Annotated in this window: 55 protein-coding genes and 8 pseudogenes (1 of these 63 only partly in view); 31 read left to right on the plus strand and 32 right to left on the minus strand. The window is 69.8% G+C overall.

The window, feature by feature from the left end; translation table 11 throughout:
• Positions 1–142: 142 nt before the first annotated feature.
• The 3 genes from ACGFY5_RS42575 to ACGFY5_RS42585 all read right to left on the minus strand — a co-directional run bounded on the left by ACGFY5_RS42575 (position 143) and on the right by ACGFY5_RS42585 (position 3,150).
• Entirely contained in the window at positions 143–706 is a 564-nt protein-coding gene (locus tag ACGFY5_RS42575) for a hypothetical protein (RefSeq protein WP_392730420.1), read from the minus strand.
• A gap of 97 nt (positions 707–803) precedes the next feature.
• Positions 804–1,253 (minus strand): hypothetical protein, encoded by a 450-nt coding sequence (locus ACGFY5_RS42580; protein WP_392730423.1) that lies wholly within the window; start codon positions 1,251–1,253, stop codon positions 804–806.
• Between the two features lie 1,258 nt (positions 1,254–2,511).
• Complete coding sequence (locus tag ACGFY5_RS42585; RefSeq protein WP_392730424.1) at positions 2,512–3,150, minus strand: GAF domain-containing protein; 639 nt, start codon at positions 3,148–3,150, stop codon at positions 2,512–2,514.
• A 496-nt stretch (positions 3,151–3,646) separates the two neighbouring features.
• Here ACGFY5_RS42585 and ACGFY5_RS42590 point away from each other — a divergent pair, with 496 nt between their 5' ends.
• The gene (locus ACGFY5_RS42590; RefSeq protein ID WP_392730426.1) at positions 3,647–5,947 is read left to right on the plus strand and encodes an Hsp70 family protein; all 2,301 of its coding nucleotides are present in this window, start codon (positions 3,647–3,649) and stop codon (positions 5,945–5,947) included.
• Positions 5,948–6,124: 177 nt separating this feature from the next.
• Complete coding sequence (locus ACGFY5_RS42595; RefSeq protein ID WP_392730696.1) at positions 6,125–8,296, plus strand: Hsp70 family protein; 2,172 nt, start codon at positions 6,125–6,127, stop codon at positions 8,294–8,296.
• Positions 8,297–8,388: 92 nt separating this feature from the next.
• Here ACGFY5_RS42595 and ACGFY5_RS42600 read toward each other — a convergent pair whose 3' ends face one another.
• From ACGFY5_RS42600 to ACGFY5_RS42610, 3 genes are all read right to left on the minus strand, one after another.
• Positions 8,389–8,631, minus strand: a complete 243-nt coding sequence (locus ACGFY5_RS42600; RefSeq protein ID WP_392730429.1) for a hypothetical protein — start codon at positions 8,629–8,631, stop codon at positions 8,389–8,391.
• Between the two features lie 167 nt (positions 8,632–8,798).
• Positions 8,799–9,896: a hypothetical protein gene (locus ACGFY5_RS42605; protein ID WP_392730431.1), complete on the minus strand. Its 1,098-nt coding sequence runs from the start codon at positions 9,894–9,896 to the stop codon at positions 8,799–8,801.
• An 18-nt stretch (positions 9,897–9,914) separates the two neighbouring features.
• Positions 9,915–10,100: a hypothetical protein gene (locus ACGFY5_RS42610; RefSeq protein ID WP_392730433.1), complete on the minus strand. Its 186-nt coding sequence runs from the start codon at positions 10,098–10,100 to the stop codon at positions 9,915–9,917.
• Positions 10,101–10,383: 283 nt separating this feature from the next.
• Between ACGFY5_RS42610 and ACGFY5_RS42615 the strand changes: the two genes are divergently transcribed.
• The 3 genes from ACGFY5_RS42615 to ACGFY5_RS42625 all read left to right on the plus strand — a co-directional run bounded on the left by ACGFY5_RS42615 (position 10,384) and on the right by ACGFY5_RS42625 (position 11,669).
• The gene (locus ACGFY5_RS42615; RefSeq protein ID WP_392730436.1) at positions 10,384–10,713 is read left to right on the plus strand and encodes a hypothetical protein; all 330 of its coding nucleotides are present in this window, start codon (positions 10,384–10,386) and stop codon (positions 10,711–10,713) included.
• 568 nt (positions 10,714–11,281) lie between these two features.
• Positions 11,282–11,416 (plus strand): hypothetical protein, encoded by a 135-nt coding sequence (locus ACGFY5_RS42620; protein ID WP_392730439.1) that lies wholly within the window; start codon positions 11,282–11,284, stop codon positions 11,414–11,416.
• An 82-nt stretch (positions 11,417–11,498) separates the two neighbouring features.
• Positions 11,499–11,669 carry a hypothetical protein gene (locus ACGFY5_RS42625; RefSeq protein WP_392730441.1) on the plus strand — a complete coding sequence of 57 codons (171 nt, stop codon included), beginning with the start codon at positions 11,499–11,501 and terminating at the stop codon, positions 11,667–11,669.
• A gap of 118 nt (positions 11,670–11,787) precedes the next feature.
• Here ACGFY5_RS42625 and ACGFY5_RS42630 read toward each other — a convergent pair whose 3' ends face one another.
• Together ACGFY5_RS42630 and ACGFY5_RS42635 are read right to left on the minus strand one after the other, a co-directional pair.
• The gene (locus tag ACGFY5_RS42630; protein ID WP_392730444.1) at positions 11,788–12,426 is read right to left on the minus strand and encodes a chemotaxis protein CheB; all 639 of its coding nucleotides are present in this window, start codon (positions 12,424–12,426) and stop codon (positions 11,788–11,790) included.
• A gap of 236 nt (positions 12,427–12,662) precedes the next feature.
• Positions 12,663–12,896, minus strand: a complete 234-nt coding sequence (locus tag ACGFY5_RS42635) for an ATP-binding protein (protein WP_392730446.1) — start codon at positions 12,894–12,896, stop codon at positions 12,663–12,665.
• 251 nt (positions 12,897–13,147) lie between these two features.
• Here ACGFY5_RS42635 and ACGFY5_RS42640 point away from each other — a divergent pair, with 251 nt between their 5' ends.
• Both ACGFY5_RS42640 and ACGFY5_RS42645 read left to right on the plus strand, forming a co-directional pair.
• Entirely contained in the window at positions 13,148–13,810 is a 663-nt protein-coding gene (locus ACGFY5_RS42640) for a winged helix-turn-helix domain-containing protein (protein ID WP_392730699.1), read from the plus strand.
• Between the two features lie 228 nt (positions 13,811–14,038).
• Positions 14,039–14,209: pseudogene (locus ACGFY5_RS42645) on the plus strand (tellurium resistance protein TerC); the annotation flags it as partial.
• A gap of 100 nt (positions 14,210–14,309) precedes the next feature.
• Here ACGFY5_RS42645 and ACGFY5_RS42650 read toward each other — a convergent pair.
• Entirely contained in the window at positions 14,310–14,501 is a 192-nt protein-coding gene (locus tag ACGFY5_RS42650; protein ID WP_392730448.1) for a hypothetical protein, read from the minus strand.
• A gap of 328 nt (positions 14,502–14,829) precedes the next feature.
• Here ACGFY5_RS42650 and ACGFY5_RS42655 point away from each other — a divergent pair, with 328 nt between their 5' ends.
• The 4 genes and pseudogenes from ACGFY5_RS42655 (at position 14,830) to cydD (ending at position 21,484) form a co-directional block, all read left to right on the plus strand.
• On the plus strand, positions 14,830–15,366 hold the full coding sequence (locus tag ACGFY5_RS42655) for a GAF domain-containing protein (protein WP_392730451.1): 537 nt from the start codon (positions 14,830–14,832) through the stop codon (positions 15,364–15,366).
• Positions 15,367–15,552: 186 nt separating this feature from the next.
• On the plus strand, positions 15,553–17,076 hold the full coding sequence (locus ACGFY5_RS42660) for a cytochrome ubiquinol oxidase subunit I (protein WP_392730454.1): 1,524 nt from the start codon (positions 15,553–15,555) through the stop codon (positions 17,074–17,076).
• 9 nt (positions 17,077–17,085) lie between these two features.
• The gene (cydB, locus tag ACGFY5_RS42665) at positions 17,086–18,126 is read left to right on the plus strand and encodes a cytochrome d ubiquinol oxidase subunit II (protein WP_392730457.1); all 1,041 of its coding nucleotides are present in this window, start codon (positions 17,086–17,088) and stop codon (positions 18,124–18,126) included.
• Positions 18,126–21,484: pseudogene (gene cydD / locus ACGFY5_RS42670) on the plus strand (thiol reductant ABC exporter subunit CydD). Before cydB ends, cydD begins: the two are co-directional and overlap by 1 nt.
• A gap of 139 nt (positions 21,485–21,623) precedes the next feature.
• Here cydD and ACGFY5_RS42675 read toward each other — a convergent pair.
• The 5 genes and pseudogenes from ACGFY5_RS42675 to ACGFY5_RS42695 form a co-directional block, all read right to left on the minus strand.
• A complete protein-coding gene (locus tag ACGFY5_RS42675) occupies positions 21,624–22,994 on the minus strand; it encodes an Hsp70 family protein (RefSeq protein ID WP_392730460.1) in 1,371 nt (456 codons plus the stop codon).
• Positions 22,995–23,323: 329 nt separating this feature from the next.
• Positions 23,324–23,815, minus strand: a complete 492-nt coding sequence (locus ACGFY5_RS42680) for a nitroreductase/quinone reductase family protein (protein WP_392730463.1) — start codon at positions 23,813–23,815, stop codon at positions 23,324–23,326.
• Between the two features lie 67 nt (positions 23,816–23,882).
• On the minus strand, positions 23,883–24,077 hold the full coding sequence (locus tag ACGFY5_RS42685; RefSeq protein ID WP_392730466.1) for a DUF1918 domain-containing protein: 195 nt from the start codon (positions 24,075–24,077) through the stop codon (positions 23,883–23,885).
• 298 nt (positions 24,078–24,375) lie between these two features.
• Positions 24,376–24,519 (minus strand): annotated as a pseudogene (locus tag ACGFY5_RS42690) (cation transporter); the annotation flags it as partial.
• Positions 24,520–24,562: 43 nt separating this feature from the next.
• Positions 24,563–24,878, minus strand: a pseudogene (locus ACGFY5_RS42695) (ArsR/SmtB family transcription factor).
• Between the two features lie 165 nt (positions 24,879–25,043).
• Here ACGFY5_RS42695 and ACGFY5_RS42700 point away from each other — a divergent pair.
• A complete protein-coding gene (locus tag ACGFY5_RS42700; protein WP_392730469.1) occupies positions 25,044–25,769 on the plus strand; it encodes a hypothetical protein in 726 nt (241 codons plus the stop codon).
• A gap of 7 nt (positions 25,770–25,776) precedes the next feature.
• On the plus strand, positions 25,777–25,923 hold the full coding sequence (locus tag ACGFY5_RS42705; RefSeq protein ID WP_392730470.1) for a hypothetical protein: 147 nt from the start codon (positions 25,777–25,779) through the stop codon (positions 25,921–25,923).
• Positions 25,924–26,012: 89 nt separating this feature from the next.
• On the opposite strand, the gene ACGFY5_RS42710 is transcribed toward ACGFY5_RS42705, so the two are convergent.
• Positions 26,013–26,231, minus strand: coding sequence for a hypothetical protein (locus tag ACGFY5_RS42710; RefSeq protein ID WP_392730472.1), 219 nt, complete (start codon positions 26,229–26,231; stop codon positions 26,013–26,015).
• A gap of 28 nt (positions 26,232–26,259) precedes the next feature.
• Between ACGFY5_RS42710 and ACGFY5_RS42715 the strand changes: the two are divergent.
• From ACGFY5_RS42715 to ACGFY5_RS42730, 4 genes and pseudogenes are all read left to right on the plus strand, one after another.
• A pseudogene (locus ACGFY5_RS42715) lies at positions 26,260–27,198 on the plus strand (Hsp70 family protein); the annotation flags it as partial.
• Positions 27,131–27,580: pseudogene (locus ACGFY5_RS42720) on the plus strand (WD40 repeat domain-containing protein); the annotation flags it as partial. The pseudogenes ACGFY5_RS42715 and ACGFY5_RS42720, both read left to right, overlap by 68 nt.
• A gap of 52 nt (positions 27,581–27,632) precedes the next feature.
• A pseudogene (locus ACGFY5_RS42725) lies at positions 27,633–27,686 on the plus strand (hypothetical protein); the annotation flags it as partial.
• Positions 27,687–27,713: 27 nt separating this feature from the next.
• Positions 27,714–28,004: a hypothetical protein gene (locus ACGFY5_RS42730; RefSeq protein WP_392730701.1), complete on the plus strand. Its 291-nt coding sequence runs from the start codon at positions 27,714–27,716 to the stop codon at positions 28,002–28,004.
• Between the two features lie 114 nt (positions 28,005–28,118).
• Here the strand turns inward: ACGFY5_RS42730 and ACGFY5_RS42735 are convergent, their stop codons facing one another.
• On the minus strand, positions 28,119–28,493 hold the full coding sequence (locus tag ACGFY5_RS42735) for a hypothetical protein (RefSeq protein ID WP_392730475.1): 375 nt from the start codon (positions 28,491–28,493) through the stop codon (positions 28,119–28,121).
• Positions 28,494–28,810: 317 nt separating this feature from the next.
• Here ACGFY5_RS42735 and ACGFY5_RS42740 point away from each other — a divergent pair, with 317 nt between their 5' ends.
• Positions 28,811–29,629: an RNA polymerase sigma factor SigF gene (locus ACGFY5_RS42740; protein WP_392730477.1), complete on the plus strand. Its 819-nt coding sequence runs from the start codon at positions 28,811–28,813 to the stop codon at positions 29,627–29,629.
• A 56-nt stretch (positions 29,630–29,685) separates the two neighbouring features.
• Positions 29,686–29,847, plus strand: coding sequence for a hypothetical protein (locus tag ACGFY5_RS42745; RefSeq protein ID WP_392730479.1), 162 nt, complete (start codon positions 29,686–29,688; stop codon positions 29,845–29,847).
• A 196-nt stretch (positions 29,848–30,043) separates the two neighbouring features.
• Here the strand turns inward: ACGFY5_RS42745 and ACGFY5_RS42750 are convergent, their stop codons facing one another.
• Both ACGFY5_RS42750 and ACGFY5_RS42755 read right to left on the minus strand, forming a co-directional pair.
• Positions 30,044–31,444: a diguanylate cyclase gene (locus ACGFY5_RS42750; protein ID WP_392730480.1), complete on the minus strand. Its 1,401-nt coding sequence runs from the start codon at positions 31,442–31,444 to the stop codon at positions 30,044–30,046.
• A gap of 295 nt (positions 31,445–31,739) precedes the next feature.
• Positions 31,740–32,411 carry a CBS domain-containing protein gene (locus ACGFY5_RS42755; protein WP_392730483.1) on the minus strand — a complete coding sequence of 224 codons (672 nt, stop codon included), beginning with the start codon at positions 32,409–32,411 and terminating at the stop codon, positions 31,740–31,742.
• A 247-nt stretch (positions 32,412–32,658) separates the two neighbouring features.
• Between ACGFY5_RS42755 and ACGFY5_RS42760 the strand changes: the two genes are divergently transcribed.
• Together ACGFY5_RS42760 and ACGFY5_RS42765 are read left to right on the plus strand one after the other, a co-directional pair.
• A complete protein-coding gene (locus ACGFY5_RS42760) occupies positions 32,659–33,687 on the plus strand; it encodes an Acg family FMN-binding oxidoreductase (RefSeq protein WP_392730485.1) in 1,029 nt (342 codons plus the stop codon).
• 444 nt (positions 33,688–34,131) lie between these two features.
• Positions 34,132–34,446 carry a hypothetical protein gene (locus ACGFY5_RS42765; protein ID WP_392730487.1) on the plus strand — a complete coding sequence of 105 codons (315 nt, stop codon included), beginning with the start codon at positions 34,132–34,134 and terminating at the stop codon, positions 34,444–34,446.
• Positions 34,447–34,580: 134 nt separating this feature from the next.
• Here ACGFY5_RS42765 and ACGFY5_RS42770 read toward each other — a convergent pair whose 3' ends face one another.
• The 4 genes from ACGFY5_RS42770 to ACGFY5_RS42785 all read right to left on the minus strand — a co-directional run bounded on the left by ACGFY5_RS42770 (position 34,581) and on the right by ACGFY5_RS42785 (position 37,564).
• On the minus strand, positions 34,581–35,441 hold the full coding sequence (locus ACGFY5_RS42770; protein ID WP_392730490.1) for an ATP-binding protein: 861 nt from the start codon (positions 35,439–35,441) through the stop codon (positions 34,581–34,583).
• Between the two features lie 63 nt (positions 35,442–35,504).
• A complete protein-coding gene (locus ACGFY5_RS42775) occupies positions 35,505–36,302 on the minus strand; it encodes a CHASE domain-containing protein (RefSeq protein WP_392730491.1) in 798 nt (265 codons plus the stop codon).
• Positions 36,303–36,755: 453 nt separating this feature from the next.
• Entirely contained in the window at positions 36,756–37,151 is a 396-nt protein-coding gene (locus tag ACGFY5_RS42780) for a DUF3618 domain-containing protein (RefSeq protein WP_392730494.1), read from the minus strand.
• A complete protein-coding gene (locus tag ACGFY5_RS42785; RefSeq protein WP_392730496.1) occupies positions 37,148–37,564 on the minus strand; it encodes a phage holin family protein in 417 nt (138 codons plus the stop codon). The genes ACGFY5_RS42780 and ACGFY5_RS42785 overlap by 4 nt, the downstream gene beginning before the upstream one ends.
• A gap of 302 nt (positions 37,565–37,866) precedes the next feature.
• On the opposite strand from ACGFY5_RS42785, the gene ACGFY5_RS42790 reads away from it, so the two are divergent.
• From ACGFY5_RS42790 to ACGFY5_RS42800, 3 genes are all read left to right on the plus strand, one after another.
• On the plus strand, positions 37,867–38,103 hold the full coding sequence (locus tag ACGFY5_RS42790) for a hypothetical protein (RefSeq protein ID WP_392730499.1): 237 nt from the start codon (positions 37,867–37,869) through the stop codon (positions 38,101–38,103).
• Positions 38,104–38,302: 199 nt separating this feature from the next.
• A complete protein-coding gene (locus ACGFY5_RS42795; RefSeq protein WP_392730501.1) occupies positions 38,303–39,031 on the plus strand; it encodes a GAF and ANTAR domain-containing protein in 729 nt (242 codons plus the stop codon).
• A gap of 208 nt (positions 39,032–39,239) precedes the next feature.
• Complete coding sequence (locus ACGFY5_RS42800; protein ID WP_392730504.1) at positions 39,240–40,061, plus strand: ANTAR domain-containing protein; 822 nt, start codon at positions 39,240–39,242, stop codon at positions 40,059–40,061.
• A gap of 73 nt (positions 40,062–40,134) precedes the next feature.
• Here the strand turns inward: ACGFY5_RS42800 and ACGFY5_RS42805 are convergent, their stop codons facing one another.
• The 4 genes from ACGFY5_RS42805 to ACGFY5_RS42820 all read right to left on the minus strand — a co-directional run bounded on the left by ACGFY5_RS42805 (position 40,135) and on the right by ACGFY5_RS42820 (position 44,930).
• Positions 40,135–40,344, minus strand: coding sequence for a hypothetical protein (locus ACGFY5_RS42805; protein ID WP_392730506.1), 210 nt, complete (start codon positions 40,342–40,344; stop codon positions 40,135–40,137).
• On the minus strand, positions 40,341–41,651 hold the full coding sequence (locus ACGFY5_RS42810; protein ID WP_392730509.1) for a methyl-accepting chemotaxis protein: 1,311 nt from the start codon (positions 41,649–41,651) through the stop codon (positions 40,341–40,343). The genes ACGFY5_RS42805 and ACGFY5_RS42810 overlap by 4 nt, the downstream gene beginning before the upstream one ends.
• Before the next feature lie 114 nt (positions 41,652–41,765).
• Positions 41,766–44,291: a GAF domain-containing protein gene (locus ACGFY5_RS42815; protein WP_392730511.1), complete on the minus strand. Its 2,526-nt coding sequence runs from the start codon at positions 44,289–44,291 to the stop codon at positions 41,766–41,768.
• A 189-nt stretch (positions 44,292–44,480) separates the two neighbouring features.
• A complete protein-coding gene (locus ACGFY5_RS42820; RefSeq protein ID WP_392730514.1) occupies positions 44,481–44,930 on the minus strand; it encodes a response regulator in 450 nt (149 codons plus the stop codon).
• Positions 44,931–45,041: 111 nt separating this feature from the next.
• Between ACGFY5_RS42820 and ACGFY5_RS42825 the strand changes: the two are divergent.
• The 3 genes and pseudogenes from ACGFY5_RS42825 to ACGFY5_RS42835 all read left to right on the plus strand — a co-directional run.
• Positions 45,042–45,947: pseudogene (locus tag ACGFY5_RS42825) on the plus strand (PAS domain S-box protein); the annotation flags it as partial.
• A gap of 89 nt (positions 45,948–46,036) precedes the next feature.
• On the plus strand, positions 46,037–47,140 hold the full coding sequence (locus tag ACGFY5_RS42830) for a hypothetical protein (RefSeq protein ID WP_392730515.1): 1,104 nt from the start codon (positions 46,037–46,039) through the stop codon (positions 47,138–47,140).
• On the plus strand, positions 47,137–47,964 hold the full coding sequence (locus tag ACGFY5_RS42835; protein WP_392730516.1) for a sensor histidine kinase: 828 nt from the start codon (positions 47,137–47,139) through the stop codon (positions 47,962–47,964). The genes ACGFY5_RS42830 and ACGFY5_RS42835 overlap by 4 nt, the downstream gene beginning before the upstream one ends.
• Here the strand turns inward: ACGFY5_RS42835 and ACGFY5_RS42840 are convergent.
• The 3 genes from ACGFY5_RS42840 to ACGFY5_RS42850 form a co-directional block, all read right to left on the minus strand.
• A complete protein-coding gene (locus ACGFY5_RS42840; protein ID WP_392730518.1) occupies positions 47,961–48,320 on the minus strand; it encodes an STAS domain-containing protein in 360 nt (119 codons plus the stop codon). The two genes, ACGFY5_RS42835 and ACGFY5_RS42840, sit on opposite strands and share 4 nt — an antisense overlap.
• A gap of 251 nt (positions 48,321–48,571) precedes the next feature.
• Positions 48,572–48,835, minus strand: a complete 264-nt coding sequence (locus ACGFY5_RS42845; RefSeq protein ID WP_392730521.1) for a hypothetical protein — start codon at positions 48,833–48,835, stop codon at positions 48,572–48,574.
• Positions 48,832–49,074, minus strand: a complete 243-nt coding sequence (locus ACGFY5_RS42850) for a hypothetical protein (RefSeq protein ID WP_392730523.1) — start codon at positions 49,072–49,074, stop codon at positions 48,832–48,834. The genes ACGFY5_RS42845 and ACGFY5_RS42850 overlap by 4 nt, the downstream gene beginning before the upstream one ends.
• 101 nt (positions 49,075–49,175) lie before the next feature.
• Here ACGFY5_RS42850 and ACGFY5_RS42855 point away from each other — a divergent pair, with 101 nt between their 5' ends.
• The gene (locus ACGFY5_RS42855; protein WP_392730525.1) at positions 49,176–49,595 is read left to right on the plus strand and encodes a pyridoxamine 5'-phosphate oxidase family protein; all 420 of its coding nucleotides are present in this window, start codon (positions 49,176–49,178) and stop codon (positions 49,593–49,595) included.
• Between the two features lie 3 nt (positions 49,596–49,598).
• On the opposite strand, the gene ACGFY5_RS42860 is transcribed toward ACGFY5_RS42855, so the two are convergent.
• The 3 genes from ACGFY5_RS42860 to ACGFY5_RS42870 all read right to left on the minus strand — a co-directional run bounded on the left by ACGFY5_RS42860 (position 49,599) and on the right by ACGFY5_RS42870 (position 52,969).
• The gene (locus tag ACGFY5_RS42860; protein ID WP_392730526.1) at positions 49,599–51,320 is read right to left on the minus strand and encodes a GAF domain-containing protein; all 1,722 of its coding nucleotides are present in this window, start codon (positions 51,318–51,320) and stop codon (positions 49,599–49,601) included.
• A 157-nt stretch (positions 51,321–51,477) separates the two neighbouring features.
• On the minus strand, positions 51,478–52,074 hold the full coding sequence (locus ACGFY5_RS42865) for a hypothetical protein (protein WP_392730529.1): 597 nt from the start codon (positions 52,072–52,074) through the stop codon (positions 51,478–51,480).
• 193 nt (positions 52,075–52,267) lie between these two features.
• Complete coding sequence (locus tag ACGFY5_RS42870; protein WP_392730532.1) at positions 52,268–52,969, minus strand: CBS domain-containing protein; 702 nt, start codon at positions 52,967–52,969, stop codon at positions 52,268–52,270.
• 411 nt (positions 52,970–53,380) lie between these two features.
• Between ACGFY5_RS42870 and ACGFY5_RS42875 the strand changes: the two genes are divergently transcribed.
• From ACGFY5_RS42875 to ACGFY5_RS42885, 3 genes are all read left to right on the plus strand, one after another.
• Positions 53,381–54,022 (plus strand): CBS domain-containing protein, encoded by a 642-nt coding sequence (locus ACGFY5_RS42875; RefSeq protein ID WP_392730535.1) that lies wholly within the window; start codon positions 53,381–53,383, stop codon positions 54,020–54,022.
• A 16-nt stretch (positions 54,023–54,038) separates the two neighbouring features.
• Entirely contained in the window at positions 54,039–55,499 is a 1,461-nt protein-coding gene (locus ACGFY5_RS42880; protein ID WP_392730539.1) for an AAA family ATPase, read from the plus strand.
• A gap of 147 nt (positions 55,500–55,646) precedes the next feature.
• A protein-coding gene (locus ACGFY5_RS42885) for an Acg family FMN-binding oxidoreductase (RefSeq protein WP_392730541.1) crosses the window boundary here: on the plus strand, positions 55,647–55,800 show its beginning. It continues 860 nt past the right edge of the window; only the first 154 of its 1,014 coding nucleotides appear in the window; it begins with the start codon at positions 55,647–55,649; the stop codon falls past the right edge of the window.

The raw sequence follows: 55,800 nt of genomic DNA on the forward strand, positions 1-55,800 counted from the left end.
GCCCGGACCACGTCGAGGAAGCCATGATCAGCGTCCGGTCGGTGTTCATCGCCAGCGAAGAATTCGGTGGTCTGGGCGCCTACATCCACCGCTGACCGGCAGCCGGAGCGTCGCGGGCGCCCCGTTCTGCGGGCGAGCGGATTCAGCGCCAGTCAACCGTAGGTGTGCCGGTCAGCTGCTGGTTTCCAGTGGCGTCGGCGTGCGTGGTGAGGACGGCGGCTGCCGACAGTGATCTCGAGGCGGAGAACCGCGAGTTGCGGCGGCGGACCAAGCAGCGGCTGCGCGCCCGGCGCAGGAAACTGTCCGAGGTCAAGGCACGCAGCTGCGCGGCGCGCATCGGAGCATTGCTGAATAACTCCCCCAATCGCGTGCGGATCTGTTCAGGGTCGCCAGTTCTCAGGATCTCCGCGAGGCGGCAAGCGCCGGGCGTACCTATGCCATTGGTGACCAGCTCGTAGGCGCGGGCGTCCGCACCGGCAATCAACCCAAGGAGGATCTGCAACACCTCAGGCGCGGGCATCGGCGAGTCCGGTCCCTTAGTCTTCGCCTGAACTGCCGCGAGGCACCGGCCATCAACATCCAGAACGTCGAAGTCCACGAAGTCGGCTGAGTTTCCGGCGGGCTCTGCCGCAGGACAGCCCTCAACTCTCACAGCGCCGAACCGCTCGTGCGCCGGGAGATCGAGAATTCTCTCGACGGTCAGCAAGTACTGATACTGAAATCCGCGGGCAGCGATCCGGTCGCCGTCGCTCCTCAAGGGGCCGACTTCCTTCCACGCATCACGACCACGGAGCGTTGTTCTCTCATGCCGGCGGCCATGTAGTGACCGCCTCGTCGCCGGCGGCGGACGGCAGCTGTGCCTCGTGCCGCAGTAGGCGGCCCAGAGTCGGGTAGTGCGACGACAGATCATGCAGATCGCGAAGGACCGACAGGGCCGCCAGCAGGTCGAGGGTCACCTGCGCCAGCGCTAGGCCGCCTTGGTCAATCGCCGCGCGCTCGCGGGTGAGCACAGTCTTCACGGGCGTGTGTTCGAGCGGAACATGTCTCCAGGATGCGATGAACGGCGGACGTGGAAGAACTGCCATCGCACCTGCCGCGAGCGCGCGCACTCCGCCGTTCACTTCCATAACTGCAGGAACAGCTAAATCCTCACCGTCCGCCGACAGAGTCCCGACCAGCGGGGTCGCGTGGCAGATGCCCACGTCGATGCCCCGGTCGAAGCTGTCGGACCACACGAACAGGTGGCCATCCACCCCACGGGTCCCCCACACCGGCGCACGGCTCTAGACACCTGCCAACTGCTGCTGCGGGGTGCCGGGCAGCCGGACGAGACGGTGGACGCGCACATCGGCAGCTACCGGACGCGCGGCGAAGCCGAGTAACTCCAAGGCCGCATGAGCTGAGCGGACGCGAGGAGACTGCGGTAGGCCGGCCGAAGAGCCATCGCCTGATAAACAGCAGCACCCATCACATAAAGCGGCACCCGCCGTAGCGGAATTCCTTGCGCGCGGAGCAGGAACCCCACAGGCCCTGGCGGCATCAGCACGGTGGATCCTGGCGAAGGTCGGCTTGCGCTCGTCCAATCGTTCGCGTCGTAATCAACCTGAACCTCCCAGAGACGGAGCCCGGTGGGACGCACCGAAACCCATAGCCGCTACGGGAGGGCGTCCAGCCCACGACGGTCGACCGTCAGCCGCCTTAGTAGACATCATGCTACGAAGCGAACCGGCGTTGGTTCGGTTTCGCGGCCGTCTACTCGTAGACCCTCTGGTGCCACGCGACGGCGGCCACCGCTCAGGAATCTGTCCGGACGGCCACCTCGGAGGTGCGGCGAACGCAGGCGAATCGCGGCGCAGCTGGGCCTACTTATCAGCGCGATTTCGACCCGACGCGCTACACACGGCCCTAGAACCTGTCCGTCGGGCGCACGCCTCGACGCCTGACCGGCCCAGCCCGACGCCGAGCCCATGCGATGTCGCGTGGGCTCGGCGGCTTCCGTGCCTGCGTAGCAGTCGGCTGACCACGACTACGCCGTGGCGGTGGCGGACCCGCAGTTGGTCAGCGATTGATGTACGCGCCGAGGCCGCCGAATTCTTCGCCGGCGAGGAACGCGAGTGGACGGTGAGCATGGCTTCCTCGACGTGAATGGGGCAGCCCCATGCCGAGTCGCCCCAGGCATCGGCGATCTTGACCTCCGCCGGCGCGGTGCAGCAGGAGGTGCCGCCGAGCTGGCAGTGCTCAGGGCGCGGCTGGACCGAGTGCGCGGTGGCGGCGGCGCGGACCCGGGTGGTGAGCTCTGCGGGTTTCGCGGCCCGCTGTTCGGCGTCGGCCCGCAGCTGCCGCTCCGCGTGGACCGCTTCAGCCAGCGCGTCGTGAGCCTTTTTGGCGCTGGCCTCCGCGGCGGCCTTCGCCTCTTCGATGTGGTGACACTCGATGGCCAGCGCGGCGGTACTGGCGAAGACCCGAGCGAGGGCGAGGTCGGTGTCCTGCGGGACACGGGGGGACGCGGTGCTACATGGCGAACGTGCCCAGCAGGGTGCCGTCGCGGGCCAGGACGGGCGTGGACCAGCAGGCCGCCAGTCCGGCCCGGCCGGCCAGGTCCCGGAAGTCGGTCCAGAACGGGTCGGTGGCGATGTCGGTGACGATGACCGGCTCGCGTCGGTGTGCGGCGGTGCCGCAGGAGCCGACTCCTTCACCGGTGGCGATGCCGTCAATGGCGTCGTTGTAGAAGTCGGGCAGACTGGGCGCGGCGCCGTGCCGCAGGTGCCGGCCGTCGGGATCGGCGAGCAGGACCGAGACGAGGACGTCGTCCGGTGCGAGGTCTTCGATGCAGCGGGCCATCCCGTCGAGTATTTCGGCCAGTGGCGCCGGCCGCGCGATCTGCTCGAGCAGCGCGCGGTGCTCGGCCATCAGCTGCTGGGCGTGCATGATCTGGGTGGTTTCGACGCCGATCATCCGGGTTCCGGTCACCGTGCCTTTGGCGTTCCGGCGCGGGTCGTAGGTGAAGTCGAAGAACACCTCACGGGCCTGCGGGCCGGTGCCCAGCATGACCCGGACGTCCCGGCCGATGTAGGACACACCGGTGCGGTAGACCTCGTCGAGCAGATCGATGAAGCCTTGATCGGCCAGTTCGGGCATCAGGTCGGTCAACGCGACGCCGGTGCGGGTGCGTTTTTTTGCCGATCGTGGCGAAGAACGCCGGATTGGCCGCCTCGACCCGGTGCTCCGGGCCGGCGAGCGACGCGAAGACGGCGATCGACTGTCCGAACAATGCCCGTAGGTCCTCGGCCCCGGATCCGCCGGCCTCGGGACCCTCGGCGATCGACTGCTGGCCTGCTGCCGCCATCACGGGACACATCCGTGCAGCGCGGCGCGTCATCTGACGAGCTTAGCCCTAGTCGCGGGTAGGTCAGCCAGTTCCGCAGGCGCGAGTCAATGTACGTATTGTCCGGCTCCTGAGTGCGGCGATGGGGCTCGGTGGTGCCGTCTGTGCGGTGGGCGCCGATGCCGATGGAGCGTGGGAGTGTGAGTCGCCCAGAGGCCGACCGTCGCTGTAGCGAGGATGGGCACGGAGCAACTGCTGTCGGAGGCGGCACGGGCCGGACGGCCGAGTCGGTCGCGGGGCGTCGCTTCTACGCTGACGGGCGTGCCTGGTCTTCTCGGCGTGGATTTCGGGACAACGAGCACTGTCGCGGTGGTTGACGTGGATGGCGCAGCACCTGTCCCGCTGTTGATCGACGGCTCACCCAGCTTTCCGTCAGCGGTATTCCTGGAGCCCGACGGCGACTTGCTCGCCGGTCAGGACGCGCTGCGCGCGGCACGTGGAGCCCCGGCGGCGGTGGAGCCGTATCCGAAGCGCTGTATCGACGACGGGTCGGTGCTGCTGGACGGCCGGGAGGTTTCGGTTGCTGAGCTGATTGGTTCGGTCTTGGCGCGGGTGCGTGCCGAGGCGCGGCGGGTGCTCGGCGGGCCGCCGTCGCAGGTGCGGCTGACCCATCCGGCGGCCTGGGGTCCTCGGCGCACCGGCATCCTGCGGGAGGCCGCCGCGCAGGCCGGGCTGGGCGAGGTGTTGCTGATCGCCGAACCGGTGGCCGCCGCGGCATACGCCGCGTCGAAGCTGGGGGAGGACCGAACGTGGCTGTGTTATGACCTCGGTGGGGGCACGACCGATTTCACCGTGGTCCAGGGCCGGACCGTGCTCGCCACCGGCGGGCTGGGTGATGTCGGTGGCCTCGACATCGATCAAGCGATCGTGGAGCACCTGGCCGTGGTGCTCCCGCGGGGCAACGCCGAGGCGTGGGCGAGGCTGGTAGGGCCGGAGACCGCGGCCGAGCGCCGGGCGGGGATGGCGTTCCGCGCGGAGGTGCGGCTGGCCAAGGAAGTGTTGTCGCGACGCTCGTCGACGGTGCTTCATGTGCCGTTGCTCGAGGTGGAGGTTCCCCTTGGCCGCGAGTTGCTCGACCAGATCGCTGAGCCGGTGTTGGCCCGGACGCTGCGCGGGGTGCGGGAGTTGCTGCGGTCTGCTCCGCCGATCGAGGGCGTGTTGCTGGTCGGCGGCGGTTGCCGGATGCCGCTAGTCAGCACGTTGTTGCATCGGGAGTTGGGGCTAGCGCCGGTACTGGTCGAGCACCCGGAGACCGTGGTCGCTCTCGGCTCACTACTGGTCAAGTCTTCGTCGGAGACGGCTGTGGTGATTTCGCCCGCCGGTGATGTGTCTGTAGCCTCGCCGCCGCCCGATGCGTCCGCCGGCTATCGGGCCGAAACACCGGCGGACCCCTCCGGTTCCCCGGCGCTCAGCACTCCAAAACGCTGGCTCGGCGACCATTCGGTCCTGCGGCGCCGAACGCTGGCGTTCGGCGGGATCGCGACGACCGTCGTGGTGCTGCTGGCGGTGGCGCTCGCGGGCGTCTGGAACAGCAACGACGGCGGACAGCCTTCTCCTCGTGCGCGCGGTCCGCTGATTTCCGGGGCAGCCACGTTCGAGCGGATCGGCCGCTTTGGTTCGCCGGGGGAAACCGTGCGTGCGTCGTATCTGAGTCCGGGTGCCGCCCGGGTGCTGGTGAGCGGAGACAACGGCCAGGTGTGGAGTGGACTTCTGTCGACCGGGTCGTGGCAACCGCTGCCGTCCGGGTCGGCCGCGCCCGTCGTCACGGTCGTCTTCAGCCCCGATAAGGACGAGTCGGCGGCCGGCCTGCGAGCCGACGGCACGCTGGATCATTGGAACCTGGCGACGGGAGCGCGCGGATCGCCCGTACAGAAGGGCAGGAGGTCAGACCGAGCGGCGGTTAGCCGCGACGCGGCCGTGGTGGCCTGGCGCGGCCGGCAACTGCGGGCCTGGTGGCCCTACATCGATACTGACACCTTGAGACAGCTCATGGTCCCCGCCGAGGTCGATGCCGTTGCGTTTCACGACGACCTGCTGGTCGTAGCGAGCCGGGACGGTGTTTTGAGGGTCTGGGATTCGGTGACGACCAACTCGCTGGTCGAGCGTCTTTCGGCGCGGGTCGGTCCGGTGCAGGCGGTCGCGCTGTTCACCGAGTACCAGCGCGCCACCGTGCTAGCGGCGGATCAGACGGGACGTGTGCGTTGCTGGATCTACGGGATTCCGGATGACGCGCGGCCGCGTTTGCGGCATGAGCTGGCACTGCCGGGCCAGCCCAACGAAGTTGTCGCGGAGGGCAATCCGTCCCGTTCGTTGACGCAGGTGGCTGCGGTTGCGCACGGATACCCGGCGGCGTTCGTGGCGATCAGCGCGGATGGCCGCTACTTCGCCACTGCGGACACCGGCGGCACGCTCCGCATCTGGTTGTCGGAGAACGGCAAGCCGATCGCCACGGTGTCCGGGCTGACCGGCCTGGTCGGACCATTGGACTTCCGCCTGCGGCACCTCTACGTCACGACGGCCACCCCGGCCGGTGTGTCGACCTGGCGTATCTCGCCGCTCTGACGGGTGGCAGCGGCGCGTCGCAGCGCGGACCCGAGTGCCCCGTCGGCGGGCACCGGTGACGTACTGACGGTGGCGCCGCCCCTCGGTAGGCTCGTCGGGGTGGCCGCCGGTGAGCTGAGTGTCGACTGGGGAACGACCAGCACGGTCGCGGTCGCCGGCTTGGACGGCGGAGTTCGGATGCCGCTGCTGTTCGACGGCTCTCCTAGTCTTCCCTCGGCGGTCGTCGCCGACCTCGACGGGACGCTCTTGACCGGCCGCGACGCGCTGCGCTCCGCGGGTGGGGCGCCGGACTGTTTCGAACCCCATCCCAAGCGGTGTATCGACGACGGAACTCTGCTGCTGGGTAACCTGGAGTACCCGATCGTCGAGGTGATCGCCGCGACGCTCTCCCGGGTGGCCGCCGAAGCGCACCAGGTCCTCGGTCGCCCGCCGTCCCGGACGCGGCTGACCCATCCGGTGGCCTGGGGGCCCCAGAGAACCCGGCTGCTGGCCGACGCGGCAGCACGAGCCGGATTATCGGGAGTCTCGCTTGTGGCAGAGCCGGTCGCCGCGGCGCATTCCGTGGCCACCTCCTTCGAGGAGGGACATCCAGCGGCGGCTGCCGCCCGGTCTCCCGGTAGCTGGCTGATTTACGATCTCGGCGCGGGCACTACGGATATCACGCTGGTCCACGATGTCGCTGTGGTCGCGAGCCGCGGTTTACCGGACCTCGGTGGCCTGGACGTCGACCAGGCGATCTTCGAACACTTCGGATCGGTTCTCGCGGGGCGTGACCCTCAGATGTGGCAACGGCTCGTGGCGCCGACCACGGTCGCCGATCGGCGTGCGGCGATCGGTTTCCGGCTTGATCTGCGTGCGGCCAAAGAGCTGCTTTCCCGCCGATCCTCGACCCTGGTGCGTGTGCCGTGGTTCGACATCGACCTTCCGCTGGGCCGGGAGACCGTTGAGGAGATCGCCCAGCCGGTTGTGATCCAGACGTTCGCCGCGGTGCGCGATGTGCTGCGCGGCGCCCCGGAAGCGACCGGGCTGTTTCTGGTCGGCGGGGCATGCCGGATGCCGCTAGTCGCGACGCTGTTGCATCGCGAGTTCGGAATCGCGCCGGTCCTCGTCGATAGCCCCGAGCTGGTGGTGGCGTCCGGAGCGCTGCTGGTCCCGGAGGGCCCCACGCGCGACCCGGGACGCATAGGACATGCTGCCGGGGAGACCGGGAATTTGGCGCCTGTGACCGCCGTCGTCACCGAATCGACGAAGGAGGCTGGTGCGCGGCTGACGCAGCCTGACCCTCCGGTGCGGCGTGCCCGTCAGCGCGGACGCCGCCCGGCCAGGCTACTCGGCGGTGTCCTCGCAGCCGTCTGTTTCGTGACGGTTCTGGTCGGCGTTCGTCTCGTCGCAGGCGACAGCGGGACGCAGCGTCCGCCTGCCGAACCGCGGCTGTCGGGCGCGGCGGAGTTGCGAAAGGTCGGGCAGTTCACAGTGCCGGCTGGCGTGTCCGCGGCCTACGCGGCACCTGACCTGTCCTATCTGATCGTCACCGATGAGACCGGGCGGGCGTGGAGCGCGAAGCGGACGATCGGGCAGTGGCAGGAATTGCGGAGCGTGGATTCTCGCGAGCCGGTGCGCGCGGTCGTATTCGATGCTCGGCGCGAAGGAACCGTGACTTTCGTCCGTGCCGACGGTGCGGTCGAGACGTGGTCGGCCGAAGCGGGCCTGCGGCGGGGTACGGCCGAGTCGGTCGGCGCGACGGTTGGCCTGACCGCGGTGGACGGTGAGTACCTCGCCGTGGCCACACCCGCCGGCGCGGTCCGGTCCTGGGGCCCCTACTACACCGAGGCGGGTGCGACGTGGACCAAGTTGGCGGGCGAGGTGACGGCGTTGGCCTTCGGCCACGCCATCGTGGCCGCCACCAGCGATGGCGTCTTGCACTATCGGCAGCGCTCCAGTGATGGAGTCGCGACGGTCCATGCGGGGCCGAGCCCGGCGGTGGCCGTGACTTCCTCGGGTAGTGGAATTGGGCAGATGGCCGCGGCCGACACGGTAGGCGGCGTCCGCTGCTGGGCGGTTGACCGTCTGTCGAAAGCCTCGCGAGAGATGACGCTGAAGGCTCTGCCCCTCGTCGTCCACGGGAAGCCGGTGACGGCGGTGACATTCAGCGACGACGGTCGCTATCTCGCCACGGCCAGCGCGGACGGCACCGCCCGGGTCTGGCTCGTCGAGACCGGTCGCCCGATCGCCACCGTCAGCGGTCTCAACGGCCTGCACGGTTTTCTGCAGTTTCACCAGAAACGGCTGCAGGTGACAACAATCGACGAGACGACCGGACTGCGCGTGTGGCAGATCGCCGTGCGTTGATCAACGACGAATCACCATGTCCGCGGTGCTGCTGGCGTGCACATGTTTCGAGGGCGGTAAGGCTCCTGCGGCTTCGCGCTGCCCGGAGCTGCTCAGGTCCGGCGGCTGAGCTGCCGGTACACGTCGACCGGGCAATCGTCGTGCCACGCGGCGGCTTCGACAGGATCGCGGAATGAGCTGGGCACCAGTTCGGCGTAGCGCAGCGGTCTGCCGTCACGGTCGGGGCTGCCGCTGGTCATGACCAGCACGTGTACGTTGCCCAGCCGGTGGAAGACGTCCTCGTAGAGGACCAGCTCATGGGGCGGGTTGCCCGGGTCGGGGGCGGTGGCGACCACTGCAGTCCGGCGCGTTCGGAGTAGGTCAGCCAGCCCATCCGCTCGATGGCCGCGCGCCGGATCTCGCTGTTTGTCTCCTCGTGGATCCTGCGCACGTGCCATCCAGGTGACACCAGATCGGGTGGTACGAGCAAGCCGTGCCAGCAGGACAACTCGGTGCCGTCCGGTCAGCGCACCGCCGGGCCGTCGGCCTGATGCAGGCGATACCCGCCCTGCGGGTCTTGCTCGACGTGCAGGTGTTCCGGGCCGACGCTGACGGCGACGAAATCCGGATGCGGCCACCAATCGTAGCTGCTGACATGCTCGAAGGCGCGGATGACGGCCAGCCGGTCGGGGCGCGGGCGGAGGGCACCGCGCTCGATCAGCCAGACCAGCGAAGCGATGCGCCCGATTTCCCGGGTCCTGTCCGGATCGCTCCACAACTCGGGTGCCGGGGGTGGTTTCCGCCGCGCCCGCGCGAGTCGGCCGGTGGCGCTCAGCGCTTCGTCGACCAACCGTACGGCCGCCGTCGCCGAACGGGTCGCCCGGTCCGGCGCGCCCCACCGCACGAACGTGTCCAGAGTGAGGACGGCGTCCACGATCGGGTTTCCGACCAGTTCCCGAGCTCGCCTTCTCTCCCGGCTGCGGACCCTGTCGTTCCCGAGGCAGGCGGCGGCGATGCGGGAGGAGGTGCTGCGCATTTCAGCCACCGATGCCGCCGTAGCGGCTTGGTGGGTCGCGAGCCGCTTCGCGCGTGTCTCGATGCGCCAGGTGTCGCTGGCAACCCAACGTCCGATTGCGGCGCTGATGGCCGCACCGGCGGCGCTGCCGGCCAGGAGGAAGGGCCAAGACTCGTCGCGCTTGATCACCCACCACAGCCACAAGGGCGACAGCAGGACGGCTGCAACCACGGCGCCGCTGCCGGCGCCGATCGCGGCGTGATGCGCGTGGAGCCGCAGCCAGCGGACGCCGACGGCTACGCCCGTGCGCACCGCCGCGCCCAGGTGTGCCGACCATCGAAGGCGGGGGGCTGCCGCGACGGTGCGGCGGCGCCGCAGCTCGGTGGCGGCCCTGGTCGCTGCGAGCCGGCCGTCAACGGGATGCTGCGCCCAGATCACCGCGTCCGGCGCCGCCATTCCGGCGGCCGCATAACACCGTCCGATTGCCTCGAGCAGCACCGCGCGTTGGTCCGCGGTCAACGGCGGTGGCTCAAATCGCCCGCGCAGCCACTCGGCGACGAACGCCTCCGCGCCGCTGGAGAGGGGCTCCTCGGGAAGGTCGTTCACCGTCTCTCCCCTCTGCGCTCAGAAGAAGGTCGCGAGGATCAGTTCGGCGATGGCGCCGGATGCGGCGAGCACGAGCCCGGCGGGGAGGAGACGCCGCCCGCTGTGCCGGTAGCGGACGGCGTCAGCCGCCAGCGTATCCACAATAGAAAGCCCGGGCGCCGGGATAACCTCGCCGAGACGATCACCGGTGACGATGTCGAGCATCAGGCACACGTTCTGCGCTCCGGCGGGCTGGCCACAGAGCGTCGCGGTGGGCGCGCCGCACGGTTGACCGGCCTTGGCTTGGGTGGCCACGGATCCAGTTCCGGGCATACGAGGTATCGGGAGTCCCGCTGTCGTCGTCCCAGCGCACCCGGCCGATGACGAACACCGGAGGGTCCGGTGGCGCCGTTGTCGCGGTCGATCACGGCTGGGTCGACGTCGACGTCGACGACCCGCCCAGTCCGCCCTCGCGGGGGTCTTCATCATCCGCGCCGCAGGCGGCGGAGTGCTGTTGTACTTGCTGTGGGTGCTGCCCGCGGTCTGGCTGGTGGACTGGGGCGCGCCGATGCTCGCCGACGGTGCCACGGACCTGGTGGCTCGTCGCGGATGGCGGGCCATCCGAAGTGGCCGGGCGATGGAATTGCGGCCGGACGGACTTCGCTACTACGGGGCGTTCCCGTTGCGGTCCGGGGCGGTCGTTGGTGAGGCGGACGTGGAGGCCGGGTGGGCGGCGGTAGCAGCGGCTGAATTTCGTGCCGGCCATGACGAATCATGGTGGTTCTGCCTCGATCTCACGCCGGAGCGTGGCCGCCTGATCGGCAGGACGCCGCGTTGAGGGTAGGCATGCCGCATGGTGAGGGGTCCGACCCAGGAGCGGCGACTGCGGAGCGGCGGATCGCGGAGAACCTGCTGCGACTCCGGACACCGATCGCGGTGAACACGCTGATCTGTCCCGGAGTGAGGGCCCGCCGGGTCGACATGGCGTTACGCGCGTGGACGGGCGGGAGACTGCGCTGCCGCCCGGTCGAGAAGCCGTGGTGGTGGCCGGCCCGCGTTCCCCGGCACGGTCCGGCAAGCTGACCAAACCGTTGCTTCTTTTCGTCCACAATGGAATTGAACAATCAGCCACAGAGTACGGGTCCAGCCGCCGAGCGAACCAGCGGCGGAGAAAGAGTGACCCGTGGCATGACCGGGTTGCTCTAGCCGCGGTGGCGCCGGCTGCTTCCGGGGCACCCTGACCCGCGATCCTTCCGAGTCGGCTGTTGCCCGTAAGCATTCCGATCGATGCTCGGTCCGGTGGACGCGGCGACTCGGTTCACGCCAACCCATGGAAGCGGACAGCGTGTGTGCCGGTCAGCTGTCGGATTCGAGCGGCGCGTGGATGCCCGGCACGGACGCGTGTCGTGAAGGGGTTCGATTTCGAGGACCAGCCGGTTGAGGAGGGTCAGGCCGCGGTCGAGTTCGGCGGCCGCGGCGCCGATGGTCGCGTTGCGCTCGTCGTCGGTGGGGAACCGGCCGGCGCGGGCGGGCTCTTCTAGTGCACCGCAGAGATCGGCGAGCGGGTCAAGACCGAGGTTGGCCGCAGCGCCGGAGCCGGTGGGCGCGTGCCGCGGTGGTTTCGTGGTCGCCGGCGGCGAGGGCGCCGAGGAGCTGGGGTCCGGCGGCGTTGAACGAGCGGATGTGGCCGGCGACGAGCTGACGGTCGTCGATCTGAGCGTCGGGGCCGATCAGTTCGTGCAGCCGTGCTCTGGCGTTGTCTTCCAGGCCACGGCTATTCGCCGCGACAGTTGATCCGGTGGATCGTGCGTCGCGGAACTTGCCGGGAGCCGCAGGGCTGAGGGAGTCATGGTGGGGGGTGGCCGCGGCGAGGGCGTCACGCGGACCAGTGCGGTTGGTCCCGCGAGTCGCGCTACTGGTTCGGCTGCAGTGAGGGAACCGACAAGGGCCCGGCGAGAATCGGCGCGCTGGTCAGTTCGATCAGACGGTGGCCGATCTCGTCGACCGGCAACACGAGACCGATCGCGTTGTCTCGGCTGATCGTGGCTTGGGGCATGGCGAAATACTGCGAGGTGGCCTCGTCGGACGCCAGGACGAGGCCACCCCTGTGATGCACCGCGGTGGCGCCGGTCGCACCGTCCTGGCCGCCTCCGGTCAACACGACGGCGATCACCTGCGGCCCGACCGCCATCGCGAGGGTCGTCAACAGCAAATCGGCAGAGGGGCGTGACGGAGGGAACCGTCCGGACGGAATCAACGCGAGGGTGCGTTGCGGGGTGACGAGCAGGTGCCGGCCGGACGGTGCGACGAAGACTTGTCCGGCGAGGATCGGTTGTCCGTCGGTGGCGGCGCGGACCGGGAGCGCGGTGCGCTGGTCGAGGATTTCGGCGAGATGACTGTCGTACTCCGGTGAGGTGTGCTGGAGGATCAGGACCGCCGCCGGGAAGTCGTGCGGCAACGGTTCCAACACAGCGCTCAAGGCGATGAGCCCACCGGCGGAGCAGACCCGCGCGATCACCGCAGCATCCGTCTTGGCAGCCTCCGGGTCCATGCGGTCACCGTAGCCAAACGGCGGCGAACACACGACGCCGAGCGCGGCAGGACAGTGAGCGAGCAGACTCACGCCGGAGCCGGAAGGGTGAAGGACATCGAGGTGCCGCCGCGGGGGCCTTCGGTGGCCCAGATCCGGCCGCGGTGCCGCTACACAATGCGGTGACAGGTGGCCAGACCGATGCCGTCGCCCCGGGCAGAGGTGTCGAGCTGGGTGAACATGTCGAAGACCCGGGCTCAGTGCTCGACGGGGACGCCGATGCCGTTGTCGGTCACCGACCCCGTCCACACGCCGTCCTCCTGATCAGCGGTGAGTGTGATCGTGCAGGGCCGGTCGGGGTGCTGATATTTGATCGAGTTGCACAGCAGGTTCTGCAGCAGCTGCCGAATCAACATGGCCTCACCCGCCGCGGTCGGCAGCGCAGCAGGCACGTCCACTGTCGCCCCACCGGCCCGCAGGTGCTCCCGCACGGAAACCTAAGTCGTTGACCGCTTGTGGTCGCAACATGCCAGTCGGATTCCCCGCGCGGCGCATGCTGACCTCCTCCAGCGAAGTACAGCTAGGGCGCGCCTCCCAGCCCTTCCAACCAGTCCGGCGCGTCGATCGGCCGCACGACGAAAGCCCGCGAGTCAGCGCGCCAGCGCCTGTACCCGGGTGAAGCCGAGATCGGAGGCTGAGTACGTCGCGGCCGGCCGTCGCGTCCGCCGCACGGCCGTCCGCCATCACCTCCTCGCTGCCGTACTGCTGCCAGAACGACCGCGGCTACGAGGTCGACACCGCACCCACCGGCGCCGCCGCCCTCCAGACCGCCGCGCAACGGCACCCGGAGCTGATCCTGCTCGATCTGGGCCTGCCCGACCTCGACGGCATCGAAGTCATCGAAGGCCTGCGCCCCTGGTACGACGGGCCCATCGTCGTGCTCTCGGCGCGCCACACGACCGACGACAAGGTACTGGCGCTGGACGCCGGTGCCGACGACTACGTCACCAAGCCGTTCGGCATGGAAGAGCTGCTCGCCCGGCTCCGCGCCGCGCTCCGCCACGCCACTCCGGCCCCGGATACGCTGGTCGTGACCACCGACGCGTTCACCGTCGACCTGGCCGCCAAACGCGTCACCGCCGGCGACCACGACGTCCGGCTGACGCCCACCGAATGGGGCCTGCTCGAAGTCCTCATCCGCAACCCCGGACGGCTGGTCCGCCACAAACAGTTGCTGAACGACGTCTGGGGCAGCGCGTACAAACAAGAATCCGGCTACTTGCGCGTCTACGTGGCGCAGCTCCGGCGGAAACTCGAGCCCGACCCGGCCCGACCGCGGTACCTGATCACCGAAGCGGGCATGGGCTACCGGTTCGAGCCCGATCGGCGGGAGGCCGTCGGGTGAGCGCCTCGATGTTCTTTTCGCGCTTCTCGCGGTGCTCGGATTCTTCGTGGTCCTCGCGGCAGGGATCGCGGCGCTCATGTGGGCCAAATCGCGGTTCTGAATCACAGCCCGGATTCATGCCGGAACTCATAGCCCGAGGCCTTCTCGGCCTACGCGGCCGCTCGAGTGCGTGCTGGGCCATGAACGAGGGCAGTGCGTGGACTTCATCGGCGAGCTGTCGCGCGCACAACCGCTCTCGGTGTCAAGCTCATCCTGTCCGAGACCCCGGTCGGTAAGCTGCCCATCCCGGTCACCCTCGGCGTCATCGTCGCCACGATCGGCGTCTCGATCGCCTGGAGCCTGCGCGCCACCCGCGCAACCACAGCCGTCAGTGGCCAACCGGGCACCGGGAAGCAGTAGGAAATGAGCAGAGCATCTTGTCACTCGTAGCCGAGATGCTCCTCAGAGTGCAGGCGCCACTCGTCAGAATCCCTGGCCAGGATGAAGGAAGTGCGCTCCGTCAAGTCGTACTACCCGGAATCGGGTCATGGCCCCAGGTGTACCAGCGAGCCGCGACCCGCGCCGTGTCCCGGGTGTGGCTGACGACGGTGATTTCCTCCAGCGTCGAGGTGGAGCCGAATTTCCCATTTTCGTTCTGGTCGTGCGCTTTGGCGTACTCGGTGCAGAAGTCGGCCGGATTCTGGTAGAGCACTGAACCTCCTCGGCGCCTGGGTGCTGCTACCGACGCCGTCGGGGGCCGGCAGGAGGTGAGCTCCTGCGGGCATCGACGCCGCGGTCGCAGACTGTGCGCTCTCCCAGAACGGCCGACGCCGGTCGGACCGGCTCCGGTCACGGGAGTCGGCGAGTCCGCCGCCTTCGCGCACGAGCGACCGATCCGCGACCTGTTCCCGCCGGTGCCGAACGGATGCAGCGCCGGATCGTGACAGGTGCAGGCTGCCGACTGGTCTCAGCAGCCGGCGCCAGGCGTCGATCGGCACAGTTGCCCGCCGACCGACTCTCGCCAGAACGGAGACGACTCCATGCTTGCCCACATCGAACCAGCGATCTGCGACCGCGCACGCCTAGAGGAGGTCGAGTCGCTCCGGTGGAACAGTCGAGCGGTCTTCACGGCCCTTGATGACATTGCGGCCCGATCGGCGACGTGGACCGAGACGCCGATCAGCGCGGTCACCCTGCTGAACAGGACAACCCAGATCTGCGTGGGACTGCACGGCGTCCCGGACTCGGTGGACATCGGTGAGCGTCGCCTTCACCGGCACGCGATCCCCGTCGAGTGGGCGTTCTGCGCTCCATTGGTCGCCAGCGGCCGCCCGCACGTGGTCCCGGACCCACGGCGGCACCCCGACTACGCCGAACACCCCTTCGTCACCCGCTTCGGTTTGCAGAGCTACCTCGGCGTTCCCCTGATCAGCTCGATCGGCCAGATCCTCGGCGGCCACTGCGTACTGAGCACCGCCCCGCACGACTCCCACATCACTGACGTCCTCGCACTGGAAATGGGTGCCGCGAAAGCTGTCGCCATCCTCGAATCCACACGCGGCTTCACCGGCTGGTGACACCACGGTGGCCCACGCCCGCCGTGCCGCGAGACCAGCGCGTCACACCGCCAATGTGCTCAAGGCCTGCAGCGACGGGACTTTCGGCCCTGACCGCCTTCGCCCCCCGGATGGTCTGGTGGTTCTGCGCGGCCGGACCTGGCCGGGCCGGCCGGACAGGCCGGCGGGGGCGAGAGGCAGGACGGGATGGATCAGCTCGACATCGCGCGGTGGCAGTTCGGAATCACCACGGTCTACCACTTCATTTTCGTGCCGATCACGATCGGGCTGTCGGTACTGGTGGCGATCCTTGAGACCGCCTACGTGCGCACGGGCAAGGAGCCCTACAAGCGGGCGACGAAGTTCTGGGGCAAGCTTTTCCTGATCAACTTCGCGCTGGGCGTGGCCACCGGCATCGTCCAGGAATTCCAGTTCGGTATGGCCTGGAGTGACTACTCCCGGTATGTCGGCGACATTTTCGGCGCGCCGCTGGCCATCGAAGGTCTGCTGGCGTTCTTTCTCGAATCGACGTTCCTCGGGCTGTGGATCTTCGGCTGGGACCGGCTGCCGAAGCGCGTCCACGCCGCCACGATCTGGGTCGCGGCGATCGGCACCGTCCTGTCGGCGTACTTCATCCTGGCCGCGAACTCCTGGATGCAGCACCCGGTCGGCTATCAGATCAACGAGGACACCGGCCGCGCGGAGCTGACGAACTTTCCGGCGGTCCTCACGAACTCCACGACGCTGGGAGCGTTCCCGCACGTCGTCTTCGCGGCGTTCATGACCGCGGCGGCGCTGATGATCGGTGTCTGCGCCTGGCATCTGGGCCGGGGACGGAATCAGGACGTCATGCGTCCGTCGTTGAAGCTGGCGGCCTGGGTGATGCTGGTCGCCGCGGTCGGCACCGTGATCTCCGGCGACATCCAGGCGAAGATCATGACCGAGCAGCAGCCGATGAAGATGGCCGCGGCCGAGGCACTGTACGACACGGTCGCACCGGCGTCGTTCTCGGTCTTCACGATCGGCTCACTGGACGGCAAGAACGAAGTATTCAGCATCCGGGTTCCCCGGCTGCTGTCGTACCTGGCCACGGGCAGCTGGGACGGCGAGGTCGAGGGGATCAACGACGTCCAGCGCGCCGAGGAGGCGCGGTACGGACCTGGTAACTATCGGCCGAGCGTGCCGGTCACCTACTGGTCGTTCCGCCTGATGATCGGCACTGGTTTGGCTGCCGCCGCAGTGGCGGCGGGACTGCTGTTCCTGATCGGCCGACCCGGCCGGTGGCTCATCGGCACAATGCGTGGCGCGCGGCGCGGCCGCTCCGCGACCGGCGCAGCACCGATCAGCCCCACCGCCGCTGGCCCGGCCGGCTCCGTGGGAACGGGGGACGGCGGGTGGGGAAGCCACGTGCCCCGTTGGTTGTGGCGGGTGGCGGTGTGGGCGATCCCGCTCCCGATCCTCGCCAACTCCTTCGGCTGGATCTTCACCGAGATGGGCCGGCAGCCCTGGGTGGTGTACGGCGCGCTCCGCACTGCGGACGGCGTCTCGCCGAGCGTCTCGGGCGCCACGATCGTGCTCTCGCTGGCCGTGTTCACGCTGCTCTACGGTGCGCTGGCCGTGGTCGAGTTCGGGCTGATGGTCAAGTACGCCAAGGCCGGCCCGGAGGCGGTGCCGAGCGGAGCCGAGGACGAGACCACCGCGGACGGGCGCCCGCTCGCCTTCGCTTACTGAGGACGTGTCATGGAACTCACCACCGTCTGGTTCCTGCTGATCGCGCTCCTCTGGACCGGCTACTTCTTTCTCGAAGGCTTCGACTTCGGCGTCGGCATGCTGCTCCCAGTGCTCGGCCGGGACGACACCGAGCGCCGAGTGCTGATCAACACGATCGGTCCGGTGTGGGACGGCAACGAGGTGTGGCTCCTGGTGGCCGGAGGCGCGACGTTCGCCGCGTTCCCGGAGTGGTACGCGACGCTGTTCAGCGGCTTCTACCTCCCGCTTCTGCTGATCCTGGTCGCGCTGATCGTCCGTGGCGTGGCGTTCGAGTACCGCGGCAAGCGGCCGTCGGCTGGCTGGAAGCGCGGCTGGGACTGGTGCATCGTCGTCGGCTCGTTCGTGCCCGCGCTGCTGTGGGGCGTCGCGTTCGCGAACATCGTCCGCGGTGTGCCGATCGACGCCGACGCCGAGTACACCGGCACGTTCTTCACACTGCTCAACCCGCACGCGCTGCTCGGTGGCGCGGCGACGCTGACGCTGTTCCTCCTGCACGGCGCGGTGTTTCTGGCCCTGAAGACCCGCGGCGACATCCGGGAGCGGGCCAATGCGCTGGCGGGCCGGATCGCGGTCGTCGCGATCGTGGTGGGCGCGTCGTTCCTGCTTTGGACGCAGTTCGCGATCGGTAAGGCCGTGACTTGGGCGACTGTGTTCGGAGCGGCCGCCGCGCTTCTCGCGGCGGCCGTGGCGAACCGGCGAGGCCGGGAGGGCTGGGCGTTCCTCGCGACCGGCGCGGCGATCGTGTTCGTCGTCGCGAGCCTGTTCACGATGCTGTTCCCCGACGTCATGCCGTCCAGCACCGCCGACGCCTACAGCCTGACCACCACGAACGCGTCCTCGACGCCGTACACGCTGATGATCATGACCTGGGTCGCGGTGATCTTCACCCCGATCGTGCTGCTGTACCAGAGCTGGACGTACTGGGTCTTCCGCAAGCGCATCGGCATGCGCGACATCCCGGCCGCGCCGGTCTCCCCGGCGGTGGGTTCCGCCTTGATCCGGGACCGCTGATGCGCCCGCTCGATCCGCGGCTGCTGCGGTACGCGGTCGCGACACGCACGTTCTTGGCCGCGAGTGTCGTGATCGGAACCGCCTCCGCGGCGCTGCTGGTCGCGCAGGCGACGCTTCTCGCCGGTGTCGTCGTGAGCGTCTTCCTGGACGGCGCCGCGCTGCCCGCGGGTCCGCTGATCTGGTTGGGCGCGGTGATCGGCGCCCGGGCGGTGCTGACCTGGGCGCAGGAGGCCGCCGCGGTCCGGGCGTCCGCCGCCGTGAAGTCGTCGCTCCGGCAGGCTCTGCTCCGCCGCGCCACCCAGGGCGTCCTGCCGGGGACGCGGATCGGCGAACTCTCCGCGCTGGCCACCCGCGGCGTCGACGCGCTCGATGGATACTTCGCGCGCTACCTCCCGCAGCTGGTACTCGCCGTCGTCGTACCGGTCCTGGTCGGCGCCCGGCTGCTCGTCGCCGACTGGCTGACCGCAGTCATCCTGGCGGTCACACTGCCGCTGATCCCGATCTTCATGATCCTGGTCGGCCTGTGGACGAAGGCCCGCACCGATCGGCAGTGGGACGCGCTCTCGCGGCTGGCGGGGCACTTCCTCGACGTCGTGGCCGGACTGCCGACGCTGATGGTGTTCGGCCGGGCGAAGCACCAGGCGGAGATCGTGCGCCGGGTGACCGAGGACTACCGCCGCACCACGATGGGCGTCCTGCGGGCGGCCTTCCTGTCCTCGCTGGTGCTGGAGCTGCTGGCCACGATCTCCGTCGCCCTGGTCGCGGTCTCGATCGGCCTGCGTCTCGTCGGCGGGGAGCTGGACCTGCGGACCGGCCTGCTGGTACTGATCCTCGCGCCCGAGGTGTACCTGCCGCTGCGGCAGGTCGGTGCGCAGTTCCACGCCAGCGCAGAGGGCCTCGAGGCGGCCGGCGACGTGTTCGCGGTGCTCGAGGAGCCGCTGCCGGACGGCGGGACCCGAACCGACGTCCCGGCCGGCGCCCTGCGGCTGGAGAACGTGACCGTGCGCTACCCGGACCGACCGGGTCCCGTGCTCGACGGCTTCTCGCTCGTCGTCCGGCCCGGGACGGTGACCGCCGTGACCGGACCGAGCGGCGCCGGCAAGTCCATTCTGCTCGCGGTGCTGCTCGGCCTGGTTCGTCCGGACGACGGCCGAGTGACCGTGGGCGGTGCCGATCTGGTGGCGTTGGACCCGGCGGCCTGGTGGAAGCGGGTCGCCTGGGTACCGCAGCGGCCAGCGCTCGTCGCCGGAACCGTCGCGGACAACATCCGCCTCGGCGCTCCCACCGCCGGTGACGCCGCGGTCACGGCCGCCGCCCGCGACGCGGATCTGCGCTGTCCGCTCGACACCCCGGTGGGCGACGACGGCGCCGGACTCTCGGCCGGCGAGCGGCAACGGGTGGGGCTCGCGCGGGCATTCCTCCGCGACGCGCCCGTGCTGCTGCTCGACGAACCGACCGCCAACCTCGACGGGACCACCGAGGACACGGTCCTCGCCGCCCTGCGGCGGCTGGTGCGGGGCCGGACCGTCGTACTGGTCGCGCACCGGCCGGCGCTGCTGGCCCTCGCCGACGACGTCGTCCGGATGGATCGCGAGCGGGTGGCGGCATGACGACCGTGACCGCGGAGGGCCAGCACGGACGGCTGGCCGGAGCCGGCGCGGCCGGAGCCGCCGCGCTCGGGTGCGGCATCGCGCTGCTCGCCACGTCGGGCTGGCTGATCAGCCGGGCGGCGCAGCACCCACCGGTGCTTGATCTGGCCGTCGCTGTGACCGCGGTGCGCGCTTTCGGGCTGGGCCGCGGCGCGCTGCGCTACCTCGAGCGCCTGGTGGCCCACGACGCGACGTTCCGCATCCTCGCCCGGCTTCGCGCCCGCGTGTACGACGCGCTGGTCCGCGTCGGCCCGGCTGGCCTGCCGGCGTTCCGGCGCGGCGACCTGCTGGCTCGCTTCGTCGCTGACGTCGACGCGGTGCAAGATCGCTATCTGCGTGTCTTCCTTCCCGCCGGGGTGGCGGTGGCGACCGGCGCGGCCAGCACCGTGGTTGCCGCGCTGCTGCTCCCGGTGGCCGGGGCGGTGCTCGGCGTCTCCCTGCTCGTCGGTGGCGTCGTGGTGCCGTGGCTGTCGGCGGCACTCGCCCGCCGCGCCGAGGCCGCCGCGGCGGACGACCGCGGGACCCTGACCGCGGCGGTCGCTGAGCTGCTCACGTACGCGCCCGAGCTCGCGGTTGTCGGAGCCCTGGACGAGCGACTCCGGGCCGCCGGTGCGCTCGATCGCCGGCTCACCCGCAGTGCGCGTCGCTCCGCACTCGCCACCGGCCTAGGCGCGGGACTTCTCGCACTCGCCAGCGGCGCCGCCGTGCTGGGCGCGCTGGTCGCCGGCGCGGCCGCGGTCCGGAACGGTCAGCTGAGCGGCGTCCTGCTGGCGACCGTCGTCCTGCTGCCGCTGGCCGCGTCCGAGGCGATCGGCGGCCTCCCGGCGGCAGCACAGTCGCTATCCCGCGTTCGCCGATCGACCGCCCGTGTCGGCGAAGTGCTCTCTGCGCCAGGAGCGGCCGGTCGGCCGGCCAGGCCGCTTCCGGCGCCGTCGTCACCGTTCCCGCTCGTATTCAACGGCGTCGTGGCCCGCTGGCCGGGAGCTGCGTCACCCGCGCTCACTGGCATCGACCTGCGTCTTGAGGCCGGGCAGCGCGTCGCGGTCGTCGGCGCGTCCGGCGCGGGCAAGTCCACGCTCGCCGCGGTCCTGGTGCGTTTCCTCGACCCGTCCGCTGGCCGGTTCACGCTCGCCGGAACCGACGCCCGTGCTCTCGATCCCGACGCGGTGCGCCGGCACGTCGGGTGGTGCGCGCAGGACGCCCACCTGTTCGACACGACGATCCGGGACAACCTCCTGATCGCCCGCCCGGACGCCGATGAGGACGAGCTCTGGTCGGCGCTCAGGCAGGCGCGGCTGGCCGACTGGGTGGGCACGTTGCCGCGCGGCCTCGACACCCCGGTGGGAGAGCGGGGCAAGGAGGTGTCGGGCGGCCAGCGGCAGCGGCTGGCCCTCGCCCGGGTGCTGCTGGCCGACTTCCCGATCGTCGTGCTCGACGAGCCGGGCGCGAACCTGGATCCGGCAACCGCCGACGCGCTGACCGCTGACCTGCTGACGGCGACCGCGGGGCGTGCGACCCTCCTCATCACCCACCGGCTGATGGGCTGCGAGACCGCCGACGAGGTGCTAGTGCTGGGAGGTGGTGCCGTCGTGCAGCGCGGAACCCATGTCGCGCTGATGACCGCGGATGAGGACTACCGGCGGTGGTGGGACCGGGAGCGAGCCGCTGATGCCGTCGCGGGCCTCGTTAGCCTCGTTCCGGTCGGCTAGTTGGCCCCCGAACGCTACTCAGCGCATGACGCGGACCCAGTGGGTAGCCAAGTCGTCGGCCGTAGTGCTGTACATGTACATATCTGTGGCCGAGCACGTGTACTTGGTCGGTTCGAGGAAGTACTCGACTTGGTATGGCTTACGACTTGGCCGTTGCGGGTGAAGGTTTCCGTGGTGGGGGACTCGTCGAGCGTCTTGTTCTCGGCGTGGTAGCGGAACGTCGGATGACGGACGAATAGCGGGAACCCTTGAGGGAGCCGGTGCGGGGTTGGGTGCGGCTGTAGTCCGCGGTTGAGGTGCCGTCGGCGCGGTAGGTGTAGAGGGTGCCGCCGCCACCGGTGAACAGGGCACGGCCTCCGTCGAGATCAGCATAGATGTGTTGCTTCTCTGATCGCCAGGTGCCGAGTAGGCAGGGGTCCACGCCGGCCGGGTAGGTCGGCGACGGGCTTACCGAGCGCGAGGGCGAGCTGACCGGTGTCCCGGTCAGATTGTTCGCCGCTTGGGCCTTCTGGTTGTTCGGGCTGTCGTTGTCGTCGCGGTCGGCGATGACGATCGCCGTGCCCACTGCGACGGCGAGTACCGCGGCGAACGCCGCCGCTGTGGCGAGCGGCCGGGCCCGCCATCCGGTGGGTGGTGGCTGTTCGGCCGAGTGGGTGGCCGCCGGGCCGGGGTGGTCGGGAAAGGCCGCGGTCTCACCTGCCGGCGTGTTCACCGGGGGTGTGGTGCTCGCTACGTGCCGGGTCGTCGCGGCGGCGCCAGCGAGCAGGCTGCCCTCGGCTACGGCGAGTTCGGGCTGATCGACCGAGGCCGGGAGGATGCCGAACGCGCGGTGCAGAGTGCTGCCGACCGCGGGCATCCGGCTGGAGCCGCCGGACAGGATGATCGCGGTGAGGTCACTGGCGTCGACGTGGGCTTTCGTCAGCGCCTCCCGCGCGGAGGCGGCAGTCCGCTCCAGCACGGGAGCGGCGAGCCGATCGAGGTCCTCCCGGCTCAGCGGAGCGTCGACCTCGATCAGCGGCATGTGCACCAGGGTGCTGCTGGTGCGGGAGAGCATCTCCTTTGCCTCACGGACATTGGTCCATAACTGCGCCCGTGCACGCCGCTCGGTGGCGCTGGTCGGCTGTTCGAGCCGATGCCATGCGGTGGCGTCGGTGAACGCTTGCGCGAGGTGGGCGACGATCGCGGCGTCGATGTCGAGTCCGCCGCAGTCCGGGACGCCGTCGGCCGCGAGGATGGCGAACGTGCTTCCGGTGCGTCGGACCACCGCCGCGTCGAAGGTGCCGGCGCCGAAGTCGTAGACCACGGCGGTGCCGCCGTCGGGGATCGTCGTCCCGCCGACGTCGGCGAAGTACTGTGCGGCCGCGATCGGTTCATCGATCAGCGTGGCCCCGATCGGCGCGGCGGAGAGCAGCACTGCGCGTCGCGCGGCGCCCCAGCTCGCCGGGCAGGTGAGCACGATGTCGAGGGCCGCAGGGTCCGATGTCGCTTCGGTAAGTGCCCGTTGGAGCACGGCCGATCACGGCGGGTACCGGTACGTCGGTGCCGCCCAGCAGCAGCGTGGCGTCGTCGATGCGGAGTTTGGGATTCGGTTCGAACGCGGTCGGGTCGGTCAACGCCATGTGCAGGGCGTCACGGCCGGTGAGAATACGTCCGGTCGGGTCGAGACACACCGCGGAGGGCAGCAGGGACTGCCGTCGAAAAGGAGGGGCCGGGGTGGGCGGCCCGGGCTTGCTAGGACGGCGACTGTCGTAGAAGTTCCGAAATCGATGCCTACCCGGCTCACACGCCGAGGATAACGACGGGGTGCCGGGATCTGATGCTGCCCTGGCCTGGTTCGGTTTACGCTCGGCGCTTCGGATCGTCGATGCGGAAGACGGGGTAGCGGTCGGCGACCTGCTGAAACTCGCTCAGCGGAGCGGTACGGGTGACCGGCACGTGGGGGCGGGCGCCCGGCGCGAGTTCCAGGTACCGACGGAGGATCGGCGCGCGTTGATCGGCCGGTAACTCGACCAGCCGCACCGTGCGGTTCCCGTGCTGGATCAGCATCGCCTCACCGTCGGCCGCGCGAACGTTCCGCACCCAGTTGGCGCCGTCGCCCAGCATCGAGACGAGATACCGGGCGTCGTGGTAATCGGCGACGACCACCGGAAGGGAGATGGTCTTGCCTGTACGTCGTCCTCTGACTTCGAGGACCGCAGCGCGGCCGAACGTCAGCCAGTCGTGGGCATACAGCCAGATGGAGAAGTTGTTCATCACCCGGGCGAGCCGCCCCGGTCGACCGCGGCGATACATCCACCGTTTCGGTGCATACCATGCCGGTCCGTCGGCCATTGTCCCTCCTTGGTCGTCGCGGCGGATCGCCGATCCGCACGCTGCTGAGCTCTGTGAAGCGGGCGAGTCAGCCGCAGCCGCAGAGATGCCGTAACCGGGCATCCGGCGCGGGGAACATCAGCGACTCGTGCCCGTCGTCCCATCGCACCCGATAGGGCGCCTGGCCGTCCGGGCCAGCCACCTCCACGATCTCCCCCTCGCGGGTCGGATGGTCGGCGCCTGGTGGCTGGAGCAGGATCTCGTCTCCGACATGCGCATGCATGGCCCGGCTCCTTTCAGGACGGGGGTTCTGAGCACAGCGTCGGTTACCCACGAGGCAAGAAGCAGAGGCGAAAGTCCTGATTCGCAACACCGAGGAATCGACGAGTCGACCCTCAGGTCTCGCCAGCGCAGCAGTCGTCTGCGCTCCCGCCACCGCTGATTGCGCCGTCACGGCCGGGCGTGCGACCAGAGCTCTGGTCGGGGCGCAGCAGGTGCCGTCGCGCCAGGCTTCGCGGCCCTCGTTGGCCGCGACGGCGGCGATCACAGCCGGCGACCGGGTCGGCCCACCACCAGCGGAATGAGCCTTCGACGACCGAGTCGAGGCCGAAGCCGATCAGTGCGGTCGAGTAGGCGAGGGTTCCGGCGCTGACCGCCACGACCGCTTCGATCGCGTTGTACGTGATCGTGGCCGCGACCAGCGGCCGCACCCGCCCGGCAAGCATTGTGCGGCGGTCCGGGGACGGGCCGAGGGCGATCAGCGGGAGCTCATCGGCAGCAGCCCTTCTCGTCGGCGTCCGGGCAGGCGGCTGGGTCGACTGCCTGCACCAGCCCGAGCAGGCCACCGAGCGCGTGCCACAGCCGGGTCTGATGAGTTCGTAGCGAGTGCGGCGCCCTTCGGGGACTGTGCGACGACCAGACCGCAGCCGCGCAGGCAGGCGACGTGGTTGGACAGGCTCTGCCGGGACGTGCCCAGCAGATCGGCCGAGTAACCGGGGTCATCGCGTAGTGCCAGCAACACGCGCGCCCGCACCGGATCCGAGAGCGCGTGCCCGAATCGGGCCAGCACGTCGCCGTGGGTCACCGTCTCCGCGCCGCAGACAGTACATCAACAACTGAATACAGCAATGGATGAAACTTGAGTCCGGTCGGCGGGCACTCACCAGCGAGGCATCGTAGTGAGCAGAAGCAGACCAGGGATTCTGCCTAACGCAAGTCTGCGACCTGCGCCCGAATGCACTATGGAGCGATGAGGACGGGACCGTCGGCGGGGGATGACGAAGCGAACATTCTGATCACCAGGGTTCCCAGCGCGGCCGCCAGCCTCGCCGTCGTTCCTTTCCTGGCGGGTCTCTTGGTCGCCGATGGGTTTGTGGTTCGGTGGTTGGCCGAGCACAGCAGCGGAGCCGCACGGGTGATCGGCATCGCCGCGGCAGTCGCGGTCGGTCTGCTTCTCCTGCCGCTGGTCGAACGGCACATGCGCCACGTCGTCGGCTGGCTGCGGTGGCGGGGGAAGCCGGTTTCGGCGTTGCGATGGACGCCGGACGGCATCAGCTACAGCCCTGCCTACACCGGCGGGTTCCCGTACCAGGTGTTCTGGGCGATGCCGATGGAATGCGCTTACCGGCAAGGGCCGGGAAACCGCGGGTTCGTCTGGTGCCTCTACACCCCGGTCGTGGAGGGTCTCGGCACACTACCGGCGCTGTTGGATCGGGAGTGGCCGTTGTCGCGCTCCCGGTTGGTGGGTGAGCGGCGCGCGTTGATCCAGGAGTGCGGCGTCGACCAGACGTCGTCTGAGCAGATGGTTGCGGTCAACCACCTCGTGTATTACGGCACTCCGATCGTCGTGAATCCCTATCTGGTCGATCGCGTCCGGTTACAGCAGTTCGACGCCTACCTGCGTGAACGCACCGACGGCCGGTGCACCGTTGCGCCGCCGGACCGGCCCGTTACGCCGACCACCACCGCGAAGTGACGCATCGGTGACCGGTTACCTCGTCGGAATCGACTGCGGCACCTCGTACACGGTCGCGGTGCTGCAGTACCCAGACGGCCGAAGCCGTCCGCTGCTGTTCGATTCGTCTCCGCTGCTTGCCTCGGCGATCTACGCCGCGGCGACGGCCGCCTAGTCACCGGCCGCGACGCGCAACGGGCCGGGCGTCTGGATCCGCCTCGGTTCGAACCCAACCCCAAACGCCATGTCGACGACGGGCGCGTGCTACTCGGAGACCACGACTACCCCGTCGCTGAGCTGATCGCAGCCACTCTCCGACGGGTGGCCGACGAGGCGCGCCGAGTCGCAGGCGGGCTCGACGCCGTGACGCTCACCCATCCGGCGACATGGCGGTCCGCCCGGCGGCAGGTGCTGCTCGACGCGGCCCGGCTCGCCGGGGGTGCCGTCGCCCGTCCTCGTCGCCGAACCGGTGGCAGCGGCCACGTATTTCGCGTCGGTGCTGCAGCAACAGGTGGCACCGGGGAAAGCCGTGATCGTCTATGACCTCGGTGCCGGAACATTCGACACGAGCGTCGTGACCCGTACCGATGCAGGCTTCGTGGAGGCCGCCAGTGCCGGGCTCGACGACGTGGGCGGGCTGGACCTGGACGCGCTGATTGTCGAGCGCGCCGGTCGGGTGATCGCCGCTCGCGACCCTGTGGCGTGGACCGCGCTGTCGTCACCGATCACCGCGTCCGACCGCCGCTCCTTCCGAACGCTCTGGGAGGATGCGGCGGGGCTGCGCGAGACGTTGTCGCGGGAGTCCTCGGCGACGATGTTCGTGCCTCTCGTAGAGTCGGACGTGCTCGTCACCCGCGAGGAATTCGAGAAAGACGCCACACCGCTACTCGCCCGCACGGTGAGCACCGCACGCGACAGCCTCGCGCGCTCGGGCGTTGCACCCGCCGACGTGGCCGGCCGGTTCCTCGTCGGCGGTGCCAGCCGGACGCCACTCGTGGCGACCCTCCTGCATAGGGCCACCGGAACGGCGCCGACGGTCCTGGAGGAGCCGCAACTCGTCGTCGCCGAAGGCGCGCTGCAGTCGGCACCCGCGACCCCTGAACCGCCGGTCCTCCCAGCTCCGACGAGTGGCACCGAGACGGCGATCATCGGCGCACCCTCAACGGGATGGACCCGGTCCCAATGGATCGGAACAGCGGCAGCAGGACTCATCGTCGTGTTGCTCGCCGTCCTCATCATCCGAACCCTGACCCGCGGCGGAGATGCCGACAGCCGGGCCAGCTCACGCGGTGACTCCACGGCCAGCCCCACCCCGGGAACCACCCCTACCTCCACGACCTTCGTGGTCTCGCGGATCGGTGCCCTGAGCGGTCACACCGCGGATGTCCGCTCGATCGTGTTCTCTCCTGACGGCGCACTCGTCGCCACCGCCAGTAACGACTACACGGCCCGCTTCTGGGATCCACGCACCTTGCGGCAGATCGGGGGCGCCTCTCCAAGGACATACCGACGCCGTGAGCGCGGCGGCGTTCTCACCCCAGAGCGCGGTCCTGGCCACGGCCAGTTTCGACCGCACAATCCGGCTCTGGGACACGAAGAGCCGTCAGCAGATCGGTGGGCCCCTCCAGGGGCACCGAAACGCCGTGCTGGCCGTGGCGTTCTCCCCGCCGGGGGACACGATCGTCACGGGCAGCATCGATTACACGGCCCGCATCTGGAACACGAAATCCCAGAAGCCGGACGGCGTTCCACTCGAGCACCCCGCTTCCGTCAACGCGGTCGCGGTCGCACCGGACGGCACGATCGCCACCGGCTGCAACGACGGCACGATCCGCTTCTGGGATCCGACCACGCACCGACAAATCGGTTTGCCCTTCACCGCTCATGCCTCCGCACGTGGGTGCGCTCGCATTTTACGAGGACAGCGCCACCCTGGTCAGTGGCGGTTCCACCGGTGACCCGACGGTGCGGCTCTGGGATGTGCGCTCCCACCGGCGGATCGGCGGCACCCTCACTGGTCACCGCGGACCGGTCAACGCCGTCACCTTCACCCGCGGCGGAGCCGTCATCGCCACCGCCGCCGGTGACGACACCGTTCGGCTCTGGAGCACCGGTCTGCAGAACAAGATCGGTCAACCCCTCACCACCGGGACGAAAGGATTCTGGACCATGGCCGCCTCCCCCGACGGACGCACGCTCATCGCCGGCGGCGGCCACGACGGTTCCACCGCCGTCTGGCGCCTCACCGACTCCTAAGCTGAGCCGGTCGTCGGGCACGAGCATCGAACTCCGCTGTCAGCGGCTAGTGCAAACTACATGGACCGCCACTCAAGCCCGGTGACGACAGCAACGGAGACCATCACAGCTTCCTCAGTCGTCCGCGTTGCGCCTGTCTGCTTGGGCGCCGGCAACGTGATGCTGTGCCGCCCGCCGATGCTCGACGGCATGGGCAGGATAAGCCACGGCGGCCCGCTCGCGCGCACGACGGGCAAGCTCGTGACCGTCTGCGGCGCCTCGATGGGCGGCGGCCGCCCGGTGCCTACTTTCTTCCGCCTGTTCTGTCGCACGCTGCACCGACCTTGCATCCGACACCGACACCACCTCACCCGACTCACTGGCTGCACGCCGCGCCTCCGCGATCTCCTCGAGGCGGTCGCGCGCCTCATCCGCGCGGTCGGCCGCTCGCAGTCCACGAAGGCGCGCCTCGGCCACCAGCGCATTCCAGGCCAGTTGGTCAGCGTTCATCTTGAGACCCCTCACCGAGTAGGCGCAGCAAGCCCGTCTCAGAACGACTTGATTTACGCTGCAAACAGACGGTACGTAAGCGGTGAAGGCCAGATAAGCCTCGTCAACTGGCCAGTGGTTGGGAGAGTCCGACTGCCGCTGACACTCCGCCGAGCTTTACCGCCGCCGAGTGTGGTCAGAACGTCTCGCGTTTCACGAGCGGCAACGATTGACCACCTCACCCGGCGGATACGAGAGGAATGGCATCCGAGTGGGTGCCGTCGCTGTTCGCCGCTTGCTCAAGCGGGCAGGCGGACTGCAGCCGGATGGAGTACAGGATGACGTTGATGCCGGTCATGAGCTCGCGGGAGCCCGAACTGGGTGAGACGCAAGGAAACTACGCCGACGACCGGGTCGTCCAGCCCGTGTTTCATCGTTTCGCCGCGCTCCCTCTCGCTGACACGCGTCGCCCCGCGCTGCGGGATCAGCTGGTCACCCTGCATCTGCCGCTCGCCGACAACCTGGCCCGCAAGTTTGCCAATCGGGGCGAACCGACCGAGGACCTCATGCAGGTAGCCCGCATGGGGCTGCTGAAAGCGATCGACCGATTCGACCCGGCCCGCGGCGTGCCGTTCCTCGCGTTCGCGATCCCGACGATCACCGGCGAACTGCGCCGCCACTTCCGGGACTCCGGCTGGGACGTCAAAGTCCCGCGGCGGCTGCAGGAGCTGCACTTGGCCATCACCCGGGCGGTCGCCGAGCTCTCCCAGCGCGAGGGCCGCGCGCCGACGGCCAGCGTCCTGGCCACCCACCTGGAGATCAGCAAGTACGAGGTGATCGAAGGTCTGCAGGCCGCCTACGCCTATGCCTCGACGTCGCTGGATCTGCCGGCGGGACCAGAGTCGGACGCCCCGACGCTCGGTCATACCCTCGGTGAGATCGACCCGGGCCTGGAACTGGTCGAGAATCACCACGCGCTCCGACCACTGCTGGCGGCTCTGCCGGAGCGGGAACGCCGCATTCTCGGGCTGCGGTTCTTCGCGAACATGACTCAGACGCAGATCGCCCAGGAGATCGGCGTCTCCCAGATGCACGTCTCCCGGCTGCTGACCAAGACCCTCGCCGATCTGCGCATCCGGCTGCTCGCCGACGACTAACCCCGCGACGACGGGCTGTCCGGTGATACCTATCGGCGGATCACCGGAGGAGCATCGTGGCTTCCAGCAGCGGCGTGCGTGTCACCGACGAAACTATCAAGGTCCGGCAGGTCAGCCACCACCAGTTCAGTTTCGTTGCCGGCAGCAATACCGAGTCCGGTCTCTGGACCCTGCAGCTGGTCTGCGACGAGGGCGCCTGGAAGAGGTCACCTCGGTGACGGTGGAAGACGCCGACTACCTACAGGACGTCCTCAGGCGGCAGGACACCGTGTACTACGACGTCGAGCGCCGTGTCCTGATGTTTGGCGTGGCCGAGCCCGGCAGCTGATCGCTGCAGGAAGCCTCGTGGAGGTTGAGCCTTCGAGGACTACACGGCGTCTTCGAGGAGAGCCGGGTCGGCGGATCGTCAGTGGGTCAACGCCGGCTCGGCGGGCTGGGTAACTGCCTGCGAATCGGTAGACGCGCGGTGACCTGGTTGCGGCCGGCTGCTTTGGCGCGGTAAAGGGTTTGGTCGGCGGCGGTGAGCAGGGCGTGAGCGTCGAGGAGATCGGCGGCGGCGCCGAGGGACGCGGTCACCGTGACGACGTCGCCGGTGGGCAGCTGCACCGGGTGCGCGGCCAGGGTGGTGCGGAGTCGTCCGGCCATCTGAACCGCGCCGTCCTCGGTGGTGTCGGGCAGTAGCCAGACGAATTCCTCCCCGCCGAAGCGGGCGATGACGTCGCCGCCGCGGGTGCTCTGCTGCAAGAGCGCGGCAACCTGGACGAGGACCGCGTCTCCGGCGGGATGGCCGTAGGTGTCGTTGATCGCCTTGAAGTGATCCAGGTCGAGGATGACCAGGCTCAGCGGTCGGCCGTGGCGGCGTGTGCGAGCGATCTCGGTGTGCAACGCCTGCTCGAAGTGCCGGCGGTTGGGCAGTCCGGTCAGCGCGTCGGTGACGGCCAGGCGGCGCTGGTCGGCGAGGGCGGCGGCGAGCTGGTCGGCCAGCCGCGTGTGCTCGCGGGCGACGAGTCCGAGCCGGGCGAGCAGCGCGGCGACAACCAGCGCTGTGACGACCTCGGCCAGGTGCAGGTGACCGAAGTTGAGGTTGGCGACGCTGAGCGCGGCGACGGCGGTGGCGGCGGCCGCGACTGACAGCGGCATGGTGCGGTCTCGCCGGACGGGCAGCGCGATCGGCTCGTCGTCGGTGTGGCGGGCGGCCGCCAGGCCGCCGAGGGTGAGCAGTACCAGGCCGATCTGATAGCCAGCGCTCAGCCAGCTGCCTTCGTGGTACGGGTGGCCGGCGGCGACGGCGTAGAGGAGCCCGAGGTTGAGCAGCGCGTTGACCAGGCAGGCCGCCCCGACCAGCCGGAGCGCGGGGGAGGCGGTGCGGCCGATGCGGAGCAGCAGCGGCACGAGGAACAGCATGGTGGCGATTCCGCTGACGCCGTAGACCACCATGGCGGTGCGGGGACCAGGGGCCATGGGCGCCAGGTCGGCCATCGCAGCGAGCCGGCCGACGAGGGCCGTGATTCCTCCGATGGCCAGCACGAGGTCGGCGCCCATCCAGAACCGGGCGAATCGGCGTCCGGGCTGCAAGGCAGTGAAGAATCCGGCGGTCGTGGCGAGAACTGCCGCGACGAACAGGGCGTTTCCGACGATCTGGAGCAATCCGAGCCGGTCTGGCGCGTGGCCGGTGCCCGCGGCGAGCACGGATCCGGCTGCGGTCAGCAGGGTCGACGCGCCGAACCACGCCCACGGGCGGGCGGATCGGCCGCGACGGCGTCGCCGGACCGCGGCGGCGCTCAGCGTCAGGATGGGTGCCGCGAGCCCGGCCACCGCCAAGACGCCGACCGCCGTCCGCGCCCCGGAGGACGCACCCGCTCAGAGCGTTGAGCGTGGCGTACACGGCGAGGTAGAGCAGGCCCACCCCGGCCCAGATCCGCCTCATCCGGCTCCGGGCGCCCGCCGTGTTCTCCGCTGACATGCCGTGCGTCATCGGGATGCTCACCTCGCTCCGCAGATCGGTGCCACCGTCAGGTCAAGTGCCTCATCGGGGCGATCGGGTGCGGGCGGCCCAGTAGAACGGGTACTGCGGAGTTGCGCGCTGCACTGCTCTGACTGCCGCAGGCCGTCAGGCGTAGACGAATCGAGTGTCGTCGTCGAGGTAATGCAGGTCCTCGTGGTCCACGCTGACCACACCGTCGACCCGTCGAACGAGCGCGATGAGCGTGTCCGCTTGGCTGCGTCGCTCGACGTGGCCGCTCATTGTGACGACGCCATTGGCGACGCGCACCGTGATCGCCGTCGGCGACAGCGAGAGGACGCGCGCGATGATGTCGGAAAGGATCTCGTCGCGAACTTCCTGATCTGGCCGAGTGAAGACGGCGACCAGGTCACTTCGGCTGACGATTCCAACGAGTTCACCGACGCTATCCACGACAGGAAGCCGCGTTACGCTCCGCCGCTCCATGACCCTCGCGGCCTCGACCACGGTCGCGTCCGGCAGCACGGTGACAGCCGGGGTGGTCATCAACTCCCGCGCGGTCATCGCGTGCGCCTTCTCTCGATCGACGTGATGCCGGCGAAGGAACCGGGGCCACTCGTCGGCGTCGTCCTGATAGGTGACCTTGTACAGCAGATCGGTCACCGTGACGACGCCGAGGGGTCGCTGTGCCTGGTCGAGGACCGGTACACCAGTGATGCGGTGCCGGTCGAAGGCTTCCGCGAGTGCCTTGGCCGTTGTCGTGAGATCCGCTGTGACGACGTCGGTGGTCATCACGTCGCGGAGTGTCCGGTGGCTCACTGTCATCTCCCCTTGAGACGGTCGAGAACCGGCGGCCTGTACCGACCGCTGTCACGGTGATGGTGACGCTCGTCGGCGTGACACAGGCAGAGGCGGAAGTCCCGATCGTGAAGCCCGAGGCGAAGCCTCGGCGCGGGCCGCCCAGGTCTTTGGTCCACACAGCTGCGTCGGATCGGCTCTGTCGGCCGGCGGGGCACGCGGCTCACGGTGAGAGGAGAGCCCGCACGCTCACAGAAAGGCCCGGACAATGGCTGACCGGCCGAACTACGAAGCCACCGCGGACGACGACCCACGCGCTGCTGATCGTCGCGCGGACCTCGACCTGCTCACCGAGGCGACCCTCGCTGCCCGCCGAGCACCGTCGATTCTCAACACTCAACCGTGGGTGTGGCAGTTACGCGGGAACGCCGCTGAACTGTGGCTGGACCGCGACCGCCACCTGCCGGGACTCGACCCCGACGGCCGCCTGGCCCTGCTCAGCTGCGGTGCGGCCCTGCACCACGCGCTGACTACGCTGCGTGCGCAGCGCTACGCCGGCATCGTCGAGCGCCTCGGCGACCGGCGTCTACCCGACCTGATCGCGCGGGTGCGCTGCGGCACCGCCTGCACGCCGGACTACGCCCTGTCGCGCGCGATCTACGCTCGCCGGACCGACCGACGCCCCTTCGCCGACCAGCCGTTGGGAGCAGAAGACTTCGATGCGCTGCAGACCGTCGCGCACCGCCATCAGGTGAGCCTGACCATCCTGACATCCGTACAGGAAGCCGAGTTCGCCCGCATCGTGGCCGCCGCGGACGCGGTGGAACACGCATCGCGGCCGATGGTGCGTGACCTGCGCGCCTGGACCACGCGGCCGGTGGAAAGCGGCGACGGCATCTCCTCCCGGTCGGTCACCGAGGGCGGCGACCGGGCGATCGCTCCCCGCGTCTTCGATCCGCGTCAACGCCCCGGTCTTCCGCTCGGCCCCGGTACCGAAGGCGGCACCCGCCACGCGGTGCTCACGACCCGAGAGGACCAGCAGCTCGACTGGCTCACGGCCGGCGAGGCGTTGTCCGACGTGTGGCTGACCCTGACCAGCCGAGGCCTGGCGGCATCTCCCCTCAGCGAAGTCATCGAAACCCGCCCTGCCCGCGAGGCTCTGCGCGACTTGCTGCGCACGGACCGCTTCCCGGCGATAGCGCTGCGGGTGGGATGCCCGGCAGACCTCGGACGGGCGGTGCCGGCCAGTGCCCGCCGCCCGGAATCCGACGTCCTGCGCTTACCGGGCGGACCCTAACGCCTACGTTCTGGGCGCGCGCGGTCGCGCCACCTCGGCGATTCCTGATGGGCCCGTCGCCTCTACTGACCGCCGTCATGCCGGCCTATGTTCACGAGGAGGACTCCACGAAAACGGTGATCGATCCCTTCGCCGGGCGAACGGGTCCCGCCCGTGTCCCGGCACGGGCATGGTGAACCGCTGACCGCCGATGTCCCCTCCATCGGCGGTCAGCTCCCGACCGTCCGCGGTCGGCCCGCAAGGCCCGGCGACAAGCAGGGATCCGGCGTCCGTTGCGCGATTGCCCGGAGACGGCTGCACGCCGCGCGTACCCGGCCACACTGGGGTGTCCATTGCCGGCCGAGGCAGATGCGGTGACGGACGCCCGCGCCTTGCTCGAGGACTAAGTCAAGTCCGGCGAAGTCATTCAGCTGGTGCACCGTGGGCTCCCGCGGTGCGCCGGTGATGTGCAATCTCTGGTTCGCCAGCGCATTCGGACCCGATCGGATTTGGTTCATGTCCCGGCCCAACCGCGAGCACTGCGCGAACATTCGTGCCGATGGTCGCGTCGCCGGCGCGATTCTGGCGATCGAACTCGAGCGCATAGACCAGGACGTCCGTGGCGTCACCTTCCTCGGACAGGCGCGCGAACTGCCGACCGTCGCCGTCGACGAGCAGATCAGTCGTCATGCCACCGCTGGCCGAGTGCCGCGGACGCGATCGCGCCGGAGGCGCTCGCTGCTGACCTCGCACCTCACCGCCTGTACGAGATCGCGGTAGGCCAGTGGGTGCTCTTCGACGAGCTGTGCTACCCGGACCAGCCACGCCGGTCGGTGCCGGCCCGCTAGCGCGTCACCGAACCGGTGGATGGTGGGCAGGGCCCGCGGAGCCGGCCGACGTGTCACGGCGATTCCTCAAGCATAGATGGCCGGATCACTCACCGCCGGCTCGTGGCCGTCCGCCTGGGCCGTTTCGGTCGGCCACGTTCCAGGCAGTGGCGCGGCGCGGGGGAGAGTGAACCAGAAGATGCTGCCGCCGCCGGGGTTGGGCCGCACACCGATGCTGCCGCCGTGGCGATGAACGATGCGCTCGCAGATGGCCAGGCCCAGTCCGGTTCCGGCATATCCTTCGCAGCCGCGGACGCGGCGGAAGGTGCCGAAGACGTGCGGCTGGTCGTCGACGCTGATGCCGATTCCGCGGTCGGCGACCTCGATCGTCCATCCCTGATCGTCCGGGTCCGCGCCGATGGTGACCTGGGCGGTGCGGCCGTGGGCCACATACTTGAGGGCGTTGCCGGTCACGTTGTCCATCACGTGGCGCAGCAGCACAGGGTCGGCGACGACGGTCGGCAAGGGGCCGACGTCCAGCTGCGGCCGGCGGTCAGTGAGGTGCGCCGTGCGTTCTTCGACGATGTCGGCGACCACCGTTCCCAGAGCCACCGGCTGCGGATGCAGGGGCGTGGCGCGGGCCGAGGCGTAGGCGAGCAGATAGTCGATGAGCCGGCGCATCCGGGCGGTGCCGGCTTGAATCCGCTGCAGGTAGGGGTGCCCGTCGGTGTCCGGAGCCAGGGTTTCTTCCAGCAGCTCGGCGTGGCCGGCAACGCTGGCCAGCGGCGCTTTGAGGTCGTGGGCCGCGATCGCGGCAAACGCCTCGAGTTCGGTTTCGCGGGCCCGCAGTTGCGCTTCGACGGTCTCGCGGCGGGCGATGTCGGCGTGTAGGGCGGCGGTGGCTTTCCGGACGCGGCTCACGGCCCGGTCGCGGGACGTGCCGATCATCCAGACGAGGGTAGCCAGGACGACACTGAGCGCGAGGCCGGCGCCGGCGATCGTGACGTCGGCTCATTGGGCGTCCCCGGCGACCAAGGCGCGGGTCGGTGTGACGGTCAGCTGCCAGGAGCGGTGCGCCACGGACAGGTGCGCGTGGCGCTGCAGATCGGGCCGGTCGAGCGGTGTTCCGGTGCGTACCTGCGCGACGGGGACGGGCGAGCGGGGATCGGAATCGTCGGCGAGGGCGACGTTGACCTGACCGGCCGAGGCCCGTCGCAGGACGGAGGTCATGAAGGTGCCTCCGCGCAGCCCGAGCATCACCCAGCCGAGGAACTGGCCCGAGCGCGGGGTGCTAGCCGCGGCGCGGACGGGCGCGGCCACGACGAACGACCGCTGCTGCGCTTCGACGGGCAGAGCTCGGTCGCTGAGCAGCACGTAGGTGCGGCTGGCGGTAACCGTGCCGGTGCGGCGTGCTTCCTCCAGAGCGGCGGCGGCTTCGCTGGATGCCGCCAGGTCCCGGCCGAGTGCGCGCAGCGCTACGGCGGTCAGACTGCGGGCCAGCACCGCGAAGTAGTGCCGGTCGGTCGTCTGCTCTGGGCGCAGCACCAGGTCGACGGCGCCCCGGGCCCGCCAGTAGCGTTGCGTCGACGGAACGGCGGCGGTATCCGCGGCCACGACGTACGCGATTCCGGTGACGCCGGCCAGCCGGTCGGTCACCACCGGGGTGGTGACGGCGAGAAAGTCGCCGTGCGAAAGGTCCGACTGCGCGCCCAAACCGGCGGCTACCTGCGCGGCGGCCAGGTACCGGGCGATCTCGGCGTCAGCGGCGGTCCTGATCGCGTCGGCGTGCCGATCGGCGACTGCGGCCACCCGGACCTGTTCGGCCTGGCGCGCGGCGTGTCACGCCACGCCCGAACCGGCGACGCCGGCGAGTAGAACCAGCAGCGCCAACCAGACGCTCCACCGCCCCAACCCCCGCGGATGCCTCACGACGACCACCTGTCACCCGGCTTGATTAACCGTTATGCAACAGCATCAAAGGTGCGAATTCCCGATTATCGCCGGTGGTAGAGGACTGTGGTGGTGTTCGCTGGCCGAGTGCCTCGGGTGAGGAGACGGCGCTGGCAACGCTCCGCCGTCATGGCTTCTGGGCACCCGGTTCGGCGCGCCTTCGGAATGAGTAACTCGCCTTCGGTTTAGCGTTGTCCGTGTGCCGCCGGCATCCCGCGTCGGGTGGCGCTGCCGCAGCAGCGCGGGGGTCTGCTGCGGCGCGGGTCAGGCGGGCCTGTTGTGCCCGCCTGACCCGAATACTCGCCGCCGCTGTCAGCGGCGGCGGTACCACGGCATGGCTGCAGCCTTACGGCGGCGACGCACGCCGACGAGAACGAGGACCAGAATCGTCGCGGCGCCCGCGGCAGACAGAGTTCGGATCCGTGGGGTGGTGTCTGCTGCGACCTGCCGGGTCTTCGCCGAGTAGGCGCGTGCCTGTTCGAGGGCGGGGCCGGCTTTGGCGCGCGCGGTGATGCGGGCACGGGCCGCCGTCTGGCGAATCTGGGCACGCGTGTCTGCTACCCGTGCCTGGGTGCGGGCCCGGACGTCGGTCTTGGCGGCCAGCGCGTCAACGGTGTCGCCCAGCTCGGCGCGGGTTTCGGCGATCTCGGCGCGCAGTTCGTCCGCGCTGGTGGACTGCGAGGACTTCGCCGGAGGGGAGGTAGTCATCGGTGTGCATGCTCCTTGATGGTCTGGACGTCGGTCTTCACGTTGCCGAGGGCTTCGCTGGGCGTGGGAGGAGCAGCTTGTGAGAGATTCTTCTTGCCGACCAGAGCGACGATGCCGGCGACGACGAACAGGACGGCCGCGACGATCAAGGCCGCGGCCCAGACCGGTAGTGTCAGCGTGAGAACGGCGATGGCGGCGGTCAACAGCGCGCCGACGCCATAAAGTGCCAGTACGCCGACGCCGCCGAAGAGCCCGGCGCCGGTACCTGCCTTTTTGCCCTTCTCGGTCAGTTCGACGCGGGCGAGCTGCAGCTCGTCGCGGACCAGCGTGGAGAGCTGTCTGGAGATGCGGGTGACGAGCTCACCGGTGGATAGCTCGCTCGGAGTGGCTGCGGATGCAGCGGGGTCAGCCATCGGGCCTCCTCGGGCGCGGAACGACATGTCGGACGCGCCGTCGCGCCCGACCGAAACGTGATCAGCGGGAGCGACCGCGAGCCCAGCTCCCGAGCGGTCGTGTCCGCCACCATCCGCTTCGTGCTGAACGCAATGGTCCCCGCGAGGTACCCGGCCGGGGTTCGTCTCAATCGACGCGGTCCGCAGGGCCAAGTTGGCTTCGGTGCGTCGGCGGATCGTTGAGGTTTCTGCCTGGTGGAATGGGGCGACCTGTGGTCTTTCGCGCCCGGCCGGGCCGGAGGGCCCGATCGAGGGGAGTGTAGATGCAGGACGGTTCGACGAGTCGTGTCAGCGATTTCCGTCCGGCCGGCCCGGGGCAGACGATTGTGTACGAGTACCAGGACGGTGCCTCCGATCGGCATGCCCTGCAGGGATGGGTGTTGATCGGCGGCGGCTGGCTGCCGGCGTACTGGGATCGCAACCGTCTGGCGTGGACCGCCGCGAGTCTGCCGGGGGAGGCGCACCGGTTGGTGCAGACCCGGATCGAGTCGGCGCGCTGATGCGAGCCCGCATGCGCTTACCGGGCCGGCCGCGCGCGCGGGCGAAAACACGGAGGCATGTTGCGCCCGCGCAACCAGTGGGTACGCAGTGTGTGTCGTAGCGTCGCGAGGAGGGACGACGGTTGAGCACAGGGGTCCCCGGCGGCGCGGACTGCCGGCGCGCGGTCTATGGCGGCGACGGCGCGGCGGGCGTGACCTCATGATGACGGAGGCATCGTCGTCACCGGGTTCAGGTGGTGGCACCGCGCACGGTCCCCTGGCGCGCAGCCTGGTGAAGCTGGCCGGAACACCCGACGACGCGTCCGACCTCGATGACCAGCTGGTGGCGATCGCGCAGCTGGCCGCGGAGAATCTGGCCGCGGTGAGTTACGCGTCGACGACCGTGCTGCGCGACGATGCTTACACCACTGTCGCTGCGACCAGCGCGCTGGCCACGGCCGTCGACGAGGCGCAGTACGCCGATGGGGACGGGCCGTGCCTGGAGGCCCTGGACTCCGGGCGGCCGGTTTCGGTCCCGGACATGGCGACGACCATGCGCTGGCCCGGCTTCCGGGAGACCGCGCGTGGTCTGGGGCTGCATGCCTCGTTGTCGGTACCGCTGTTCGCCGGGCGCGGCGACGCGGTGGCATCCATGAACCTCTACGGCCGGGACGCGATCGCGATGACCGACCTCTCGTTGCGCGTCAAGGCGGCATTCCACACTCCAGACCCCGCTCACCGACCCGAGGCCACCGGAGCCGACGACCTGGCCGACGGCTTGGCGCGGGCATTGGCGGTTCGCGACCGCATCCAACTGGCCGTCGGCATGCTCGCCGAGCGGACCCGCTGTTCGATGGCCGACGCGTATCTGTCCTTGCGGGTGCACGCCGCCGACGCGGGGATCCCCCTGCCCGACATGGCGTCCCGGACGCTCCAGCAGCGCTCCTGAGCCACAACGGGCACGGACGCTCGCCGGGCGGGTACTCTAGCGCTGCGTTCGCGCGCTTCGGCGACGAACGACGTCAAGGAGTGGCGTACAGACGGGGCCGAGTGGGTCCCGTCGCCTCTGTCGGATCGCGGCGGAGGACATGTCGAAACGCCGCTCGGCCGCGTCACGAGACGGTCGTTTCCCGCACCGGGAAGCCAACGAGACACACGTGGAAGCTGACGACCGCCTGATCGGCGGCGGGAAGGCCGCGCTGCCGCCCGCGGCAGCGGTATGGCTGGCTGAACTGAGCCGGATAGTTCTGGGGGATGCCTCGCTGGACGATGTCCTCGCCCGGGTGGCGACGTTGGCTCAGGCAACCATACCGGGTGCGGTCGATGTGTCGGTGACGCTGATCGTCAACGAGCGCCCGACGACCGCGGCCGCCGTCGGCCCCGTCGCGCGGGACCTCGACGAGCGCCAATACGAGCAGGGATTCGGGCCGTGCCTGGACGCTGCGCGAGGCGGCGTGGTGCTCGTCATCGCGGACACCGCCACCGAGACCCGGTGGCCGCGATACTGCCCGAAGGCGCTGGAGCGTGGCGTGCGCAGCGTGCTGTCGGTGCCGCTGCCGGTTCAGCAGCACGTCGTGGGTGCGATGAATGTTTACGGGGAGCAGCCGGATGCGTTCCCGCCGGAGGCTGTCGAGCTCACCGTCACCTTCGCCGGGTACGCCGCTGTCGCCGTCGCCAACGCCCAGCTGTATGCCGCCACGGCGGATCTGGCCGACGGCATGCGCCAGGCCATGGCGTCCCGGGCGGTGATCGAGCAGGCCAAGGGCATCCTGATGTCCCAGCACGGCTGCACCGCCGAGGAGGCGTTCACTCAGCTGACCACGCTGTCGCAGAACGCCAACCGGAAGCTGCGGGACATCGCGGCGGCGATCGTGGGCCAGGTACAGCGCGCTGCACGGCCCGGGCCAGCATCGGTGTCCGGGCCGGAGCCGTTGTCCGGATCAGCCTCGCACCGGCGGCGTCCGCGTACGGGAAGCTGAACAAGCCCGCAGGGGTGCGCTGGTAGCGACGGTCAGACGCGGAACGCGCTGACCAGCTGCTGCAGTTCGTTGCTCATCCGGGACAGGTCCTGGCTTTCGCGGACTCGGTGACGCCCTGGCCGGTGATCTCGGCCGCTTCGGCGACGCCGCTGATGTTCGCGGTGATCTCTCCGACGCCGTCGGAGGCACCGGCCACGTTGCGGTTCATCTCGCCGGTAGTCGCGGCTTGCTCTTCGACGGCGGCGGCGATGGTGACCTGGTAATCGTTGATCCGGCCGATCACGTGCGGATCTGCTCCAGGGCGTCGACGGCGGTCTGGCTGTCGGACTGGATGGCCTTGACCCGGGCACCGATGTCTTCGGTGGCTTTCGCGGTTTCCTGCGCGAGGTCTTTGACTTCGCCGGCGACGACAGCGAATCCCTTTCCGGACTCTCCGGCGCGCGCGGCCTCGATGGTGGCGTTGAGGGCCAGGAGGTTGGTCTGCTCGGCGATGGAGTTGATGACCTTGACGACGTTGCCGATCTCGATCGAGGACTCTCCGAGCTGCAGCAAGGTGGAGTTGGTGGTCTCGGCGGCCTGCACGGCTTCGGCGGCCACGGTCGCTGCTTCGTTGGCGCTCTCGGAGATCTGCTGGATCGCCTGTCCCATCTCCTCCGAGCCGGCTGCGACGGTCGACACGTTCATTGCGACCTGCTCGGCGGCCTTCACCACCGCCTGGGCCTGGGCGGCGGTCTCCTCGGCGCTGCCGGCGATCTGCAGGCCGGAGGCGGTGAGCTGCTCGGCGGCCGCGGCCAGTGCCTGCGCGGATTCCGAGGCGGCGCTGACCAGCCGCCGCACGGAGGACATGGCGGTGTTCAACGAGGCGTTCATTTCGCCAATCTCGTCGTCGCTGACGTCTTCGACGTGGCGGGTCAGGTCGTTGGCAGCCACGGCGGCCAGCACCGCGGACGTGCGGGCCAGGGCGGAGAGGATGGAGCGGACCACGACCGCGGTGACCGCGACGGTGACCGCGGCGATCAGTAGCGCGAGGCCGAGGGCGAGCCACAATGCTTCGCGGGCGTCGGCCTTGGCGTCGGCGGCCTGCTGGTCGAGGTAGTCGGCGTTGAGGTCCTCGAGCTTGGTCAGCGCGTCGAACATTTTGTCTTCGATCGGGCCGAGCACGGAGTCCGAAAGGTCGGATGCCCGGGCCCGGTTTCCCTGGGCGACGAGGGTGGTGACCTGCTGCGCAGCGGTGTTGTACTGCTTCTCCAGGTTCCGCAGGTCCGCGATGAGCGCGACTTCGGTGTCGGTGTTGTCGAGCGCGGCGTAGGCGTCGAGGAACTTGGCGAATTCGGCCTGGTCGGTCTTCCACTCGGTCGCGTGCGTGGAGTCGCCGCTGGCGACGTAGCTGGCCAGGTCGTCGGCCTGGCCTGTCTTGGCGACCTCCATCTCCAGCGCCAGCCGCACGGAGGGATAGTTGTTGTCTGCAATGGAGGTCAGGGCGCTGCCCGAGGTGCTGCCGGTCCAGTACTGCATACCGGCCAATGCGCTCACGCCGACGAGTGTCACCGCGCCCAGCGAGAGCAGCTTCCGTTTGATCGTCCAGCGCATCCCGGTCCCCCTCCGGTTGCTGTTGGTGCTTTTCGCATCGGTGGCGGCAGCGCGAATCTGAGCGTCCATCCCGAAAGTCGCCGGTTCCACGCCAGGTTTGTCACCCTTGTGACGTCAGCGTTGACGATCGGGCGCTGCGGCCCGCACAAGCGCGGGTAGCCGGACAGTGACGGCGCTTCCATCGGCCCGGTCGGTGATCTCGAAGGTGCCGCCATGGCGTTCGGCGACGATCCGCGCGAGGACCAGGCCGACACCGATGCGGGTGTCCGTGTCGCCGGTGCCGGTCGTGTTGGCTGGGGAGAACCCGTCGTGGCGCAGGGCGATCCGGCGACCGCTGAGAAGGACGAGTTCGGCCATCTCTGCGGTCTGCCGGAGCACAACCTGGGGTTCGGCGGGATCGGTGAGGGGCGCGGCGGTCGTGATCGTCAGCAGCTTGGCAGCGAGTTGACGCAGACGATCGGGGTCACCGCTGATCAGCACACCTGCCTCGATAGCGGCCGCCACGTCGTGGCCGCACTCTGAGTCGTCCAGCGCGCCGGTCAGCAACGCGGTGAGGTCCACCTCGTAGCTCGGCAGCGGATCGTCGTCGCACTCCAGCGCGGTGATGTCGAGCAGTCCGTCGACGAGTTCACGCAGCACGGTGACATTGCGGTCGATGCCGTCCAGCAGCTGCTGGTCGGCGTCGGGCCGTGGCGCCGGGTCGTCGAGGCGGAGCTGGTTGTAGGTGGCGATGGTGGTCAGCGGGGTGCGCATGTCGTGGCCGATCAGCGCGGTGAAGTCCGCCCGCGCGCGGCGCAGCTCGGCGGCGAGTTCCTCGGCGCGGCGGCGCGCGAGGAAATGACCGGCCTGGGTGGCCAGATCTTGAAGCAGGCCGGTCGTCTGGAACTCGTCGTGGTGCAGCCGGGCAGCGAAGCAGGTCAGCACGCCGAGAACCTCGGCCCCATCGAGCACCGGTACCGACACCGCGGCGCGCAGGCCGCGCTGGGCGTAAGCGCGGGCGCGTGCACGCCCGGCGGGGTCACTCATCCAGCGCGAGGTCTGCAGGTCTGGTTCCCACACCGGCTTGCCGGTGGCCCAGACGCGGGCGGCGATCTCATGTGCCGAGCGCGGCAGCCGATCGGGGACCAGATCACCCAGAGCCGCGTCGTCGGGATGCCAGATCGCGACCCGCCGGAGGGCGTCGGTGGCCGGTTCGACCAGCCGCAGGCTCAGATAGGACCAGCCCAGGGCGCGTCCGACCAGCCCCAGTGCCGCGGCGCCGAGGGTGGCCAGCGAACCGGGGCCGGCCAGGACGCGGGCGACGGCCAGCTGGCAGTCACGGAATTGCTCGGCGCGGCGGCGTTCGGTGGTTTCCCGGACGGTGGCGACCGCGCCCATCGGCCGGCCTGCGCGGCCGATGATCGGCCGGGCGGTGGCGGTGATGAACCGGTCGGGGCGGCCGGGCTGATGGATCAGTGCCTCCAGGGTGTGTTCGGGGTGACCGTGTAGCGCCCGCGCCAGGCTGGTCTCGTGCGGATCGATGGGGGTGCCGTCGAGGTGACGGAGCTGGGACAGGCTGGCTAGGTGTGCCTCGGCGGGCGGCAGCTCGGGCGGGTGCCCGTGCATGTCGCGGAGCGCCCGGTTGTAGACGACGGCCCGGCCTGCGCGGTCGACGGCGACGACGCCCTCGTCCATGCTGTCCAGAAGAATGTCGGCGAAGCCGCGTTGCGTGCGGGCGTCCAGGTCTGCGGCGGCCGCCGCGGCGTGTGCTGCCTCCGCCGCGGCGAGCTGAGCAGTGATGTCGGTCAGGAAGGCGCAGACAATGGCGCCTTCCGGGCTATGCAGGACCGAGAGCCGCACCTGCGCCTGCAACGGCCGATCATCGCGATGCTGCACCTCGACGGTGCCGGCGATCCGGTCGGGCCGCTGCAGCAGGTCGGCGAGGACCTGCCGGACTGGACGTCCGTCGTAGCGGGCGCGCAGCAGTTCGTCGACGGGCTGGCCGCACGCCTCGGCGGCGGTGAATCCGAACATGTCTTGCGCTGCGGTGTTCCAGCCGGTGATGCGGGCCTCGGCGTCGAGGGTGAGGAAGGCCTCGGAGATCGCTTCGAGCACCTCCCGGGAGTCCAGTTCGGCCAGGACGACGGTGCCGACCGGCGGCGTGGTCGGCAGCCGGTCGACCAGCGCCACCACCTCCAGCAGCGCCGTCACGTCCTCGTCGGTCCAGGCATGTGGCCGGTCGTCCAGAACTGTCAGCGACCCGACCGGCCGGTCGTCGGCATCACGCACCGGCACACCGAGGAAAGCCCGGATGCCGTACTCCTGCGCCAGCGGGTGGTCGCGGACGCGGGCGTCGACCTCGCCGCTCATGTCCGGGCACCCCACCGGTGCATCCGCGGCGACCATGTATTTGCACACCGAGTAGGTCTCGGCCATCCGGTCCCCGGCGGTCAGCGCTTCGGGCAAGCCGTACGTGCCGGCCAGGTGCTCCTCACCGTCACCGACCAGCGTCAGCAGACCCATCGGAGCGTGCAGCAACCGGGCAGCCGTGCGGGCGATCGCCGTCAGCGGCATGGGCAGTGCCGGCAACAGGCGACGGGCGCGGTCGACCGCGGCCAGCCGCAGCGGGTCCCGCAGCGCTTCAGGGTCAGCTATTCGCATGGCACGGCACGCCTCTCATGCTCGGCGATCCCCAGCCCTGCGGCTTAAGGCTGACCACCCCGGCGGACTCGCTCGACCGTGATACGACGTCGTGCGCGGTGCGGAATCGTTCTCTTCGCCCGCAATCGGACGCGCGACCGTATTATCCGCTTACTCGGCCGTTGGTACGAGATGACGCGCGGGTGATGCTCACGCCACGCGGCCGGGGAGCCGGACGACGCCGAGATAGAAGTCGTCGATGTGCTGGACAGCGGCGACGAAGTCGTCGAAGTCGGTCGGCTTGGCGACGTAGGCGTTGGCGCGCAGGTCGTAGCTGACGTGGACGTCTTCGTCGACCACCGACGTGGACAGCACGACGATCGGGATACAGCGCAGCGACGGGTCGGCCTTGACTTCGGCCAGCACCTCCCGGCCGCCCATCCGTGGCATGTTCAGATCCAGCAGGATCAGGTCCGGCCGCGGGCGGTCGGGGTCACGGAGGAACTCCAGCGCACGGACTCCGTCCGAGGCGGTGTGGAGACGATGGCCGACGCGCCGGTCCGTCAGGGCTTCGTCGATGAGTAGGACGTCTCCGGCGTCGTCGTCGACGATCAACACCTCGAATGGGCGGCCCGCGTCCACGGAGATCGAAGATGCCACGCGGGAATTATGGCTTACTCGGCAGTAAGGCGCATCCGCGCACCGAGTGATCTTTGCTGCGGTCTGAGCAGCAACGACGCCGGATCGGCTCAGGTCTGGCCCCGTGCGCCGATGGGCGGGCAGGCAGAGGGGCAGGCGGAAGAGACGGGCCGGCTGGGCGACCCGGCGAGACTGCGTGCGCTGGCGGCCACCGGGCTCTCGGACACGACCGTGTCCCCGGCGCTGGACCGCTTGACCGCCCTGGCCAGCCAGCTGCTGGGCACCCCGGTCGCTTTGGTGTCGCTGGTCGCGCTCGAGCACCAGTTCTTCGCGAGCGCGTGTGGCTTGTCCGGAGCCGCGGCCGCCGAGCGGCGCACCCCACTGTCGCACTCGTTTTGCCGCCATGTCGTGGCCGCGGACACCCCGATGCTCGTCCCGGATGCCCGGCACGACGCCCGGGTGAGCACCAACCCGGCGGTGAGCGAGGACGGGATCCTCGCGTACGCCGGGATCCCGCTGCATTCTGCGGACGGGCACGTGCTCGGGTCGTTCTGTGTGGCCGATCTCCAACCGCGGCGCTGGAGCCTGCGAGACGTCGACCTGCTGCACAGCCTCGCCGCGGCGGCGGAGTCTGAGATCGCGCTGCGGCAGGCGAACGCCGAACTGCTCCTGTCGGCTACCCGCATGCAGGAGGTGCTGAACACCGCGCTGGACGCGTTCATCTCGATTAACGAGACGGGTCGCATCCGGGCGTGGAACTCCGCGGCGGAGCGCATGTTCGGGTGGCTGGCGGCGGAAGCGATCGGCGCCGATCTCACCACGTTGATCATTCCGGAGCGGTGGCGCGCCGCTCACGATCGCGCGTTCACCCGGGTGCGCGTCACTGGTGAATCGCAGTTGGGGGATCACCGGCTGGAACTCTCGGCGGTCGACCGCCGAGGTCGGGAAATACCGGTGGAACTGGCCCTGCAGATCGGCGTCGATTCCGGCGGCCGCCGGTTTCACGCGTTCATTCGCGACATCGGTGACCGCAAGGCGGCCGACGAGGTGCTGAGCGGGAACGGCGGCAGCTGGCCGAGGAGCGCAGCTTTCTGCAAGCGCTGCTCGACAGCCTCGACACCGGCGTCGTGGCCTGCGATCGGACCGGGCGGCTGGCGTTGTTCAACCAGGCCCTGCTGCGCATGCTCGGCAGTAGTATCCAGCCGCTGGATGCCGAGGCGTGGCTGCAGACCTATGACGTGCTCGGACCGGACGGGCGTACCCCCTTGCTCGCCGGGCACACGCCGTTGGCCCGGGCGTTCGCCGGGGAAGTCGTCGAAGGGCAGGAGATGGTGATCGCCGCTCGCGGGCTGGCGCCGCGCCGGTTCGTGGCCAACGGCCGGCCGATCGACACGTCCGGTGACGAGCGGGCCGGTGCAGTGGTCGTCCTTCATGACGTCACCGACGCGCACCGCGCCGAGCAGGTGCGTCGTACCGAGCAAGCGGTCGCCCAGGCGCTTGCGGACGCGACCTCGGCGCCGGCCGCCGCCGCGGCGGCGATCGCGGCAGTCGCCGGCACGCTCGGCTGGCCGCGCGGGGAGTTCTGGGAGGTCACCGAAGGCGACCGGGGACAGCCGGACCTGACGTTGTCGGGCCGATGGGCGCCGGAGCCGCGTGCCGACGAGCCCGAGTTCGGATACGCGGTTGCGGAGGAGGTCTTGCGGCGGGGGGCCATGGTCGTCGCCGGGCAGGACAAAGTCAGTGCCTGCGGCGCCTGGATCGGCCTGCCCGTGCGCAGCGGCTCCAGGGTGGTCGGCGCCCTCACCTTCGCCGTCTCCGAGCCCGATCCGCCGCATCCGGACGTCGGCGCGATGCCCGAGCGGGTCTGCGAGCGCATCGGACGCTCTCTGGAGCGACGCCGCAGCGAGGACCTCGCCGTCGCGCTCACCGCCGCGCGCCGCGACTTCGACCGGGTGATCGCGCAGGTCAACGATTATCTATGGTCGGTTGAGGTCTGCCCGGACGGCAGCGTGAAGTCGGTGTATGCCAGTCCGAACGGCGCCGGCATATTCGGCCACGTCCTTCCGGCCGACACCGACCTGGGCGCGGTGCTCGCCGAGCGGGCCACCCGGACGATCTGCCGCTGTTCCGTGCCTTTCACACCACGGTCTGCGCGGGACGCTCGGCGGAGGTCGAATGCCGCATTGTTGGCCTCGACGATCAGGTGCGCTGGATCTGGACACGCGGCGTGACCCGGTGGGAGGAGGCACGGCTGTTCGTCGACGGCATCTGCACCGACGTCACCGACTGCCCGCGCCTGGACGAGCAGCGCGAGCAGTTGCTGGCCGCCGAGCAGCAGCAGGTGAAGCAGCTGCGTGAGCTCGACCGGACGAAGGACGAGCTGGTCGCGGTGGTCAGTCACGAGTTGCGCAACTCCATCGGCGTGATCCGCGGCTACGCGGAGTTCCTGCTCGAGGATCCCGACTTGCCTGCGCCGCTTCGCGACCCGGTCGAGATCATCGACCGCAAGAGCGCGCAGCTCCGCGAGATCGTGGACGACCTGCTCGACCTGGCGCGGATCGACGCCGGTCACATCGACCTGGTTCGCCGGCCGATGTCGCTCACCCACCTGATCGAGGAAGCCCTCGCCGACCACGCGGTGACCGCGTCAGCCAAACATGTGGAGGTCAACGCGGACGTCGCCCCGTCGCTGACCATCGTGGGCGACGCCACACGGCTGCGGCAAGCGCTAGATAATCTGCTGGCCAACGCCATCAAATACACCCCGGCTGGCGGCACGGTCGGGCTGACCGCGCGGCGTGTCCCAGGTGGAGTGCAACTGGCCGTGTGCGATACCGGCATCGGCAGTCCCCCCGAACAGCTCCCGCGGCTATTCACCCGCTTCTTCCGGGCCGGCACCGCGCTCGAGCACGGCATCTCCGGCACCGGTCTGGGGCTTACCGTGACCAAAGCGATCGTGGAAGCGCACGGCGGCTCGATCACCGCCGCGAGCGGACACCCGACCGGAACCGTCTTCTCGGTATGGCTACCGAACGGTTCCGATGCAACCGATTAGTACAGCACGGCTTTGTCGAGCCCGGCCGCCGTCAGCAGCTGTCCGAGAGGTACGACATCGGGGGAACCGGTCAGCTGCACGGTGGCTCCGGTCCGGGTCAAACTGGTCAGGAAGGCCAGGCCGGTCCTGCCGAAGTGCGTCACGTCGCTCAAGTCGACTAGCACCCTCCGGAATCCGGTGCCGGCCTGCTGCAGCATCGTGTCAAGCGTGCCTGCTGCGGACAGATCGATGGGTCCAGCGAGCCGGATCAGCAGTAGTGCGCCCTGCGCGCGCCAGACGCACGAGGGTGCATCATCGGTGTCGTTTCGCAGGGTCATTCGCACGGTTTCCTCGCCGCCGCAGATCCGGTCGGCCACTTCTTGACCGTCTGACGAAGGGCGCGACGCGAGAAGCCGCCGACCCTTCGTAAGCTGCGATGATACCGAGACTGCTAGTCGCGGGCCCCGCAACTCGCCAGGTCACCGGTGGTGCGTCCGCTGCTACCGGTCGGTGACGTCGATGAGCTGATCAGACCGTTCCACAAAACGCCGGGGTCCTTCGGCGGGCAGGTGAGCGTGTTACGGCGCGGCGGCGGTTCCGTCGTCGGGCTCGTCGAGGTCGGCCGAGATCAGCAACTGCTTCTCCTCATAGGCCGCGGAGATGCCGCGCTGAGCCGCAGTCGGCCGATGCGCCGGCCGCCCCAGGCTGTACCCGCCGCAGCGGGAAACCGGTCCTGCACGGTGATCCACGCCGATTCGGGAAGCCGTTCGATCGGGTCGCCGCACTCCTCGTGGGCGCAGAGCGCGGATTCGGCGGCGAACTCCACGGTGAACAGCGCGCCGTACCACTCGGCGCTGCCGCGCTCCGGCGTTGCCGCCGGGTCGTCGTTCACGGCGTGGCGCTCGCTGTCGGCGGCGTCGGCCCGTCCAGCGGATCCGCGCAGGCACACGCCGGAACGACCAGGGCGAGGACCAACAGCGTCACGACCACGAGTACCGCGCCCAGGAATACGGCCAGGACGAGCCGGGCCCAGCGCCGCGCCAGCCACGATCGGTGGTGAGCCGGCGCCGTCAACCGGTCGCGATGCGCCGCGGGTCTGCCGGAAGGCGACGGGACGACGGGCGGCGTCATGCTGCCGGACTGTATTGCAGTAAGACAAGCATCGACAGGCTCGGAGCGAGAAAGGGACTTCCGACTCTGGGCGGTTCTCGACGAGCCGCGATACTAGACAGATGGCGAATCCGCTCGCAGAGCCACCGTCGCGGCGACTTGTGGCGCTCAGCCGTGAGGAGTGCTTGTCCCTGCTCGGCAGCGTCCCCGTGGGGCAGGTCGTCTTTACCCATCACGCCCTGCCGGAAGTGCTCCCGGTCAATTTTCGTCTCGACGGCGACGCGGTGCTGATCCGGGTCGCGACCGGTTCCGCGCTCGCCCAGGCCGCGGACGGGGCAGTGCTGGCCTTCCACGCCGACCGGATCGACGCGGCCGCGAGGACGGGCTGGAGCGTGACCCTGGTCGGGCGGGCCGCGGAAATCACGGACACGGCCGAGCGGCAGCGCATCGCCGATCTGCCGTTGGACACCTGGGTCGGTGACGGCCGCGACCACTTCGTGTGCATTCCCGCGGAGCGGGTGACCGGTCGCCGGCTCGTCTGATCCCTAATAGGGCACTATCCAGGTCAGGCGGGCTCCGCCGCCCGGCGCCGCCTCGAGCCTGCAGGCGCCACCCAGCCGGCGGACCCGCGCGGCCATGTTCGCGGTCCCGTGCCCCGGAGTGTTGCCGCTATCCGGGCCGATGCCGTCGTCGGTGACCGTCAGGCTGATCTGCCGGGCATCAGTGTCGACGGCGACTGTGACGTCGGTGCTGCTGGCCTGCGCGTGCCTTGCGACATTGGTCAGCGCCTCGCCGAGGACGGCCAGTAGATCCGGGTGGGCAGCAGCGGGTACCGCGGAGTCCAGTGGCCCGTCGAAGCGCAACCGCGGCTCGAAGCCGAGCGTGGGCGCGGCGGCGCTGACGATGCGCAAGATTTCCCCGCGCAGGCCGCTGGGCCGGTCGACCGGCTCCTGGAGTGAGAAGATCGTCTTGCGGACGTCGCGGATCGTGTCGTCCAGGTCGTCGACGAATGCGGTGAGCTTGTCCGCGACGTCGGGGCGGCCGATCATCGCGGTGACGCCTTGTAGTCCGAGTCCGACCGCGAACAGCCGCTGGATGATCAGGTCGTGCAGGTCGCGAGCGATCCGGTCGCGGTCTTCGAAGACGGCGAGCCGCTGCCGGTCGGCGGCGGCGCGCCCGAATTCCACCGCCAGGGCGGCCTGCCCGGCGAAGGACTGGACCATGCGGATGTCGGCGTCGCTCAGAGGTGTGCCACCGGTAGCGCGGACCACGGCGATCAGCCCGATGATCCGGCCGCTGGCCAGCAGAGGCACTAGGACGCCGGGGCCGTCGAACGGGCTCGGCTTCTCGGCCGGGCTGAACGGTTCGCTGCCGGCCGGCAGGCGGTACGGCATCCGCTCCGTGTCCAAGGTCGCCGCGATCGGCGCGTTGAGCCGGTAGTGCCGACCGACGAGCGCGGGTGCGCCGCCGCGGACCGTGAAGCCGCTGGTGGTGTTGTCGCGCAGTAGGAGCACTGCGGCGTCGGCGTGGGCGATCTCGGTCGCCTTCGCCACGATCAGCTCGGCGGCTTCGGTGAAGTCGGCACCGCGTAGCAGCGCGGCGGTCACGTCGGTGGATGCTGCGAGCCATTGTTCGCGCCGATGGGTGTCCTCGAACAGGCGGGCGTTCTCGATCGCGATCGCTGCCGCGGCGGCCAGCGCGACGACGACGTCTTCGTCCTCTTCGGTGAAGTCACCGCCGCCGCGTTTCTCGGTGAGGTACAGGTTGCCGAAGACGGTGCCGCGGACCCGGATCGGCACGCCGAGGAACGAGGTCATCGGCGGGTGGTTGGGCGGGAAGCCCGAGGACTCCGCATGCTGCGAGAGGTCGTGCAAGCGGATCGGCTTCGGGTCGTTAATCAGCAGGCCGAGGATGCCCTTGCCGTGCGGCGGGTCGCCGATCGCCACGCGGGTGCCGGTGTCGATGCCGACGGTGATGAAGGCGCTGAGCGTGCGGTCGGCGCTGATCACGCCGAGCGCGGCGTACTGAGCGTCGGCTAGTTCGGCCGAGAGTTCCACGATGCGGCGCAGGGTGTCGGGCAGGCTCAGGTCGCTGGCGATCGACACCACGGCGTCGAGCAGCCGATGCAGCCGGGACTGGGTGTCGAGCAGGTCTTCGGCACGGTTGATCAGCTCACGGAGCAGGGCGTCCAAGCGCAAGCGTTCCAGCGAGGGAATCGGCCGATCGTGCCCGTTGACGACTGCCTCCGGTGGGACATCAGTGCTCACCGCGGCTCCTCCTGACTCGGATCGGCGCGCCGCGGTCAGTCTAGACGCCCGGCGCGGTGCCGGGGCGCAGGTCCCGTTGCCCGGGTGGCCGCGTGATCAGCGCGAGTGGCCCGGCCGCCGGGCCGGGCCACTGAGCGTCGGGGTAGCGGACGAGAACTCAGGCGAGCCAGGGGAACCTCTGCACCAGGGCGGTGCGCTGCCACCAGGTGCCCAGGCCGTAGGAGCGCCCGGCGCCCGTCAGAGCGAGCGCAATGACGATGAGCGCTCCAAGGATGTGGTCGTCGGTGACCGGATTCGTCTCCGGCGGCAGCGCGGCGGTCCACATCAGGACGTAGAGCAGCGCACCGCTGATCCCGGCGATACGCATGCCGATCCCGAGTAACATCGCCACGCCGATGCCGAGCAGGCCGAGCATGAACGCCCAATTGGCGAACGCGGTGCCGGCCAGGTCGTGGTAGATGCCCTCGAACGGGCCTTTGGCGCCGCTGAGGAACCCCTTGGTGGGCGAGCCCCCGTCGATCCAGCCTTTGCCGGATGGGGTGGCGTAGCCGAGTCCGAAGACCTTGTCGACGAACGCCCAGAGGAACGTCCAGCCGACGACGATCCGGGTGGCGGCCAGCGTGATCCGCAGCGGGAGCGCTGGCCGGATCAGCTGGTCGTCGATCCTGACCGAGGAGTTGAGTGGCTTGTCATCGAGCGTGGTCGGACTGGGGGATCGTGGCGCCTGACGAGTCGGCTCCGAGCTCTTCGACATGGCCATCTCCGTCACCTCATTCGGTAGGGGTTTCGCTCGCTGCACTCTCAGATTCGGGGCTGGGTCACCGCCGGAGTAGGGCCGGAAGTCCTAGTGCTCAGTGCTGGAAGTCGCAGCCTGGGGTCGGTGGTCCACTGAACGGGCGAGCGTGGGGCCGGCGGTGCCTGCCGGCCCCCACACGTGACCGGTGCGTTCAGATGAACGGGCCGGCCGGGTAGCTGATCTGATCGCGCATCGCGCGGTAGGTGGTGTCGTCCTCGTCGTAGGTGAGGGCGTTGACGACGTCGATGACGCCGTCGATGCGCCGGGTGAGTTCGACGGCGATCTCGGTGCTGCTGCGGCGTGCCAGTTGTCCGGTGAGCGTCACGAGGCCCTCGGCGACTTCGGCGGTCACTCCGGCCGGTGAGAGCAGCACTCGCTCGATCACCTCGCGCTGCACCTCGTCCCGGATCGCGGCGTCGGAGCGGACGAACAAGCGGATCAGGTCGCCGCGGCTGACGATGCCGACCAGCTTTCCGGTGTCGTCGACGACCGGCATCCGCTTGATCTTGTGCCGCTCCATCTGCTGCGCGGCTTCGACCACCGACATGTCCGGTGCGATGGTGATCGCGGGACTGGTCATCAGGTCCCGCGCGTAGAGCCCCTCGGCCTTCGCGCGGTCGGTCCGGTGCCGACGCAGGAACCGGGGCCACTCGTCGGTGTCGTCCTGATAGGTGATCTTGTGCAGCAGGTCGGTTTGGGACACGACTCCGACGACGTTGGCCTCGTCGTCGAGTACCGGCACGGCGGTGATGCCGTGGGAATCCAGCCGCTCGGCGATGCTCTTGACCGACGAACCGGCGTCGACACTGGAGACGATGGCTGTCATGACTTCGTTGACCGTGCGGTGGGTCATCACGAACTCCTTTCGCTGGCCCTCCTACCGTCGAATCCGAGCGTGCGCGTCGGGATGGGCGGCCGATAGGGCAGATGGTGGGCGCGATCACGGACGAAAGTCCCGGGACGTTAGCCCCTGGCTCACCTCGACCAACCGAGGCAACGCTGATCCCCTCGACTGAGAGACGACCCCACTGTCCCGGTGCCGCTCGTCGGCGGCGCCGGGACAGCGGCGTACGGAGATCAGGACTCAGGGCTCCCATCGCCCGGGACTTCGGACTCTGCGCGCAGCGTCACCCGCGGCCGACCATGAAGTCGAGGGTCCAGCGCAGCGACATCGGTGCGGTGGACCACCTGCGGGAAACGCGGCGGTCTCCGGGCCGCCGCGGGATCGGAGCCCACGATGAGGCACCGGACGGTCAGGGACATCATGACCACCAAGGTTCACACGGTGGACGTGACGGCACCGGCGAAGACCGTCGCGCACGTACTCGACAGCCACCGCATCACCGGCGTCCCGGTGCTCAACCCGATCGGGGAAGTGGTCGGAGTCGTCACCCTCACCGACCTGCTGCACAAGATCACCTATCAGGACGACACCGACGAGTGGCCCCGCCTGCTGCGCGGGCATCACCTCGACCGCGCCAAAGCCCGCGCCGCGACGGCCGCGCAGCTCATGACCGCACCGGCCATCACCATTGGGCCGGACGCGCCGATCGTCGAGGCTGCCGCCCGCCTGGAAGGGCACCGCGTCCGGCGGCTTCCCGTGATCGACAGCGTCGGTGATCTGGTCGGCATCGTCAGCCGCGGCGACGTGGTGAAGGTCCTGACCCGCTCCGACGCGGAGACTTACCTCGAGATCCTCGGCGACGTCGTCGAACGCGCGCTGCTGCTGCCGCCGGACATCCTCGAAGTGCAAGTCACCGACGGCGTGGTTTCGCTGCGCGGCCACCTCGCGCGGCGCAGTGAAGCGATACTCGTGGCCGCTCTGGTCCGCCGGATCGACGGCGTCATCAGCGTCGTCGACCACCTGACGTTCGACGACGACGACACCCAGTTCGTCTATGTGTGAGGAGTGAGTGATCGGCGTGTCAGACATATCCGCGGCCGCGGTCGAAACGCACTGTGGCACGGTCTTCTTCGCCGGCGACCGCGCCTACAAGCGGAAGAAGCCGCTCGACCTCGGGTTCGTCGACTTCACCACGCCGGCCTCCCGCCGGCACGCCTGCCACCGAGAGGTCGAGCTCAACCGACGTTTCGCACCCGACGTCTACCTGGGCGTCGCGGAGGTCCGCGACCCGGACGGCCGGCCGTGCGACTGGCTGGTGATCATGCGCCGGATGCCCGCCGACCGTCGCCTCTCGGTCCTGCTGCGTACCGGTGAGGACATTCGCGATCCGTTGCGCGCCCTGGCGCGGATGCTCGCCGCGCATCACGCCACCGCCCGGCGGTCCCCGACCATCGACCAGGAAGGCTCCGCCGCCGCGCTGCGACGACGCTGGACGGACAACGTAAGAGCCCTGGGGTCCTTCCGCGGCCGGATCGCCGACGCCGCGGTCCTCGACGAGATCGCCGAGCGGGCCCTGCGCTACGTCGACGGGCGCGGCGATCTGCTGGCCGACCGGATCGCGGCGGGCCGGATCCGCGACGGCCACGGAGACCTGCTCGCCGACGACATATTCTGCCTGGACGACGGGCCCCGGGCAATGGACTGCCTGGAGTTCGACGACGCGCTGCGCGCACTCGACGGAGTCGACGACGCTGCCTGCCTGGCGATGGATCTGGAACGCCTCGGTGCTCCGGCCGAGGCTGCCCGGTTCCTGCACTGGTTCGCCGAGTTCGCCGGTGGGCCGCGGGTGAGCTCCCTCGAACATCACTACGTCGCCTACCGGGCGGTCATGCGGGCCAAGGTCGCTGCGCTGCGCTGGGCGCAAGGCGACGCCGCGAGCGCCGCCGAGGTCACCCGGCTGCTCGGCATCGGCCTGACCCATCTGCGCGCGGGAGAGCCGCGGCTGATCCTGGTCGGCGGCTTGCCGGGCGTCGGCAAATCGACGGTGGCCGGCGGGCTGGCCGACGCCCTCGGAGGCGTTCTGCTGCGCTCGGATCGGCTCCGTCAGGAGACGGGATCCGCGGTGGGCTCGGGCGGGCCGGTGCCGTGGCGGACCGGGCTCTACGAGCCGGGCCGCGTCGCCGCGGTCTACGACACGCTGCGCGGCCGGGCCGTCGATGCGCTCCGGCATGGCGAGTCGGTGGTTCTCGACGCCAGCTGGGCCGACGCCGAGCAGCGCGACGCCGCGCGTGTGGTCGCGTCCCGGGCCGGTGCGACGCTCGTCGAGCTGCGCTGCGCGGCCCCGGCCGCGCTCGCGGCCGAACGCCTCACCCGCCGCACCGGCGACCCCTCGCAGGCCACTCCTGAGATCGCTGCGCGGCTGGCGCAGGAGTTCGCGCCGTGGCCGGAAGCCTCCGAGGTCGACACGTCCCAGCCGGTCGCCGACGCGCTCGCCGCTGCCATGCACCGCGTCGAGCAGCCGGGGCCGCGCTGCGGGTGATCACGTAGCGTCCCGGGACCGGGAGTCAGATCGGGACGAAGGTCCCGAACATGCGGTCCACCGGCCCTGAGACCTGGCCGCGGACTCCACGCACGCTGGGGGCCGGGACGCCGAGCACAAGACCGTGCGTACGCCTAGGAGGACATCGTGTCCGACCCCTCTGCCTCACGCGCGCCGCAGCCGCGGCCGGTGAACGCTGTTCTGGATGAGGCCGCCGCAGCGGCCTCGCGCGCTCCATCGATCCCCAACACGCAGCCCTGGGCCTGGGTGGTCCATGAGCGGTCACTCGAACTGCGGACCG

Source organism: Cryptosporangium sp. NPDC048952 (genome assembly GCF_043197895.1).
In the GTDB taxonomy this organism is placed as follows: Bacteria; Actinomycetota; Actinomycetes; order Mycobacteriales; family Cryptosporangiaceae; genus Cryptosporangium.

Excerpts from the sequence above, each read along its gene's own strand:
- ACGFY5_RS42595 (WP_392730696.1), top strand. The coding sequence starts at position 6,125 with ATGCCGCTGCTGTTCGACGGCTCTCCTAGTCTTCCCTCGGCGGTCGTC.
- ACGFY5_RS42610 (WP_392730433.1), bottom strand. The coding sequence starts at position 10,100 with ATGCTCGACATCGTCACCGGTGATCGTCTCGGCGAGGTTATCCCGGCG.
- ACGFY5_RS42630 (WP_392730444.1), bottom strand. The coding sequence starts at position 12,426 with ATGGACCCGGAGGCTGCCAAGACGGATGCTGCGGTGATCGCGCGGGTC.
- ACGFY5_RS42655 (WP_392730451.1), top strand. The coding sequence starts at position 14,830 with ATGCTTGCCCACATCGAACCAGCGATCTGCGACCGCGCACGCCTAGAG.
- ACGFY5_RS42660 (WP_392730454.1), top strand. The coding sequence starts at position 15,553 with ATGGATCAGCTCGACATCGCGCGGTGGCAGTTCGGAATCACCACGGTC.
- cydB (WP_392730457.1), top strand. The coding sequence starts at position 17,086 with ATGGAACTCACCACCGTCTGGTTCCTGCTGATCGCGCTCCTCTGGACC.
- ACGFY5_RS42680 (WP_392730463.1), bottom strand. The coding sequence starts at position 23,815 with ATGGCCGACGGACCGGCATGGTATGCACCGAAACGGTGGATGTATCGC.
- ACGFY5_RS42685 (WP_392730466.1), bottom strand. The coding sequence starts at position 24,077 with ATGCATGCGCATGTCGGAGACGAGATCCTGCTCCAGCCACCAGGCGCC.
- ACGFY5_RS42700 (WP_392730469.1), top strand. The coding sequence starts at position 25,044 with ATGAGGACGGGACCGTCGGCGGGGGATGACGAAGCGAACATTCTGATC.
- ACGFY5_RS42735 (WP_392730475.1), bottom strand. The coding sequence starts at position 28,493 with ATGAACGCTGACCAACTGGCCTGGAATGCGCTGGTGGCCGAGGCGCGC.
- ACGFY5_RS42740 (WP_392730477.1), top strand. The coding sequence starts at position 28,811 with ATGACGTTGATGCCGGTCATGAGCTCGCGGGAGCCCGAACTGGGTGAG.
- ACGFY5_RS42760 (WP_392730485.1), top strand. The coding sequence starts at position 32,659 with ATGGCTGACCGGCCGAACTACGAAGCCACCGCGGACGACGACCCACGC.
- ACGFY5_RS42765 (WP_392730487.1), top strand. The coding sequence starts at position 34,132 with ATGTGCAATCTCTGGTTCGCCAGCGCATTCGGACCCGATCGGATTTGG.
- ACGFY5_RS42770 (WP_392730490.1), bottom strand. The coding sequence starts at position 35,441 with ATGATCGGCACGTCCCGCGACCGGGCCGTGAGCCGCGTCCGGAAAGCC.
- ACGFY5_RS42780 (WP_392730494.1), bottom strand. The coding sequence starts at position 37,151 with ATGACTACCTCCCCTCCGGCGAAGTCCTCGCAGTCCACCAGCGCGGAC.
- ACGFY5_RS42785 (WP_392730496.1), bottom strand. The coding sequence starts at position 37,564 with ATGGCTGACCCCGCTGCATCCGCAGCCACTCCGAGCGAGCTATCCACC.
- ACGFY5_RS42790 (WP_392730499.1), top strand. The coding sequence starts at position 37,867 with ATGCAGGACGGTTCGACGAGTCGTGTCAGCGATTTCCGTCCGGCCGGC.
- ACGFY5_RS42795 (WP_392730501.1), top strand. The coding sequence starts at position 38,303 with ATGATGACGGAGGCATCGTCGTCACCGGGTTCAGGTGGTGGCACCGCG.
- ACGFY5_RS42810 (WP_392730509.1), bottom strand. The coding sequence starts at position 41,651 with ATGCGCTGGACGATCAAACGGAAGCTGCTCTCGCTGGGCGCGGTGACA.
- ACGFY5_RS42815 (WP_392730511.1), bottom strand. The coding sequence starts at position 44,291 with ATGCGAATAGCTGACCCTGAAGCGCTGCGGGACCCGCTGCGGCTGGCC.
- ACGFY5_RS42850 (WP_392730523.1), bottom strand. The coding sequence starts at position 49,074 with ATGACGCCGCCCGTCGTCCCGTCGCCTTCCGGCAGACCCGCGGCGCAT.
- ACGFY5_RS42855 (WP_392730525.1), top strand. The coding sequence starts at position 49,176 with ATGGCGAATCCGCTCGCAGAGCCACCGTCGCGGCGACTTGTGGCGCTC.
- ACGFY5_RS42865 (WP_392730529.1), bottom strand. The coding sequence starts at position 52,074 with ATGTCGAAGAGCTCGGAGCCGACTCGTCAGGCGCCACGATCCCCCAGT.
- ACGFY5_RS42870 (WP_392730532.1), bottom strand. The coding sequence starts at position 52,969 with ATGACCCACCGCACGGTCAACGAAGTCATGACAGCCATCGTCTCCAGT.
- ACGFY5_RS42875 (WP_392730535.1), top strand. The coding sequence starts at position 53,381 with ATGACCACCAAGGTTCACACGGTGGACGTGACGGCACCGGCGAAGACC.